Raw genomic sequence first — 46632 nt, 5'->3', positions numbered from 1 at the left:
CGGTGACTCGATTATCAGTATCCAATTGGTCTCACGATTGCGTCGCGAAGGTTTCACCCTGCAGACAAAAGCTGTGTTTGAGGCTCCGACCATACGTCAGTTGGCGCTGAAGTTGGCTGATAACGAATCGGAAGTCGCTATTGACGCAGAGCAGGGGGTGCTGAAAGGCAAATTTGCGTTGCTACCAATCCAAAAGTGGTTTTTCGAGCTATCGTTGGCTGAGCCGCATCACTTCAACCAGTCTTTTATGCTGAGTCTACCAGGTGCAATCACCCGGCACCAGATAGAACAAGCGCTGGAACAGCTGGCCGCTCATCACGACATCCTGCGTGCAGGGTATTATAGCGATGAAAAATGCTCTGGCGGGGAGGAATGGCGACAGTGCTATTACGCTGATTGCAGTGCGGCCATGGCGCCCTTGCAGCAATTGGATGTATCCACGCTGGACGAGGAAGCACTGCAGACGCAGCTTAGTGACTGGCAAGCAGGCTTTGACCTCGCGCAAGGGCCACTTTGGCAAGCGGCGCACTTGACCAGTTATGCCGATGGCAGTGCTCGGCTGTTTTTTGCTGCCCATCACCTGATCATTGACGCGGTGTCGTGGCGTATTCTGGCCGAGGATATTCAGCAGTTACTTACCGGGCAGGAGCTGGCCAGCAAGACCAGCAGTTACCGGCAGTGGGTTGCTGGAGTTCAGGACTATGCTGCTAGCCACACCGCGGAAGTTGGCTACTGGACGACGATGATGGCTGGCCAGGCTGAGCTGCCGGCCCCACAGGAGCCACAACATTATCAGGTGAAGCTGAGCCAGGAGCAGACCGTGCGTCTGCTTCAACAAGCGGGTGGCGGATATAACACCGAAGTCAATGATTTGCTACTGAGTGCACTGGGGCTTGCCCTGTGCGAGACGCTAGGTCGAGATGTCAACCATATTACCCTCGAAGGGCATGGCCGTGAGGCGATTAATAACACGTTAGATGTGTCACGCACCGTGGGCTGGTTCACCACCCAGTATCCAGTGCGGCTGAATGCTGCCGGTGAGCTGGCCGACATTGTGGTGCAGACCAAGGAAATGCTACGTGCGGTACCGAATAAAGGGCTGGGCTACGGGGCTCTGGTGTCGACCGGGGTGCTGGAGGGAAGGCTGCCGGCCATCAGTTTCAACTATTTGGGACAGTTTGGGCAGGAGGCGAGGCAGCAAACGTCTCTGTGGCAACTAACCGGCGAGCTGTCTGGTCAGGATATTGCGCTAAAAAACGGACTGCCAGACTTACTGAGCATCAATGGTGCAGTACACCAAGGGCAGTTGAGCTTTGATGTGGGGGCTAGCTTGCCTACAGAGCTGAGTGAGCGTTTTGTCCATGAGTTCGAGCATGCGCTGAATATCGTGGTTGATCATGCGTGTAGAGTATCAAAGCAAGATACCGTAACTACTCCATCCGACTTCTCTGTTGACGGACTGTCGATAGAGCATCTTGCTAACTTAAAAGAGCAGTTTGAAGCAGAGCCTTCAGATAGCGACGAACTAGAAGTGTTTGAGATTTAATAATGATGATGAAACTGATTAATAAACTGGCACAGGGCGGTATTGCTGTCTGGTGTGCAGGAGATAATTTGCAGGTGGCTGCTAAAAAAAATAGTAGTGGAGAATTGATTGCAGAGTTGAAAACAAATAAAGCGGAATTACTTGAATATCTGCAAGGGTATGAAGTTTTTAGGAAAGAAGATTTTTTAGAGCTCGTTTCTGAAGATAGCAATCCATCAAAGTTAGAAAAGGGAAACAAGATTGTCGCCATTCTTCCTGCCAATAGTCTGCAACAGGGTTTTATTTCTCATCATCTGCAGCATCCGAATGACGATGCCTACTGTGTGCAGCTTCTGACGGATCATTATTATGCGCTCGACATGGCGGCTTATCAGGAGGCCTGGCGCTTGGCGTCACTGCGCCACCCTGTATTGCGCACCGCATTCAATTGGGATGAGCAGATTTTACAGATCGTGACCGCTGAATCGTCCATTAGTGTGAATAACTTTCGGCTAGTTGACTTGTCGGGGCTGTCGAAAGCCGAGCGAGAAGTCCGTATTGGTGTTGAGCAGAAGAAAGATCGTCAGGTGGCGTTTGATCTAACCCAGCCAGGTCTGGTGCGTTTTACTTTGTTTAAGCACCACGAACGTCACTATACGGTGCTTAAAACTGAGCACCATGCGATAGCGGATGGCTGGAGTGGCCCGGAGCTGATGGCTACCGTTGAAGGCTATTATCAGCAGTTGATACAAGGAGAAGTACCGCTGGTCGAGGTGGATAACTCGTACCTAGACGCGCAACGTTACGTGTCAGGCCAGTTGGCTGCAGATCAGGCATACTGGAAAGAGGAAAAGGCGCGCTTTAAAGGTGGGAATGATATCCGACCGCTGCTGGACAGGACGGTCAGCCCGGAAGAATTGCGAGTGGTGCGTGACCCGGGTACGCAGGTTTTGACCATTGAAGACTATGATTATCAGGCGCTGAAGGCGTTTTGCCAGATGAACAGCATTACGTTGAATGTGGCGCTGCAATTTGTATGGCACAAGCTGCTACAGGTGTATACCCAGAGCACTCAGACCATCGTGGGTACCACGGTCTCGGGACGTGACATTCCGGTCGATGGGGTGGAGTCCAGTGTCGGACTGTTCATTAACACCCTGCCACTAGCGCTCGATTGGGTCGATGATTGCTCGATCAGCGAGCAACTGACGGTGTTGCAACAGCAGGTGGCAGCACTGAACAGCCACAGTGCAGTCTCACTAGCTGAACTGCAGAGCCAAGGAGAGCGACTGTTTCACAGCCTGTTTGTATTCGAGAACTACCCGTTGCCGATAAATAAAGAGGTCTCTGAGCAAGCTGTCACTTTCCGGGGAGCGGTCGAGAAGACCGACTATCCGCTGAATATCACTGTTTATGAGCAGAATGAGACCTTGATTTTGCGGCTGGGGCATGATCGTAGCTCGCTGACAGATGAGGGCGCGCGGCGGTTACTCAAGCAGTTGAGGAAACTACTGCAACAAATCCAGACACAACCGGATGTGAGCCATCAGCAGCTTGAGCTGATCTGTGAGGAGGATAAGCAGCAATTGAGGGCGTGGAACCGCTCGGCTGCACAATATCCGCAGGACAAATCCCTGGTTCAGCTGTTTGAGGCGCAAGCCACGAAGACGCCGGAAGCAGTTGCCTTGGTCGTTGAGGGGGAACGTCTGACTTACGGGGAGTTGAATGCGCAGGCCAACCAGTTGGCGCGGGTTATCCGTAGCCAGTACCTGGCAACCCAAGGACACGAACTACTTCCGGACACCTTGATTGCGCTGTACTTCGAACGTAGCCTAGAGATGGTGGTTAGCATCTTAGCAGTGCTCAAAGCCGGCGGCGCCTATGTGCCGATGTCACCGGAGGCTCCAGACGTTCGTCTGGCGCATATCTTGGAAGATACCCAGGCGCCAATGGTGCTGACTCAGGCTGCACAGGTTTCCACCTTGGAGCCCGTGCTCAATGTGCTAGCTTGTGCGCCGCTGTTGCTGCCGGTCGATATCGATACTGTCTTGCGTGAGCTGGAGGCGGACAACTTGGTTGCTATGAGCGGCCCACAGGACCTAGCCTACGTGATATATACCTCGGGATCCACCGGAAACCCGAAGGGCGTACTTAATACGCACAACAATGCAGTACGCCTTTTCCGAAGTACGGATGCTGATTTTTCTTTCGGCTGTGATGACACCTGGGTTCTGTTCCACTCATACACTTTTGACTTTTCAGTGTGGGAGCTGTGGGGGGCACTACTGCATGGTGGCAGGTTAATTGTTCCCACCGAAGCACAGCGTAAGGATGCTGAAGTATTTACCTCGCTCCTCGCTGAGCAGCGGGTCACTGTCCTCAACCAGACACCGACGGCGTTTAATGCTCTTACGCCATACGCCGTCCCTCAGCTAGATAAACTGTCGTTGCGGTCGGTCGTTTTTGGCGGAGAGGCATTGAAATTTAGTGATCTTAAACCGTGGTTTGAAGCTGGCGCTGGTGAGTCCGTCGCTTTCATCAATATGTACGGTATTACAGAGACAACCGTGCATGTCACCTACAAAGCGATTAACGCTTCAGAGTTGGATTTGCCTAGCAGTAATGTAGGCAGACCCATTAATGACTTAAGGGCTTATGTGCTAAGCCCGCAACAACAACTGCTGCCAGTGGGCGCACCGGGCGAGTTATACATCGGTGGCGCCGGCGTGGCGCGCGGTTACCTCAATCGTCCCGAGTTAACGGAGGAGCGATTTATCGCCAACCCGTTTGCCAGCGAAGAAGATAAGAGAAGCGGCTATGATCGCCTATACCGCTCCGGAGACCTGGTGCGATGGCTGTCAGATGGCAACCTAGAATATTTGGGTCGGAATGACTTTCAAGTCAAAATTCGCGGTTACCGAGTTGAACTGGGTGAAATCGAAACTGCGCTGACCGCACAGCCGGACGTGCAGCAGGCGGTGGTGATAGACCGTGTTCGGAAGGGAGATAACAGCGGTGACAAGTATTTGGCGGCCTATCTGGTGGGAGCTGATGGCCAGGTGCTGGATGTGGATGTCGTGCGTGACATATTGTGTACGCAGCTACCGGGCTATATGGTACCAGGGACCTTCACTGTTCTCGATGCTATTCCACTAACGGTTAACGGCAAGGTTGATCGCAGAGCGCTACCCGAGCCGGTGTTGACCAACCAAGCTAACTATGTGGCACCCAGCACAGAGACCGAACATAAGTTATGTGCCATCTTGGCCGACGTGCAAGGACTGGCCAGCGATGAGATCAGCGTCAGTGCCAACTTTTTTGAGCTGGGGGGGGACTCCATTCGTGCTATCCGCGTGGTAGCCAAAGCTAAGCACGCGGGTCTGTCCCTGGCTGTGAAAGATTTGCTCAGCCGGCACACGATAACGGCGCTGGCTCAGGCTATCGACGCCGATCAGCTTTGTGCCGAGACCCTGCAGGATCTGGCCCCGTTTGCCTTGCTTAACCAGAGTGAAAAAGCAGCACTGGCTGATGTGATCACGACAAGGCAGGTGGTCGATGCCTACCCGTTGACCCAATTGCAGCAGGGGATGATTTACCATAATCAGCTGGATGTGGCCAAAGGAATTTATCATGATATTTTCAGCTACCAGGTGCAGCAGGCTTGGGATCCGGCTTACTTTTCAGCAGCCCTGAACGCCTTGGTCAGTGAGCACGAGATCTTGCGCACCACTGTTCAGCTTGATGGAGAGCGCTTACTGCAACTTGTCCGGGCTAGGGTAACACCGCGGCTGGAGATTGAAGATCTGCGAGGGCAAACGCCGGCAGCACAACAGCAGCATGTAGCTGACTGGGTGGCACACGAGAAGCAGCGGCCATTTGACTTGGAGCAGCCGCTGTGGAGCGTAATGGTGCACCTGATGGGAGACAATGACTGGGTGTATACCCTAAACTTCCATCACGCCATTCTCGATGGTTGGAGTGTTGCCAGCCTGAACACCGAATTATTTAATCGTTACCAGGCTGCGCTGAATGGTCAGCCTTGGAGTCGCGCTGAGGCGCCGCTGCCATTTAAACATTACGTTGCCCTAGAGTTGCAAGCCATCCAGTCGAGTGAGGCGCATCAATACTGGCGTGAACAGTTGGCGGATACCAGCCAACCTTGGTGGTCGGGGACAACTAGGCAGCATGTTCTCCACCGGGATATGACCTTTTCGGCCACCGTTAGTGAGAAACTACCTGCGCTGGCGAAGCAACTTGGGGTACAGGAGCGCACGGTTCTGCTGGCTGCTCATATGCGTCTGATTGCTCTTTTGAGTGGGCGGTGTAAAGTGGTGAGCTCGATGGTCAGTAACGGCCGCCCAGAGCATACTGGTGGTGAGCGGACCTTAGGCCTGTTCCTTAACTCACTGCCGCTGTGCTTGGATACACATGATCTCAACTGGGTCGGGTTGATTCAGGCGGTGGAGGCCAAGGTGATTGCCAGTGCCGATCACCGACGCTTTCCCCTAGCGGCGATTCAGCAGCTGGCCGGACAGGATTTATCTGTTTCGATGTTTAACTACGTCCACTTCCATGTCTACAATGAGGCAGCCGAACAGACCCAGCTTTCGCTCTTCAACGGTTTTGAAGAAACCAATGTCCTGCTAGGGCTCAGCTTCTCCAAAGATCCAAGCAGTGGTCAGTTTGGGCTGCACCTCTCTGCCGAGGAAAGTGCCTTCAGTTCGGAATTTGTTGATCGGATCATGGGCTACTGCGAGCAAATTCTTGAGACTATGCTGAGCAGCCCGCAGGCACCGATTGCAAGTGGGCCGGGTGATTTACTCAGTGTGGATGAGCGCCACACTTTGCTTGCTGAGTGGAATGACACCGAGGCACCTTACCCACAGGATAAAACCCTGGCCCAGTTGTTTGAGGATCAGGTTGAGAAAGATCCAGGCGCTGTGGCACTGGTGTTTGAAGACGAGCAGCTAACCTACGCTGAGCTGAACGCGCGGGCCAATCAATTGGCGCGAGCTATCCGCAGCCAGTACCGGGTCACCTATGGTCATGATCTGCTGCCGGATACCCTTATTGCGCTTTACCAGGAGCGTAGCGTGGAGATGGTGGTAAGTATACTGGCGGTGCTCAAGGCCGGTGGTGCCTATGTACCGATATCGTCTGAGGCTCCGGCGGCGCGTATTACTCATATGCTTCAGGATACCCAAGTACCCTTGGTGCTGACCCAGTTATCTTTGGTTCAAAGCATGGTTGTCTTCACTCAGGAGTTGAACATTGCTCCGCAGTTGCTGTGCGTTGACAGCGAGACTGGGTTGAGCGACCTAGCGAGCAGCAACCTTCCACCTCACAGTGGGCCTCAGGATTTAGCTTACGTGATTTATACCTCAGGCTCCACTGGAGTCCCTAAAGGGGTTGCCTGTCAGCATCAGGGAGTAGTAAATGTTGTCACTCATGACGCAATCCAGGTGGGGGTTGATAGCACAGCATCGGTACTTCATAGTCTAGCGTTCAACTTCGATGCCAGTGGCTTGCCACTATGGATGAGCCTGACCCATGGTGCCTGTCTAATTTTATCTCCGGATATCACTCTGACGTCACTCGTGTCACAGCAAGCGGAGCAAGTAACCCATCTCATCACCACTCCGGGGGTGTTAAAACTGTTGTCCCCGGACACTTTTCCTAGGTTGCGAGCTATCGAGCTGGGAGGTGAATCCTGCCCCCATGCACTTGCACGGCAATGGGGTAAATATACTGATGTACATATCGTATATGGACCAACCGAAGCGACCATTCAGTCTGCTACTTGCCGTTTTGATGAGACTGAAGCGGCGGTTCGAATTGGTTCTGCTGTGTCCAACACCCATTTGTTTGTGTTGGGAGAGCAACAGCAACTGTTGCCGATAGGGGTGCCGGGTGAACTGTATATCGCTGGTGCTGGTGTAGCGCGGGGGTACTTGAACCGTCCAGACCTCACCGCCGAACGTTTTATCGCCAATCCGTTTGCCACGAAAACGGATAAAACTAATGGATTTGACCGTTTGTACAGGACTGGAGACCTGGTGCGCTTTCTACCAGACGGAAACCTAGAATACTTGGGACGCAATGACTGCCAAGTTAAAATTCGCGGTTTTCGTATTGAGCTTGGCGAGATTGAAAGCGCACTGACAGCCCTGGATTGGGTGCAGCAGGCGCTGGTGATTGATTGTGAGCATGATGGCAATAAGTTCTTGGCAGCCTATCTAGTGACATCTCATGGCCAGACTTTCGACACCGATGTGGTGCGCAGCAGCCTGAGTACCGCGCTGCCGGATTATATGGTACCAGCGACTTTCACCATGTTGGAGGCTATACCTTTGACCTTCAACGGCAAGGTCGATCGTAGGGCGTTGCCCGAGCCGGAACTCGTAGCGCAGGTTGAGTATGTTGCACCGCACGATGAGTTGGAGGTGTTGCTCTGTAGGATTTGGATGGAGGTGCTAGGGCTGGCGCTGGTTGGTGTTACTGATAATTTCTTCCGAATTGGTGGTGATTCAATTCAGTCGGTTAAAGTAGTCAGTCGGCTGAGCCAATGTGGCTATGACATGACTACGCGTCAGTTGATGCAGAACCCAACTGTGGCCGAATTAGCTTTAGTAATTGAGCGCACTGAGGAAGTGACAGAGGCGGAAGTGAATACGGGTGTATTCGCTCTGCTACCGGGGCAAAGGGCGCTTTTAACGGATTCATTGGATGTAATGCAGTTACGAGGGCAGGCTCAGTGGTTATCTGTGCCGAAAACCTTCAGCGTAGACATGTTAACGGTGTTGTTACAAGCCTGGCTCAAACGGCATGATGCAATGCGCATGGCATTTGAAGAGATAAACGGAACTTGGCAAGGAGTTTATCGTGACATGGCGTCTTGTGATTCGGCTGTCTTCATTGAAAGACACGATTTATGTGATGAGCAACATGCAGAGCAAGAGGTGCGGCTTCAGGCCCATCAGGCGCGCTTGCAGACTGCGTTTGATCTTAATCATCCGCCACTGATTAAATTGGCTCACTTTGAGTTAGGGCATGGAGTACAGCGTGTGCTGTTAGTTGTGCATCCGCTGGTTGCTGATAGCGCATCCTGGCAAATACTATTGGCTGAATGGCAGCAAGCCTTAATTAGCTGGTCAGAGCAGGGTGCCGTTGCGTTGGAGCCATTGACCAGCAGCTGTCAAGCGTGGAGCAAAACTCTGCACTCCGATCTGCGTAGCGAGTCACTGTCCGCTGAGCGTCATTACTGGCAGAACCAGGTTTCGACTAGTCTGCAATTAGTACCCGACTGGCTAACCGAAACCAGTGTGTATACTGCTCGACGTCGTATGTCGCTCACAGTGGCAGCTGATACGACCCTGCTATTATTTCGTGAAGGCCTGCAAGCTTATCGTATTTCTGAAAATGAACTGTTGATGGCCGCTCTTCTACTAGCTTACCGGAAATGGCAGGGAAGCGAAGGACTATGTGTGGCTTTGCCAGCAGGGAGTGTGGTTGGAGGTGATGTCCGTCGTACGGTTGGCTGTTACACAACGCCTTTTCCATTAATTCTTCAAGCGGGTCTTGAGGCTGACTTGAATGAATTAATCACCGCAGTGAAAGCTGCCTACCGAGGAGTCCCTCATGGTGGTGAGGGGTATGGAAAATTACGCTACTTGACTTCGGAGGTACCATTTCCTGCAGGACGGGCCCCTGTGCTGTTCCAGGGCATTGCTCCACATGGCCAGAAAGCTGCTCCTCGCGAGGTGTGGAGGGGGCCTTTGGTCATACAGGGAGAGATTTGTGGTAACTGTTTGCGTATATCGGTTGACTACCAGCCAGCACAGTTATCGCAGCATACGGTAGAGGAGTTTGCTAGGCATTTCAACAATGCTATAGACGCAATAGCTGAGCATATCGTCCAGCAACAACCCATGGCTCTGACGGCTCTGGACATTGAAGCTAAGTTACCGTTGACACCTAATCAGATCGGGGGACTTGCTACAGAGGACGAGGACGGTAGCGCATTCCTTACTTTTGCTCAGGTTAACTTTGTAGGAGAAAAGTGGTGTGAGCTAAATATGCAGCGGGCATTGAATACTCTGGTTGTACACCATGATGCTTTACGAGTGCAAGAGTATTGTCAGGAAGGTAAATTGGGGCAGAGATTGGTGACACATGGAGCAGCGGCGGTTGAATACGTTGATTGTCGAGGAGTTAGTGTTTTTTCAATGACGTCAGAGCTTCAGCTTGCTTTCCAGCGAACCCAAAAACACATCAATGAAAAGCGCCCCTGTTTGTTAAGCCTGTTGGTGGTGCAATTATCGGATGACGAATTACATGGGTTGATCGTAGTGCATCATAGTATGGGAGATGGTTTTTCAATGCAGTTTTTTGCCCAACAGTTGGAGGAGTTATACCAAGGGAACCGAATCTTGTTGGATAATGATCGTTCGCTCTCCTATCGCGAGTATTGTGAACGGTTGCAAGCTTATGCAAGGTCAGAGCAGGTGGCGGTTGTTCTGGAACGCTTATCACGGAATGATGCATATAACCGACAGATACCTCTGATTATCTGTGATGCCCCCGATGAAGACTTTATAGGACGGGATTCAGTTAAAGAACGAGTAACGATTAGCAGACCAGAATTGCGGAATGTTAGTGTTCAACAAGTAGAGCAAGCAGTTTTGCGTGCTGTCGCGCTGACCTGTCTCGAAAGTGAGCAAAATGAGTTGCAGCTAGATTATGTGGTAAATGGTCGTGCGGTTCAGTTTGCGGAAGGAGAGTTAGACGGAACTATGGGCTGGTTATCTCATCATGCATTCTTATTGCTGAGTAAAGCGCGCTTAAAAAGTCAGAATTGGCAACAATGGCTTGCTGGAGAAGTGGCACTAGCGAAGTCTGACTCTATCGCCACACAGATATTGCAGCACAGAAAGTACTATGGTCTGGAGGGGGGGAATGCACTTGCAGTACCTAAAGTGGTCGTTAACCTCAATGTTCAGCGTGGTTTAACATTAGAAAAAAATGTCTTCTCATCCTTATTTGATCATACAACAGGGTTTGGAGATACAGTTAAAAAGCCATTCTCACTCTACTTCATTGTGAATTTTGCACCGGATATGGAGAGACTTGAGCTGTTCATGGAGTACAGTCACAGGCAATTTGAGTCGAAGACGGTACAAAAGTTACTGGAGCAACTGAAATTGCACCTAGAGGACGCATTTGTTGATCTGCTTGAACGGAATGGACACCTTTTAATGAGTCGACCTGTGTAGTGCAAAGAGCGCGGATATCTGTTTGGAGGTAATCCCATTGCTCAGTAGTAGCTATGTTTATTGATTAACAATGGGGGCACCTCCTTAAGATAACGTCGTGGTGTATCACATCACTACAGGTAGAGTGCAGAGATATTGGTTATGTCAGTATACGTTGTATTAGCCGAGCAATACTGGGTGGAGGGTTGTATCGGTGATCGAAATTGAAATTGAGCTTTTAGAAATCAAAAAGAAAGTTGTGTTAGCAAGAAAGAGGGCGTGTCAATGGTCGCTGCAGATGCAGAGTTATTAAAGTTTACAAGGCGTAACAATGAAGTTGATAGAGTTGTCAATATTATACTGGAGAGGGCCGCTGCTGGAAACAACATAGCTCTTGGTTTTGATCTTGATAAAACGCTGATGTACTCGAAAAAACAAGCAGGGCTAAAACAGGTTGCACCTGACGCATATATTGCACCATGGCTGAAAAAGGTATTTCAATCTCTGAACTCTATGGTTGACCCAGTGAGTCATAGGAGAAACACATTATGTTTCACAGTGACGGGAAGAAGTACAGATTTTGCTGCTGAGAATTTAGGTTTATTTGGCTCTGGACAATTTCATAGTGAAGCTACAGATGTATTTAAGGGGGATCGTAAGATCATTAAATCGAGATGGAATTTAGATGCATTAAGACCGCTTATAACATGGGCAGTTCAGGGTATTGATGGATATATTGAAAATGATGAGGGGGTTCTATTGGATAAAAGCCATCATATCTGTGTCATGACAAATGACGATAGCATGGTGGAACATATTCATAAGATGCAAGTCATTGCACATGCGTACAATACTATTCTTGGTGATAGTAAAGAGGCAATAGAAAAACACATATACCTAGAATATGGAGAAGATTATGCAGAGTTTGGTCCCAAGCCTACTTGCAAGGGAAGGGCTATCCAGGAGATCACCCAGCAGTATAGAGAGTTCTTTGAAAACTGTTTTTTAGTTTACTTTGGTGACACACCTGAGAAGGACGGACCCGCAATTGACACAGTGCAAAATATGGGGGGGATGGGGATCGCAGTAGGAGCGAAAAAGTTTGACGATTATTGCTCAGGGCACATTTGCGTTCCCTCTCCAAAGGAAGTGTATTCGATCATTCAAAAAGTGCATGATGGTTTGGCTCATCTAAATGCAGATCAGGGATTGGTTAATTTTAATGCATAAATATCTTCTTATCTTAACTATAACCGCCACGTTGTACTGAGCTGTTGTTGGGCGAAGAAAGTAATACTGAACACTGTACTGGTTGGTAAATTCATTTCTGACCTTTCAATACTTGTTACATTAATAGTATCTGGAAATTATAAGCGGTTAAGTGTTAATAGGTTCAAAGTAGCCATAGCAGTTTCTAGCTTGGCTCAACTAGTGTGCTCACAAACTAATTGATTAGTAATCAATTAAAGTGAAAAAACAACAAGAAATTGAGAATGTTAGAATGCATTCGGAGATAGCGATGAAAAAACAAGCAGTATTAAAACAAGTCGCAGAAATGGCTAATATTGCCGATAGTTACGTTAGTGCTAGGGGCGATGAAGAACTAGTATCAGACGAGACTATTACACGTCTTTTGGCCTCATTGGGCTACGATATAAGCAGCGATGATGAGATGCTTAAGTCAGCAGAAAGAAAACACAAACAAGATGTATTAGCCCCAGTTCTTGTATTGCGTGATAATGAGTCGGTAGAGGTGGCACTGAATCTAGATGTGAGTGCTTGTGAAAGTGAGTTCAATTGGCGCTTGGAAGCTGAGCAAGGGGAGGTAGTTGAAGGTTCCCTTCAATCTCAAGTTGTACGAGACGAGCGTGCGCAGGGTGGCCCTTTAGTGTTTACGTTGCCAAGTGATTTGTCATGGGGATATCACAAACTGATCGTAAGTCATAAACATAGCCAAAAGTTTTATGAAATGACGCTGATCATCACACCAAAGGAGTGTTTCAAACAGAGACAGATCGGACTGGGCAAAAAGCTTTGGGGGCCAAGTGTTCAGCTTTACACACTAAGAACTCAACACAACTGGGGTGTTGGTGATTTCGGTGACCTAAAACAGTTGGTTGCTGATATAGCTTCTCGTGGTGGTGATTTTGTTGGTATTAACCCGATTCACTCTCTGTTCCCTGCAAATCCAGAAGGTGCGAGCCCATACAGCCCTTCTTCACGTCGTTGGTTGAACATTCTATACATTGATGTGACCTCAGTACCTGAATTCGCATTAAGTGCAGAAGCGCAACAAACGGTAGGCAGCACAGAATTCCAACATCGCCTTCAGAAAGCGCGTGATGCACACTGGGTTAATTACACCGAAGTGTCTGAACTGAAGATGAGCATCTTGCCTATGCTATTCACAGAGTTTAAAACTCGTCATCTAGACAAAAATAGTGATCGCGCACACGCATTCCGAGCGTTTGTTGAAGATGGCGGTGATAGCTTGATGCATCACGCGGCATTTGATGCTCTGCATAGTGAATTACATGCTGAAGATGCAAACATGTGGGGATGGCCGGTATTCCCTGAAAAGTTCCGCACATTCGACAGCCCAGCCACTCAGAAATACATCAAAGACAATCTAGATAAAGTACATCTTTACATGTACCTACAGTGGCTAGCAGACTGCCAAATCAACGATGTTCAGTCATTGGCAGAAGAAAAAGGCATGGCAGTTGGCTTGTACCGAGATCTAGCAGTAGGTGTTGCGGACTCAGGCAGTGAAACTTGGGCTGATGAAGGCAACCTAGTGATGGATGTAAGCATCGGTGCTCCACCTGATATCTTAGGTCCACTTGGTCAAAACTGGGGGCTTCCACCGCTAAATCCAGAAGTACTTCAAGTGACGGGTTACGATGCTTACATCAAGCTGCTTCGTGCCAACATGAAACACTGTGGTGCGTTGCGTATTGACCACGTATTAGGTCTGCTTCGTCTGTGGTGGATTCCAAAAGGTGAAGGTGCAACGAAAGGCGCTTACATCTACTACCCAGTAAAAGACATGCTGTCGATTCTTGCTCTTGAATCTCATCGTAACCAATGTAGCGTTATCGGTGAAGATCTAGGTACTGTGCCTGATGAGATTGTTGATATCTTGGCTGATGCGGGTGTTCACTCGTATAAGGTGTTCTTCTTCGAAACATCAGAAGAAGATGGTGGTTTCATCTCACCTGCACATTACGCAGAGCAGTCGATGGCAGCACTATGTACTCACGATATGCCAACACTTCGTGGATTCTGGCACTGTGATGATCTAAAAATGGGGCAGGAGATTGGCTTGTACCCAGACGCGGTGCAATTAGCTAGCTTGTTTGATGATCGCCTAGAGTGCAAACAGGGAATCCTAGATTCGGTAGCGTGGCACGGTTTATTACCTGAAAGTGTCGGCCGTGAGGCGAGCCAAGTACCAATGGATTCTTACCTTGCTGAAGCCCTACAGTTGCACGTTGCTTCTGGTAGCTCAACATTGCTAAGTGTTCAATTGGAAGACTGGTTGGAAATGGACCTGCCAGTAAACATTCCTGGTACTGTGGATGAGTATCCGAACTGGCGTCGTAAACTATCGATGAACCTGGATGAAATCTTTGCCCATCGCGGCGTGAATCGTATCGCTTCAAAACTGACAGATATGCGTGAAAAAGTAAGTAATCTCAGTTCGGTTTAAGTTTAAGCCATCGCTATCAAGCCTGATTTTTCGGTGTTCGTGATGTTAAGTGATGGCTTTTCTGACTTTAAGTAATAAGCGATCAACCCACCAAGTACAATTTGGGTTTACCATCAGTTCGGACTATTAACGCCAACTAGTTGCTTTGGCTCATCAGATTTTTCAAGTATTCGTAGACCAATTTCCCCAAGCTGGTTTAGGTGTCGTAGTATGTTGAGCTAGCTATAATCCCTGTTCTGGAATAAAAACAATGCTGGATATTGAAAAAGTAAAGCCGCATGATCTAAAAAGTATTCTTACTCAACTCAATGTTTGCGTTCTATGGCGGCGTGTGTCGTATGTGTCTCATAATACGCGAGCTTATTGGCTTTCTATGCTTGATAAAAATGAGCGTGATAAGGCTAGTCGATTTCGCTTTGCTGAAGACCGTGATAGTTTTATTGCCGGTCATGCACTCCTGCGTCAAAGTCTATCTTTAATTAACGAAGCTAGCCCCTGTTCGTGGAAATTTTCGAAAGGAAGTAACGGAAAGCCCGAAATCATAGGTAATGTTGATTTACCTCATCTTCGGATTAATCTCACTCATACGAGAGGTATGGTAGCTGTTGCTTTAGGCCTAAATTACAACGTAGGAGTAGATGTTGAGCCTTTATCTCGCCCTATTGAGCGAGAGGTATGGGAGCATGCCCTAGCTCCCATAGAAGCCTCACAACTCCGGTTGATGCCTGCTCATTGTCAGTCAAGGGCCTTTATGGCCCTTTGGACATTTAAAGAGGCGCTAGTTAAAGCGTCCGGGCAGGGCTTGAGTGTGCCGTTAAACTCTATTGTTTGCAGACTCTCTCCTCCTCAGCTTCTTGAATCTGGCTCATTACTAGGGAGAGCAAATGATTGGAAGGTTTGGCAACATTATCAGGATAACTCTTATGTTATAACAGTAGCGGCTCATACTTTTGGGGCATCGGGAGTTAACTGTAAATTTATAGAGGCAAGTCACTAATTAGAAAAGGCTTAGTGTAGGGTAAGGGGCTATGTTTGAAGTGTTCTGCTCCAGTCAAACTGGACACTTCATTAAGTGACACCCGATTTCAGATAATAAGTGCGACATTCATGGATAGCTGTAGAAGAGGAAGCCAACTACTGAAAGTGGTACGCTCTTCTCGCCAAAGAAACAAGCAGTACTACCATGACTTATCAGCAGTTGACCGAGGGCAGAAGGTACCAGATTTCTGCTCTATTGAAACGGGGAATTTCGGTTTCTAAAATAGCTAAAATCGTTCAGTGCCATCGCTCTACGGTATATCGGGAGCTTAAACGCGGTAGCAAAGGGAGTCATTATTGTCCGATCGAAGCTCAGGTATTCTCAACCAAAAACGCACATCAGCGCGTAAATATAGAATACCAAAAGAGCGTGTTGATTTTATCCGCCTCCTTTTAGAAGCGGATTGGAGTCCAGAGCAGATTTCCAGTGTATTAACTAGAGTCGGTTCCGCTGTAAGCCATGAGTGGATCTACCGATTTGTTGCGCAGGATAAACGCTTAGGAGGCAAGTTATATCGCCACTTGAGGCAAGGTCACAAGCGGTATCGTCGTGGTAGAAAAGAGAAAGCGCAAGCGATCAAGAATGCTGTTTCTATCGATGATAGGCCAAGCATCGTTGACAGTAAGGAGCCACTTAACTCAGTGTCCAAAACTGCCGGGGCAGATCAAAACTCTATAACCAAGTTTTAATCAATCGCGGTTCACTGACATTTTTGATTGGTGATGAAACCGTTCAGCTATGGAAGTAACTCAAGCAGGGTTCATTAACTCTATTTTTTAGCTCGCTCAAATAACGTTGTCATGCCGTCATTATTCATGCATTAGCAGACTAGCTGAAACAGTCAACGTTGCGTCAAGACAAAAACTAAAGGTACAAGCCTACATTTAGCCATTGATGCGACAGGGCTAAAGGTCTATATTAATGGTGATTGAAAGGTAAAAAAGCACAGCACTGACGGGAAGAGCCTTATCTGGAAAAGGTTATATTTGGCGGTCGATACAGACACGCATAAAATCATTGCCGCTGAGTTAAGCTTATCGAATGTGAGCGATGGTGAAGTGCTCCCCAATTTGCTCAAACAAACTCGCCGAAGAATCGTAGAGATATCTGGAGATGGTGCTTATGACACAAGAATGTGCTACGAAGTCATTCGCATCAAACGTGCCACACCGCTCAATCCACCAAGGGAAGGTGCAGCCTTCTGGGAACAAGGTCATCCTCGTAATTTAGCCGTCGGTTGCGAGAAGCTATATGTTTAAAATAAGCATTGGAAAAAGAGGTATGGCTACCATAAACCTTCGCTCTCAGAGACGGCGATGTTCCGTGTAAAGAAACTGGTTGTTGGGACGTTAAGCTTAAGAGATTACAATGCCCAAGTTGGCGAGAGTTACGCCATGATAAAAGCATAGAATAAGCTTACAAGGCTAGGTATGCCTGAAACGATAGTGATCGCCTAACAATTAGTCATATTAGGCACGCTTTTATCTGAACTCGAATTAGGAAACAAAGCCAATATAAGTCGATAATGACAAGAAATGAGATGCGTCGAACGGTCTTCGAATACATTGAGGTTGATTATAGTCGGACGAGAACGCACAGTGCTTTTGGGTATCTAAGCCCAGTTAACTTCGAAAAGCAAAATTTCGCTTAATGAAGTGTCCAGCCCAACAGGAGCAGATCAGACAACTACCTTAAAAAATACTGGGAAGATGAAATCACAGATATTGGAAAGTATATGGAAGAAATTATAGTAGAAAAAAGTAAACTAGGTGAGATTGTATACTTGTACTACTGCAAAAGAGAATCAATAAATAAACCTTTGGTCATCATTTCTCATGGAGCTGGTAATGACAAATATGAAGGTTCAAATTTGGCCTTAAATCTGGCTTTTCAAGGTTATTGCGTTATATGCTTTGATGCATTTAAACATGGTGAGAGACATGATCGCAGTGCCCCAAATACTAGTAGTCATTCAAGTTTTAACAAATCAGCAGCACATGTCATTAAGCAAAGTTCTGATGACATTAAGTTGTTAATTAATCGTTGTAAGTTAGATGATCGTGTAGATCAGTCTAGAATTGCATTGGTAGGTATCTCCATGGGAGCAATGTCAACCTTTTATACACTAACTAAAAGTCAGGATATTAAAGTAGCTATTTCAATTCTCGGCTCCCCAGACTTTGTTGGTTTAGAAATGTACGCTCTAGAAGATAATTCGACCAACAAGGTTCTCAGCCAAGATGAGAAAAATGGGATTAGATATATGGAAGATATCGATCCATATTTATATTTAGTCAGAAATGAAAACCGGCCCATGCTAATCATAAATGGCGAAAAAGATGACTGGGTTCCTGCTCATTTTTCTGAAAATTTTTATAAAAAAATCAGAGCAAAATATGAGAAACATCATATTCAATTAGATTTTTTCTTATATGACGAGTCACATTATTTTTCTAATGAAATGAGAGAACATACTAGGGCGTGTTGATCTTTCGTGAGTATTTTTTGAACAGCATGGTAAAGAGTTATAATTTGCTTCGCCAAAAGTAAAACCATAACCAATACCATGCCAAGAACAATGCTAACTGATATTCGCTGGGAACTGCTACTCCAAGTTATGAAAAGTACAGGTCGTATTTACGATAAAACTGAACATCGAATGACATTTGAAGGAATACTTTATCGAATGAGAACAGGTATTCCTTGGCGGGATCTACCCTCTGAGTTCGGAGAGTGGAGTACCGTTTACAGACGATTTAATCTTTGGTCAAAGAAAGGGGTTTTAGATAAACTTTTCAAAAGCTTATCTAGCATGGCTGATTTTGAATGGGTCTTTCTTGATGGTTCTATAGTTCGAGCGCATCAGCATAGTACAGGTGCAGCGACTGAAAGCTCAGAGCAAATAGGAAAAAGTTGCGGGGGCAACTCAACCAAAATTCACTTAGCCGTGGATAGTGGTGGCCTGCCGATTTGCTTTGATTTATCAGAAGGACAACGCCACGATATAGTGCATGCCGAAAGCTTAGTTGAGCAACTCGATGAAGTTAATACCATCGTTTGTGATAAAGGATATGACAGCGAACCTTTCCGCACTTTTGTTAAGGAACGTGGCGGAGAAACAGTAATTGCTAAACGCAATTACGGAGAAGATATAGACAAAAACAGTATGGATTGGTGTCTATACAAGTATCGTCACTTGGTCGAAAATGCCTTTGGGAGAATTAAGCATTATCGAGCTATTTCAAGTAGATATGACAAGCTAGAAAGGAATTATGCCAGCATGTTATCGCTGGCATTCATGTTAATGTGGCTACCGATGTATTGTTGAACGCGAAATGTACAGCAAAGATCAACACGCCCTATAAAGTGGTTAAATAAAAATCTGTAAGTTCTCTTTAAATTTTCAAGGTACTCCCCCTTCTAGCAGTGCAGTTGTTACGGCTTTGATGTGATGGACGCACCTCCTTTCTAACGTCGTTGTACCAAACTAATAGTACAACCAGTCAGAACAGGAGTAACAAGTATGTCTATTAAAGTTGTCGGTATTTATATAGCAAAAAATCTCCTCCAAGTATGTGAGTTAAGTACTGATGGACAAATTTTGTCAAAAAGAAAGATAAAGCGAGCAGTGGTCTACAGAGTTCGAACAGTGGCGTAAGCGTGACCTCGGTAAGCGTCGCTATGTTTACGTCTGGGCTGATGGTGTTTACTGTCACGTTAGGATGGACGATAAGCTCTGCTTACTCGTCATCATCGGCGTGGATGACACAGGTCATAAAGAGGTTCTTGGCGTTCTGGTGTCGGAGGACAATAATTATAAATATTGTCTTCCGACAATCAATTAGGCGCGTTTCAATACCTTCACGGTTCTTCTGGCTTTGCTCAAGCTCGGTTTTTAGTTTAGTTATTTCTATGTCTTTCAAAGAATTGGAAGTGTTCGCTGTTTGCAACTGAACACCAGCTAACTCAAGGTCACCCTCAGTTTTCAATAGGAGTTCGTTGGCCAGATCTGCTTCATCTTTATTACATGAGTATGTCGGCATTATGCTCTGTGTCTTTGGCCGGACTTAACCGAGTAATTTCAGGGGTATTGCGCACTTTTCCCCGAAAAGTTCGTTTATGGTATTTCTGGCTTCCAAAGCAGAAAAAGCAAAGAGAAAGTGTCCAGTTAGACTTTAGACCTGCTTTTTACCCTGTCAATCTAATCAACTTCAAACTCTAAACTTACAGGTCTTAGGCCTGTAACTGACGCTTGCATAGGGTAAACCCTATATTGACTCTCAATTTATTAAAAAAACGTACTAAACCATGCTCAAAAGCCAGAATAAACTTTTCGAGGGAATGTGCGCAATACCCCTTTCAGTAGAGTAGAGAGCAATTGAACGAACTCAACACTAAAGCCATGCTGCGTATATCTTAGCTTGAGTATTCCATTCACGGACATCTACATTGATTGTGCTGGTAGATTTCACATCAGGCATCATCAATAGCACATTTCGCACACTGGTTTTTTCGCCTTTAACGAAGAGAGATTCACAAATCGCGAAAACACGCTGGCGTGGTTGTAACTGTTCTGCCGTTACCGGTAAGGTCTTTCTGTGTGCTGATGCAGCTCATTGGATGGTACTCAAGTTCAGATTTGGATTTCATACATTTTAATCGAACATACATCGAACGAACACTTGTTCGCTGTTCGATAGTGCTATGTGAGCCATCGTACCTTAATCGGAATCTTATTTTATCTGGTTGCAACATTACTCTGCCCTACTCCGCCTAATTAAGTGACACTGTAATGCTTTTACTAATAACTATGTAGCGGTTTATTGTTCATGAGATTCAATACTTAAATATCTCAGTTTTTTTAGATCTCAGATAATATACTTTATATGTGATCTAGAAAAAATACAGGGAATTGGTTAGACTGTAACAAACTACGAAAGCATAAGTTGGAAATGATATGGTCGGTACTGAAATCTCACTTCATACGGACTTTTCCCGTTTAAGGCCAGAACATGTTCATCAAGCGATCATGCTCGCACGAAAGCACGGTACATCGAACGAACAGTACCAAAAAATTCAAGATGCTATTAACCATCTTTTGAGAGAATTCAATAAACGTGAAGAGCGTTATGCTAAGAACTCACTTTCTCAGCTCTACAGCAACTGGTCACGGTTTGAGAAATGGTGTCACGAGCATGAGCATCACCCACTGCCAGCAGCCGCAGAAACCATCGAATTATTCTTTGAAGATAAGGTCGACAAGTTACACCGTAACTCAAACCGATCTTATGCGTGGGCCATTTCAAAAATTCATCGTATCTCGGGTTGCCCGGATCCATTTCTTGATGAAATCGTGCGTGATAAGATGGCCGGTATCTTTCGAAGAAAAGTTGAGGCGGGAGAACGAATTGTACAGGCTTCAGCGTTTCGAGAGAAACACTTAGATAAGATAACCGAATTATGGCGTCATTCACCTAGCCTACGGTATCGTCGTGATCTGGCTTTGCTGACTATTGCTTATGAAACCCTACTTCGTGCGTCGGAAATCGCAAATATCCGTTTTGGCCACTTAGAGTACCCAGGTGACGGAACGGCTTTGCTGACTATCCCTATAACTAAATCTAATCATAGTGGCGAACCAGATACAGTGGTGTTTAGTCCAGAAGCTGTTGATATCATTCATGAATACGTAGAATTAGCAGGCCTTGATGACACAGATGAACAAGCTTTCTTGTTCGTCGGTGTGAGCCGCCACAACACGCCATATAGACCAAAGTTAATCGACCCAGCTCACACTGAAAGCGGCAAAAAACATAAGAAAATGACGTCATGGACTATCGAGCAGATCTTCAATAAAGCATGGGAAGCCCTTAATTTGGGTAAGGTTGGTATTGCCACTTTTACTGGCCACAGTGCTAGAGTTGGCGCGTGTCAGGATTTATTGACTGATGGATACACCATCTTGCAAGTGCAGCAAGCTGGACGTTGGTCAACACCGGCTATGGTGATGAGGTACGGCCGCGGAATATTGGCAAAAGATGGTGCAATGGCGCAGAAACGCGCATCTAGAGGACGAAAATAACCAGTCAGTTTAAACCCTAGTGCTGATTGCTGCTGGGAGTTATTACCAGCCAAAGCATGTTGCACTTCTCTGTCTTAGATTTTAGTTCAGGATAGAAGCTATTGAAAACCTCCCCAAATCAATTTAGTTATCGTTCGGGTATTCCTTAACAGAAATTGGCACACACTCATTCCATACTGCTTGGTCAGGTTTTGAATAGATTTCCGTGGTTTTTGAGTTGCTATGGGCCATTCTTTTTGTAGCACTGAACCCTTTTTCTTCTATCATTCGAGCCGCTAAGGAACGAATTTCACGTTATGTCGATCTTTGGTTACTTGGTAGAGAGGGTCACAATCTTTTGCGACCTTTGTATTGGTTTCATGTGAATGATATAAGGGCAGCGTATAGGGGACCATTTCTCATATTTATCAATGAGCCCCTGCTCTCCTGAAAGAAATATTTGTTGTTCGAGACATTGGTAAAGCCGTTGAGCTGTAGAAACGATTTTTATTGAAGTTATATCTTTGCCTTTAACGGGAAGGTTTGAACTGCAATTCTTTCTCGTCTGACTGGTGCATAGGTATTGTGACCTTACATTGAAAATACTTGCCTCGCGGCAGCTGATTACCCACAGGAACGTGCGAAATCCACTCATCGAATGCTAGTTTAGCCCGATACAAGCATGTCAAATAAAGAGCTTGAATTGGAGAATAACTTGCGAAGCACAAACGCAGTTGGCAGAAGTTAGCAGGCGATTCTAGGTAAGTCGCTCCATTTAGTGGTGTATTGCGGAGACAGCATTTCGCGGCGCATACCCCAAGACTGTCTTGTGGGTGTTCCTTGCGCAGCCAGAAAGATAGTGTCCATTCCGTACTTTGCGTTTATCTGATCAAACGAAGCCATTAACTTTGCGTTATTGGGTTGTGGGTTAAATAAGTCGGCTTGCTCATGTCTTCCGTCAACGAGGTCAATCAGCCCAACACCGACTTTGTAGTACTGAACATCTTCTTTGTAGAGTGTTTTTGCCAGAGCGCAAGCCGCACTGGTTAAGGTATCCACATCAGCTGTCGCGTACTCAAATTTGTGAATCGCTTTGAAACTAACCGGCTTTTCGTCAAAAGGTGAATTTCCTGCAAAGCAAACCAACACTTTACAAAGTGACTGTTGAGCACGGATCTTTCGCGATGCAATGCCCACATGCAGACTGATAGCTTGTCTAAGCTCATCGAATTCCGTTATGCGCTTACCCAGACTGCGGGTAGAAAAAACTTGTTGTTTGTCTGCTCTTGCTATGTCGAATGGAATACACTTTTCACCATTGAGTTCCCGTATTGTGCGCTCAACACTGACATCGAATTCTTTTCTCGCTTTTGAAGGTGAAAAATTTGCTAGTTGCGCTGCGGTAGTGATCCCCATAAATTGCAATGCTTTCGTTCGCTTGCGACCAATCCCCCAGACTGAACCCACATCAATAGCCTGGAGAACACATTGGGTTTCTTTCACTGAATCTAAAACACATACCCCCTGATAACCAGGGAGTTTTTTCGCTGCGTGGTTGGCTAATTTTGAGAGGGTGAGCGTCGGGCCGGTTCCCACACAGACCGGGATCCGACACTCTTTCCATATTGCTTTTCGAATTGCGGCGCCATGCTCTCGTAAACAAGGGATGTTTATGCACTTGTCCAGGTTTAGGAAGCTTTCATCGATTGAATAGATCAGTTGTTCAGGTCCAAAACGTGCAATCACTTGCATCATGCGCAAGCTCAAACTGGAGTACAGTTCATAGTTAGATGAGAAGACTGTAACGCCATGTTGGTCACATAATGCCTTGATTTTAAAGTAAGGTTCGAACTTTGGAATGTTCAACGCCTTCGCTTGATTGTTTACCGCAACGGCACAACCATCATTGTTACTGACGGTGATAACCGGCTTTCCACGTAAATCAGGTCTGAAGACTTGATGACACGAATTGTAGAATGAATTGCCATCTATTAATGAATACATGATTAAACCGAAAACATTGTTGATACACGGTGGAGTCTGATGGAACTCGCTAATACCCCTTCTATTGCGAAGGAATCTAGTTCATCAATTCTTACCGGCTTCATTGATTCATTCGCACTCAGCAAGCGACGTCCTTTGATATCTAGGATTTTACAAACCAGTTCACCGTTTAGATTGGCAATGATAATATCGTGGTCTTTCGCAGTAAGGGCTCGATCTACAATCAATACATCACCTGAAAAAATCCCAACTCCTTGCATGCTATCTCCCTGTGCTAGAGCTAAAAACGTTGATGAAGGGTGTTCCACCAGCAGTTCATCAAGGCTCAATTCCAGTTGTTTATATTCTGCAGCTGGGGACTCAAAACCCACCACGCCTGCACTCACTGGATAAGTTAATATATTCACAATTAATACTGGTTATTTATACAGTACCATTCTAGCCCCGAGTCTAGATAAAAGGCAAGAGAATGTCTCACTAGGTAACTATCGCAATTGAATTAATGTGTGGCAGAGGTTGAGAGGACGACATAATAAATAAGAGCCCTGTATACGATAACATAATATAATATTGTGTATTTTTAGGTTTCACCTAAACGATGTTAAGTTGTTTAAATCAAAGGGAAAGTTAAGAGGTCACTATGCCATTAGGGGGTATTACGCTCTATTTCCAAAAAAGTTCGTTTATGGTGTTTCTGGCTTCCAATGAAGAATAAATCAAAGAAAAACATTAAGTTAGACTTTAGACCTGATTTTTACCTATCAATCTAATCAAATTGCAACTCTAGACTTACGGGTCTTAGCCCTGTAACTGACGTTACATAGGATATACTCCAGAGGCATAACGGTTCTTCGTACAAAATTAATCAATAGTACTTTGATATTCGCATTCATAGTTTCGCTAGACCTTAAAGGGCATAGACTGAAAGCTAAGTCTGGAACTTCTTCTGAAATGGGCGCCTCCCCTATTACGGTCAATCCCTTTAACCTTCTCCACTGACACGCGTTACATTGTCACATTAAATTGACGTTCAACACGAATTAATCCATATCCTTAGAAACAATAAAGTAAAAGAGCCATTTTTCATAAAATTCAAAACTCGACATACAACGAAGAAAATTATTCATGGTATCTGATGGGTATAGTCTCAATAGAGTCGGTGGTCTAGAAATATCCGCCTAACCATGAGCGATTCGTACAAAACTCCCCCAGCAGTGTTAATGTTGTCGAAATTCATCATTCCTTAATACCACACAATATGAGGCCTGACCGCGAAAATGAAATGAGAGACTCTTTCCTTAGTAATTATGATTTGCTGGACTCTAACATGTTGAATTGAAGTCCAACCCAAAATGGTTCATACTTCGAACTCATTATGAAATGCATCAAGAACCATGGATAATCTTAGTCACGCACAAAAACAACGATTAGCGTACATTGACTTCAGGTTAATGTTCGTTGGTCACTTTGCACGCTCTGAAGTGGTGTCTCATTTTAAAATGGGACTGTCAAATGCCACACGTGATATCAACCTATACAAAGAGCTAGCTGGCGATAATCTTCTCTACAACAATGCCGAGAAACGCTACTTTCAAACCGAGGTGTTTACCCCTCTCTTTGATTACGATACTCAGAAAGCACTAAGCCAGCTAAAACATCATTTAAGCGATAGCTTAGATGCAATGTCAGATGTGAAGTTTCCTGTAGAAGCTCCTAGCCATCTATCAATCCCGAACATTTATACCATTGCAACACTCACTCAAGCATCCTTGAACAAAAAAGCGATTAAGCTTGATTATATTTCACTAGAGAGTGGAGCAAGCTCTCGTGTCATCATTCCTCACAGCATTGTTGATAATGGTTTGCGTTGGCACGTAAGAGCGTTTGATACTAAATCTGGTGAGTTTAGAGACTTTGTGGTTACTCGTATAACTAAAGCAAAAATCATTGAGCAAGAAATCAAAGAGCATCAAAACAAAATGGCTGATAACCAATGGTTACGCATTGTGCCGCTTGAACTTGTTCCGCACCCTACCAATATTAAGTACCCTAAAGCGATAGAGTTGGACTATAACATGCAGAACGGTGCTTTAAATATTGAAGTACGTGCGGCTGTTGCGGGTTATCTGTTACGTAAGCTCAATGTCGATTGTTCGTCCGATGCAAGTCTAGAATCTCCAGAACATCAATTATGGTTGAAAAACTCCCCTGCTCTCTATGGCATTTCAAATCTACAGCTTGCCGCAGGCTACACACCTCATCCATCTGAAAAGAACTATATAGGGACAAATCATGTCTGCTCATAAACGCTATCTAGGTGACCTCATTGGTGGCAGTCTGATGCTAAGAGAAAGCCAAATCTTGGCAGGATTAATGCTAAAAGAGCCGACACTATCAGAATGGAATGAAGCCATTGTCGATGAAAACATTCTGCAAAAGCCATCCGCAGCCTCTGCCAAGAGAAACGCATCGACCATTAAAAAGCGACTAAGTGGGCTTAACAACCGTTTTCTTGAAAAGCTTGCTTACAGTGGTTCAGATGAAGCCAGCCAATTGATGTTTGCCGCAACCTTAATTAACTCGCCTTTATTAGCAGATTTCATGCGCACGGTAGTAGTAGACGCTAAGCAAATGTATCGAGAGTCACTGACAGTTGATGATTGGCATCACTTTTGGCAAGACCGTTCTCGCCTATACCCAGCCCTAGCAGAAATGTCTGAAGCATCTACCTATAAAGTATCTCAAGTCGCTTTTAAAGTGATTGCTGATGCTGGCTACATTGACTCGACCAAAAATAAACAACTGCTTAATGTTTATGTGTCTCAAGACGTCCGTGAGCTGCTATCAGAGATGGATCATGATGATGTATTACAAGCGATGGAGCTGTAAATGCAAACACTAGCCCAATTACAAAAACGCTTAGACCAAGTTCAAGACAAACTAGAAAGCGAAGAATTTCTGACCAACAAAGAACTTGGTGGTGAAATCGGTTTTTATATCTTTGATTATCCAGCCGAGTTTGAAGTGACCGTTCGTGAGCATCTTTCCCACGTTACAAAGAAAATGACGACTCGTGGTGAGATTTCAGGTCGCAAGTTTGCAAGCATTAACCTGTTCGAAATGATCATTGAATTGCTTAATAGCCGTAAACTTCTCGATCTTGCCTATAAAATGCAGAAAGACCGTGGCGATGAAGCCCTCTTTAAAGCATTAAAAGGCCCACTTGAGCAAAACCGTGTCGCTGAGTTCATTGTGAAGCAAGCCAAAATCGAAGAGTGTGATTTTATTATGCTTCACGGCTTAGGCAGTGTTTGGCCTATTGTACGAGGTCACGGCTTACTTAATGCCCTACACGCAAAGGTAGGCAATATTCCAACCGTCATGTTTTACCCTGGGGAGTACGATGGCGCAGCTCTCAAACCGTTTGGAAGGATTGAATCTAACAACTACTACCGAGCCTTCAAACTGGTTCCTTAAAACGTCAAACACAAATTTTAAACTTTCGTCTCCTAGCTAGGTATCCCATGGAACTGAAAAAAATATTTAAAAAAGACATCGCTCGACCAATTAACGGTGTTGTAAAAGCAGATCAAACAGAAAATGAAACCGTATTTGTTGAGCTTGATGAGTACGTCATCACGAATGAACTAATGAAGCACATTGAAAAGTTCTTCGAGTTTTACATGCCTTCAGTATACGACCCAGAAAAAGCGGCTGTTGCTGGAAAGTCAGGGATTTGGGTATCAGGTTTCTTCGGTAGTGGTAAATCACACTTCATCAAGATCTTGTCTTACCTCTTCAAAAATATCGAAGCAACCAATGGCTTCAGCTCGCGAACTGCTTTCGATTTCTTTTCAGAAAAGCTAAAAGAAGAACCAATGCTGGTTGGTTCTATTGAGCAGGCAATCCAAAAACAAAACAAAGTTATCCTATTTAACATCGATAGCCGTGCGGATACCGATGATCGTGAAGATGCGATTCTGAAAGTATTCTTGAAGGTATTCAATGAAGAAATGGGCTATTCAGGTGACCATGCCCACATTGCACACTTGGAGCGAGATCTGGATTCACGAGGTCTATTCGAATTATTCCAAACTGAATTCGAAGAAATCACAGGCGTGAATTGGAAAGAACAACGTGATTCTTTTGATTTCTACCGTGATTTCATCGCAGAAGCACTAGCAAAAGTAACCAATCAATCTCTTGATTCAACACGCCAATGGGTAGAGAAGCTAGAAGAGAACTTCCCTCTCGATATCGCTAACTTCTGTAAATGGGTTAAAGAGTACCTAGATGAAGACCAAAGCCGCCGCCTACTCTTCTTTGTCGATGAGGTAGGTCAATACATCGGTAACAACACGCAAATGATGCTAAAACTGCAAACCATTACCGAGAACCTTGGTACGATTTGTGGCGGTAGAGCGTGGGTAATTGTTACCTCTCAAGAAGACATCGATGCTGTACTTGGTCAAATGCAAGGCTCTAAAGGTCAGGACTTCTCGAAAATCCAAGGCCGTTTCCAACGCATTTCACTATCCAGCTCAAACACTAACGAAGTTATCGAAAAGCGACTGCTAGAAAAAAGTGATGATGCTAAATCATCACTTGCAGCCCTATATGAAGATAAAGGCGATATCATTCGTAGCCAACTGAGTTTCGAACAAACTAACTCTGCCGAACTAAAGAACTACACCGATACAGAAGAGTTCATAAACAGCTACCCATTTATCCCTTACCAATACAACTTGGTTCAAAAGATTTTCACGGGCATCAGTCGTGCGGGTGCTTCAGGACAACACATGAGTAAGGGTGAGCGTTCACTGATTGATGCGTTCCAAATTGCGTCAAATCTATACTCAGAAGACAGTATTGGTCGCTTAGTTCCTGTTTACAGTTTCTATAACTCAATTAAGAAATTCCTTGATACTGCGGTTGTTCGTGACATCAACCAAGCTCAAGAAAAAGCCTCTATCAGCGACTTTGCAATCAGCGTTCTACAGACTTTATTCATGATCCGCTATGTCGATGAAATTAAGTCAACACTCGACAATCTGGTGACACTTTGTATTAACGAAGTAGACCAAGATAAGCGTGAACTAAGACTGAAAATCGAAGCTGGATTAGAAGCACTTGAGCGTAATAACCTTGTGGCTCGCCAAGGTGATGAGTACATATTCCTAACCAATGAAGAGAAAGAAATTGAGAAGGAAATTCAAAACACTGAGCTAGAGCTATCAGAAGAAACCGCTGAACTGAGTGCCATCATTTTCAATGAAGTACTGCGCCGCACAGAAAAGTACACCTACCCTGAAAATAAGCAAAACTTCCCGATAGCTTACTTCTGCAATGGCATGCCTTTCGGTGGAAAGGTTGAAAGTGACATCATTTTCAAAGTGGTATCTCCTATCGATAACGACTACGAGAGCTACAACGACACAACATGTGTTAACTATTCAGCTGATAACGTACTGGTTAAGCTCGAAGACAACCAACGTCTATTTGATGAACTTCGTAAGTACATCAAAACACAGAAGTACTTGAAAAAAGGCAAATCTAACGGAAAAGAACAAGAGCAACTTCGCCATCAAAAAGCGCAAGAGAACCAAGAAGCTCGTAGACGATTAGTAGATGAAATCGAAGTGTTGATGAAGCAAGCCGATTATTACGCACTGGGTAACACATACGATGCGAAAGGCTCATCACCAGTAAAAATGCTTGAAGGTGCTTGTCACTACGTTGTGACAAATACATTCCAACACCTCAAAATGGTTAAGCCGTTTGCTGGTTCTAATATTCGTACCGAGATCCAACAAACATTGATTGCTGGTCAATCAGGTCAAGTCGACATCGACCTTGGTGATGCAGAGATCAACCCACTAGCGGTTGCTGAAATAGAAAAGCACATCGCTATCAGCGATGAGCATGGCTACCCTGTTATTGCCGCTGAGTTGATTAAGAAGTTTACTAAGCGCCCTTATGGTTGGAACACAGACGAAATCCGCCTAATGCTTGCTCGCCTTGGTGCCGCAGGAAAAATTACCTTCCAAGCAAACCAGCAAGATATTGAGCTTAAGCATCTATTTGACCATTTAGACAAGACACAGCGCCTTGCTAACCTGCGTATCCGTAGAATCAAGCAGCAGTCTGAAGCAAACCTTAAAAAAGCGGGTAAGCTATACCGTGATCTAAACTTCGGCACAGCTCCATCAACAGAACCTGAACTCTTTGTAGCCGCTACTGAAAAACTAACAAGTTGGTTAGATAAACTGAAAGGCTTCCAGTCTAAAGCGGAAACAGGTAACTACCCTGGTGTTACCGATATCCAAGACGGCATTGTTCTAATTGGTTCATTGGTAGAGGCTAACAGTAGCTACCAGTTTATCGAAAGCTTCCTAGCCAACGATGATGAGCTTTGTGATTTCGAAGAAGAGTATGAATCTGTTGAAAACTTCTATGAGCAACAATTTACTGTATGGCAACAGCTAGCACATTCGCTAGATATCAAGTTCGCCACCAATGCTTCTTTCCTTGAAAAAGATGAAGATGCGAAGCAAGCACTAGACAAGCTGGCGGCTATCTATGGCAACCCTCGCCCATATCGTGAGATCCGTAATGTAAAACCACTGATTGAGAAAGTGGACGCTATCAATAACGAACTCATGGATAAACAACGTAAATTCGTTACAGGCAAGCTGCAAAACCATATCACGGATGTACAAGGCATCATCGCAGATGCAGGCGCACCAGCCGAGATCAGCAACCAAGCATTACTACCTTTCCAAGACGCTATCAAACGTATCGAAACGGCTCGTAGTGTGGCAGACATCAAAAACGAACTGTCTGAAGCTGACGATTGGTTTAACCAAGCGGAGACTCTACGTAATAACTACATTCGTAGACAGCAAGAGCTAAAACGAAGAGCCGAAGAAGAAGCCAAGAAAAAAGCGGAAGCAACGACTAAGCCAGTGGAATCACAAGGCTCTCTGCTTGGTGCAGGAAATACTGATACAGCATACAAACCTAAACCAGTAACTGAAGCGCCACAAGTGCAAGAAGCGGCAGTTAAAGCGAAACCAACGAAATCGGTAGATGCAATGGAAGTTTACAAAGGTCTTTCTACTTCAATGTACATGGAGTCAGTTGAAGATGTAGATAACTACCTAAATGCCCTTCGTGAAAAACTGGTTTCACTGGTTGAATCTGACCATAAAGTACGTATTAAGTAGGTAAGCATTATGTATCAGAACGGTGGTTCCATTAAGCAACTACTAGACAAAGTTGCTGAACAAACATTAGTGCTACCCGCTATTCAACGAGAGTTCGTTTGGAAACCAGAACAAATCTGTCAACTATTCGATAGCTTGTTGCAAGGTTACCCTGTAGGGACGTTCTTATATTGGAAAATCAACCCAGAACATCGCAGTGATTATCAGTTTTACGAGTTTGTACAGAATTACCATCAACGAGATGCTAATCACTGTGATCGCTTAGAAAACCCAGCAAGTAAAGAGTTCACTGCTGTCCTTGATGGGCAGCAGCGGATTAGTTCGTTAAATATTGGGCTTAGAGGATGCTACCACCAGAAAATCGCTGGTAGGTGGTGGTCTAGTGATGATGCTTTTCCACAAAAGTTCCTGTATTTGAACTTACTTGGCGAGCCAGATGAAGAAGGCAATCAGTACCAGTTCGAATTTTTAACTGAAGACAGAGCGAAAGTAAAAAATGCAGACCAATATTGGTTTAAAGTTGCTGATGTTTTCGATGGCGATATCGATGATTTGCAAGACGCTCTGAATGATGATCTATCAGACAATTTAGGGGAATTTGTTACAAAGGAACAACGAAATAAAGCTCGTAAGCTTCAGCGTAAGCTCAATACTCTAATTCATGATAAACCCATAATCTCTTATTACGAAGAAACCGATCAAAGCTTAGAAAAAGTACTCAATATCTTTATCCGAATGAATAGTGGCGGTACACCGCTATCCTATTCAGATCTGCTTCTTTCAATTGCGGTAGCTCAATGGGACAAACTTGATGCAAGAGAAGAGATCCATTCCCTTGTTGACGAACTCAACCAAATCGGTGATGGGTTCAACTACAGCAAAGACTTAGTATTAAAGGCAGGCTTGATGCTGTCAGATATTGGCAGCGTGGGCTTTAAAGTCGAAAACTTCAATAAAGGTAACATGGAAATCCTAGAACAAAAATGGGATTCCATTAAGCAAGCTCTTACCGTAACGACTGAACTGTTCGCAAGTTTCGGCTTCAATAGCCAGAACTTACGAGCAGACAGTGCTTTGCTACCTGTTGCTTACTACATTCATCATAACAGTTACGATGAAAGCTATTTATCTCGAAGTGAACACTCTTCTGATCGGGCAAACATCAGACATTGGCTTGTGAAGTCCTTATTGAAAGCTTCTGGTATCTGGGGAAGTGGCTTAGACACCTTGCTAACAGGTATACGCTCTGAGATTAAAAACTCACACGACAACACGTTCCCTATTGCAGCCATTGAAACATTTATGGTCAGCAGGGGTAAGTCTCTTAAATTTGAGCCAGAAGAAATCGAAGAGCTAGTTGAGTTAGAGTACGGTAACAAGCGTACCTTCGCCCTGCTATCAATACTATTCTTTGGCTTTGATTTTTCACATCATTTCCATATTGATCATATCTACCCGAAAAGTTTGTTCAAAAAAGCTAACCTTCGAAAACTTGGAATGGAAGAAGAGCAAATAGATGCAGCCATCACGCAATCAAACAAGTTGGCTAATCTTCAACTCCTTGAAGGCTCAATCAATAATGAGAAAAGACAGAAAATGCCACATATCTGGTATCAAAAGCTTTGGCCAAACGAAATTGAACGACAGCACTATCTAGATCGTCAAGCTATTACAGAACTCCCAGATTCTCTATTAGGCTTTGCTTCATTTTACGAAAAACGTAAAACCATCCTTAAATCAAGAATTGAGCAGGCATTAGATACTCACTCAGTAGCTAAATCTGAAACAGAATAATTTATTGGCAGAATAATAATGAATACAAACAAACTCAAAGCTTACGCACCAAAAGCTCGTATCGCTTTCATGGAAGCGGTAATGAAGCGTGCTGCCGTACTTGGTATCTACGAAGACAAAATCAGTGAAGCGACAACTCAAGGTACAGACACCATCATTGATGGACGAGTATTTACTCGCAAGCAAGGACAACAGCGCCAACAGTTAGTAAACCGACTAAAAGCACTTGGTGGCGGTAAAGAAGGTTACAAGCAGTTCATCAATGAGATGGCATTTACTTGGTTTAACCGCTTCACTGCTATTCGCTTCATGGAAGTGAATGAGTACTTAGACCATGGCTTCCGTGTCCTAAGTAAAAAAGCAGATGCAGAGTTTGGTGAAGGCTTTGAAATTCTCTCTCATGCTACGGATGTTGCTGAAGATCTTGGGCTAGAGAAATCTAAAGTCGTTGAAATGGTGCTTGCAGGTGACAAAGAAGACCTGCTTTACAAAGAGCTACTGCTTGGTCAATGCCACCAGCTAAGTACAATCATGCCATTCATGTTCGAAAAGCTGGATGACGCAACCGAACTACTATTACCAGACAACTTAACCAAATCAGACTCCATCTTAAAAGAGCTAATTAACGATATCCCAGAAGATAATTGGCAAGAGATTGAAGTAATTGGTTGGCTATACCAGTTCTACATTTCTGAGCACAAAGACGCTGTAATGGGGAAGGTTGTAAAGAAAGAAGACATCCCTGCTGCAACTCAGCTATTCACGCCAAACTGGATTGTTAAGTACTTAGTTCAAAACTCCCTTGGTCACCAGTGGTTATCCACCTACCCTGATTCAGAGCTAAAAGACAAAATGGAGTACTACATCACGCCAGCAGAGCAAAGTGATGAGGTTATTGCACAGCTAAAAGCCATTACACCAACTAGCCTTAACCCTGAAGATCTTAAGATCATTGATGCCGCTATGGGTAGTGGTCACATTTTAGTTGAAGTGTACGACCTACTGCGTGAAATCTATCTAGAACAAGGTTACCGCACAAAAGAGATTCCAGAGCTTATCCTTACTAAGAATATCTATGGCTTGGACATTGATGATCGTGCATGCCAACTTGCATCCTTCGCACTTATGATGAAAGCTCGTGAAGATGATCGCCGTATCTTTAGACGTATCGAAGACAACGATATCAAACTCAACCTCTACTCTCTTCAGTCAACCGAGAGTTTCAATGTAAATCAACTTTGGACTGTTCTCGATTTTGAAGGTAAATTGCAAGCAGGTCAAACCGAAGATCTATTTGCACAAAACGAATTCAATGCTTCTGAAATCCCAACAGAACTTAAGCCATACTACGAACTACTTGAGTACCTGAAACTCCAATTCTTGGATGCTAAGAATTTAGGCTCACTGATTGAAATTGATAGTAAATACCTATCAGTTCTAACAAGTTTGAAAGCAAAACTTGAAGAAGCTGAAAACAGCAATAACCCAACCACTAAAACAGCTATTGAAGTAGTTCTACCAATTGTATCTCAAGCGCTAGTACTTGCTACTAAATACGATTGTGCAGTAAAAAATCCGCCATACCTTGGGTCAAAAGGTATGAACAAAGAACTTAAAAAGTTTGCTAACAAGACTTATCCGAACTCAAAGTCTGACCTATTTGCACTGTTCATGGAACGATCGTTCAATCTATTAAAGAAAAATGGATATAATGCCCAGGTAAATATGCAGTCCTGGATGTTTCTATCGAGCTTTGAAGAGCTGCGAAACTCAATATTAGATTCGAGTAATATACTTACTATGGCTCATTTGGGAGCCAGAGCATTCAGTCAGATTTCTGGTGAAGTCGTTCAAACAACCGCTTGGGTTATTAAGAAGCAATTTATTAATAGATATCTACCATCTTTTATTCGCTTAACTGAAGGAAACGAAGAAAACAAACGCTCTTTTCTACAATCTAAACAGCATTTGCACAATAAAATGAATCAAGATGCATTTAGGGATATTCCTGGTTCACCGATAGCTTATTGGTTAACAGAAAAAGAGCGCCAACTCTTTAGTTCGTACGATTCCATAGGCAAACAAGCCTCAGCTCGGCAAGGTATGGCAACTGGGGACAATGACCGATTTGTTAGAATGTGGTTTGAGGTCGCATTAGATCATACTAACTTCTTTGCAACAAGCAAAGAAGATCACTGGGGAACTCAAAAAAGATGGGTTCCTTTTAACAAAGGAGGAACATTCAGGAAGTGGTATGGTAATCATGAACATATTGTTGCATTTTCAAAAAGCGACTACCTAACTCTAAAAACTATGGGGAACTGTTGTCCTTCAGAGCAACATTACTTCTCAGAGTCTGTAAGTTGGTCAAAAGTTTCATCGGGGAATTTTTCTGTACGATATTACCCATCAGGTTTTATATTTGCTGATGCGGGCATGTCAATTTTTTCTGAACTTAATCTTCACAACATCGCAGGGCTACTTAACTCAAAAACTACCAGTATTCTTGCTGGAGCTATTTCACCAACACTTAATTATGAGGTCGGTATAATAAGACAATTACCTCTTATTCCTAACTCTCCAACACAAGTACAAGAAGCTATATCCATAGCTAAAGAGGATTGGGATCAGTTAGAGACTTCTTGGAACTTTACAACATTCCCTTTAATTAAACCAAATTCAACATTAAAGGGGAGCTATAGTATTTTTAGAGAACAATCCAAAGAACTAACAAACTCTCTTCAACGCATTGAAACTCATATCAATAATACTGTGTCGAACTCTTATGATGGTGGTGACGTGGAGCTTGAGCAAATTTCTCTGCTATCGAACCCTCACTTCAAATTTAAGAACTTACCTAAGCCAGAGAGGGAAAATGCATCTCAAGCAGCCTGTCTAACATCACTTATTAGCTATTCAGTTGGAAATATGATGGGACGCTTCTCATTGAACCAAAGTGGTATCGTCTTTGCTCACTCCAATAATCTCGTTTTCAACAAGTTAGTTAACGAAGGTGCATACAACACCTTCACTGCCGATGATGACGGCATCATTCCGTTAGCCGATCAAGAATGGTTATTTGAAGATGATGCAACCATCCGCTTCCGTGAATTTGTCAAAACGGTTTGGGGAGAGGAGCACTTGAGTGAAAACTTGGAGTTCGTTGCAGAAAGCCTATGCCTGGATGCTATCAAGCCTAAGAAAAACGAAAGCTCAATGGACACCATTCGCCGCTACTTCTCAACGCAGTTCTACAAAGATCACTTGAAGACCTACAAGAAGCGTCCGATTTACTGGTTATTTAGCTCTGGTAAGGAAAAAGCATTCGAGTGTTTGGTATACCTCCACCGTTACAACGAGAGTACCCTAGCCCGCATGCGTACCGAATATGTCACGCCACTAATGGGTAAGATGGAAGCACAGCACAGGCTTCAATCAGAGCTTGAACAAAGTGCATCATCAACGGTAGAGAAGAAGCGCCTACAAAAAGAGATTAAATCCATCGAGAAGAAGCAAACAGAACTACGAGCTTTCGATGAAGAGCTAAAGCACTTAGCTGAAATGAAGATCTCTATCGACCTAGATGACGGTGTAAAGGTTAACTACGGTAAGTTCGGTAACCTTCTTCACGATGTGAAAGGCATCCATGGTAAGAAACCAGACCTAATCAAATAAGTAACTAAGTAGTAATGGCACAGTCCACGGACTGTGCCTTTTTCTATTCTGTTCAATAAGGAGAATATTATGTATGTAGCGACAATTACAATGGGTGATCTAGCGACAATTAGATTTGCTCCTCTTACCTAAAATTGTCCTTCGACCCATGCCCTATAAAGGAAGCCCCTACGGGGTGCTCGCTGCGCTCTCATCCTTGACAGGGCAAGGCTCTATCGGTTTTGGCTTAGTAAGAGTTTCATCTCTATTTTGTGTTTAATCTAGAATCAAATCACTGTACAAAATTTAATCTCTAATTGTCGCTGAACAAGGGTGGTTAATTGACGCTACATAATTATGAGCAATACATACAGAAAAGATAAAGATTTAGATCCCCTATTACGCTATGCCGATAACGAAATGCTAGGCGTACTAGTCAAATACCTAACAACCGATAAAGATGGTGAAACTCGTTTTACAGAAACCCTAACCGATGATGAAAGATTTAAAGCTGCCAAGGGTGTGGGTGACTATAAACAAGTTTGGCAACTTATCGCTGGAGAGTTACAACACTTTGGTGGCGACACTTTCGTTAATCTATTTAGACAATCAGGCGTTGAATATCGAGAGATACTTACTGACGTTTGTAAGAAGCTAAAAATTAAAACCGATTACAAAGCAGAAACAGAAAAAATTGAACAAGCCCTTTTAGCAAAACTATTCCAAGACTCATGGGAAAAAATGTCGGCATCTGAAAGAAATGAATTACGAAAAAAACTAAAAATAGATACCTCACTAACAAGTAGTGCAGCCCTCACGGCTATCATCGCAGGAATTCGTATGGGAGGCTTTATGTCTTATCAAGTTGCTATGATTGTTGCAAATGCGGTAGCTACAGCCCTTCTAGGAAGAGGCTTAACAATAGCGGCAAACGCAGGGCTAGCTCGTGCAATTGGTGTTTTTGCAGGACCAATAGGCATTGCTATAACTGTACTTTTAACCGTTCCTGCGATTAGTGGGCCAGCCTTCAGAGTAACTCTGCCAGCCTTAGTACAAATTGCTGCAATGCGACAACAGATGCTTAATGAAGAGGAACCTATATTTTGATGGAAACTGTATTTACATTTGACTGGGATAAAGTTTATTCAACAGTTCAACAAGGTTTGCAAGATGGTAGCGTTATTCTTCGTGATGGTGTCGCCTATTGGAGTGAAGCGTCTGGTAAATCGGGCATCGTACAACATATGCCTCTGAAAGGGATGCTTTATGACCCAGAAAAGTTGAATGACATCAGCAAGCTAATTCAATCAACCCATGCGACTCAAATGGCAGCTATTGGCTTATCTACGACTATTATTGTTGGTGCGATTGTTGTGCAGACAATGTATCTCGCTAAGAAAATAGACAAGCTGCAAGAAACCATGGATTTGATTTCTTCCGATATCAAAGCTCAAAATGTGATGTTTTATATGGAAAAAATATCGAAGTATTTTGGTGCTATTGAATCAGCAAGAGTTCTTCTACTTGATAAAAGCTACGTATCAGAAACCGAAGATATTGCCGCAAACCTCATTACACAGTTATCTATCGAAAGAAACGAAGTTCTATCTTTAATTGATAACCTTATTTCATTTGCAGACCAACTGACTGACGACCATCTGAAGCAAATGTTGGATTTCATTACGATGATTCTCGACACAATGCCTAAAGCCATCTATCTGGAAAGTCAACTCTGTGACAGATACGGGAAATTCAAGCTATCAGAACACCTGATGCGTGAAAACACTAAACGCTATAACACCAGCCTGATGCACTATAGATCCTGGTGTAATGATAAAGCTAAAGCAGCGATTCGTGGTGACAAAAATGCAATAGCTCTCCCTTTCCATGAGAAAAAAGATGAGCTGAAAGACCTGTTCAACTGCGAGTACAATCAGTTACTACTGAAAGAAGTGCAATCTATCTCTCTTGAAAAAGTAAGTGCTTGATTTCTTGAATGAGTTATCAAGCCTTTTCTTATATAATATATCCTCTTAATGGAGGGGAATCGTGAATATAGAACTACTACACATACAAGGCTACAAAAGCATTGCTGATCTTAAAATGGAGAACGTTGATCCATTTGCAATCATTGCTGGGTCTAATGGCTCAGGCAAAAGTAACCTTGTCGATGCACTAGCATTTTTTGGAACAGCCATTGAATTCGGCACGAAAAGTGCCATTCAAAAGTTTGGTGGTTTCGCTCATATTCACTGTTTCAAACACAGATCTGAACGCAGAAGAACTATGCAGTTTGAGATCAAAATAACACTGGACTCAAAGCTGTATCATTACCACTTAAAGCTTTATCAACTAGATTCAGAGCCAGTTTTTTTTGAAACTCTCCATATTGATGATGAACTAGTCATCTCTCGCAAACGTGGAGAGTCCCCTACTCTAAAGTCAGGTAAGCAGTTAAATTCTGTAAGCTTCCCAACCAATATGTCTGCATTATTGCTGTTACCTGATTCTGGCATCTATCAATTTTTGACAAACATAAAGGTTTTTCGTTTTGACCCTTTAGGCGCTAAAGAGCCTGATTCTGCGAATACTGACACCTCCGAATTAGACATGCATGGGCGCAATGTCGCTAGTATGCTTGCAGAACTAGAAAAAAAGGATGACTTTAGAGAGCAAATTACAGAATGGATTGAGTTACTAGTCCCTCACATGGAAAGGGTTTCCACAGAGAAACAACGCCTTGATGGTACGACTGTTATTACATTCAAAGAGGAAGGTACGAAAACAAGATTCCCTGCAAATTTAATCTCTGATGGCACTATCTACGCACTTTGTATTCTTACAGCGCTACTAAGCAGAACTAACAAATTTGGTATTACCATCATCGAAGAACCTGAAAGAGGCATTCACCCCAAAGCTATTTCTGAGCTTATTGGGGCGATCCGAGATACCGCAACTATCCAGCATGCTTTCTTCGTCACTACGCATAGTGAATCAGTAGTTCGCAGTGCCGAAAAATCAGAGCTTTGGTTAAGTAACAAAGAACAAGGGAAAACAGAAGTTAAGAATGCAGCACTACAAACTAATGGTATAGATTTAGGTGATATGCCTCTTGATAAAGCATGGTTAATGAACATGTTTTCAGGTGGTTCACCATGGTAAAGCTTGGATTTATAGTCGAAGGTAAAACCGAAAAATTAGTCATCGAGTCAGATACCTTTAAAGCTTGGTTAGAGGCAAATGGATGTGAACGAATCAATCCAGTGCTTGATGCTAATGGTGGCGGTAACCTGCTGCCACAACACATTGAACCTATGGTCAATCTACTTAAAGGCGCAGGTGCAGAGCACATTATCATTCTTACCGATTTAGAGTTAGACCCAGATTTTGACACGGTAAAGAATCGAATTACGACCACTCATACAGACCTGATATTTATCGCAGTGAAAGCGATTGAAGCATGGTTCTTAGCGGATAGCCAAGCTATGAATAGCTGGCTTGAAACAACGAACTTTCACGAAGCCTCACCAGAGAATACTATTGCCATGCCATGGGATCGCTTAAAAGAAATTGCAGAAGAACGAGAAAAGCGTGGGCCAGGTACTAAGGTTAAGTTCACAAAGAAAATCTTGAAGTGTGGCTACGACACGCAAAATGCAGCGGAACACGGTAACGCACCAAGCGCAGAAGTATTCTTAAACGGGCTGAAAGCACTCGCTGAATAACAATTTAAGCCTAACTATAAAAAGTATTATAAACATGAATATACAGCAAATCTCACAAGGCTTACTCTCTAAGTTTGAAAAAAGCCGTTTGGTTTTTTGGCAAGATACTGACATCGAATTCAAAGAGCAGCTTGATGAACTCGATCTTAACGGTATCGAGATTATCTTGCTCGATGGTCAATCACACCTAGAAGTTAAACAGCGAATTGAGCTTCAAGAGCCTCATACATCTTTCTTGCTTTACAGCAATGTAGCCCCAAACCTTCCTGAACGTGACTGGTTATTTGATGTTCGCCTCTACTCTGAAGACTTCTATGCAGATTCTAGCTCAATGATCCTCAATGAGTTAGGCATGCGTATGGAGTTTCGACCTGTCATTTCTCAGTATCGTGCGTTCTTCACTAACAAGGCCCGAGTTAATCGACTCAAGAAGCTGCTGCCGCACAATGCTAATAAAGAAGAGTTAGAACTGGCATTACTTGCTGCCACGTTAAAGATTGACTCCCCTACTTTTGCAGGAATTCTATTGGATTTATTAGTCACACAAGGCAACGATATCCACAATGAGTCTCTATTTGATGAACTCAGCAAGTACAACTTAACAGCAACGTTTTGGCGCTTTGCTGCCGATGAAGTTGGTTATGTACTTGAGAAGAACGATGATGGCAGCACAACTGAAGCAGAGTTTATTGATTTCATTATTAAACTACTCTTTACCGAGTTTTACCAATCACTGATTAATAGTGGCGTAAGCACCTCACACTCTATTTTTGAGCGCCTCAAGTTAAATCTATTACCCATTCACCTTGATGAGCATGGTAAAAAAGATTATTCAGACCGTTCGGGGCTTAACTCGTCAAAACGAGCAACGGCTGTCAATATCATTAAGAGTATGCGAGAAAGTCGCTCAATGGGTGATGCGTACAACAAGTTAGCTTCATTCATTGAAGCGGAATTAGAACTTAGGAACCTTCTTGGCACAATTACATCCCCTCAAGATTTACAACGTGTAGAAACATTTGAATCGGCTGAGCAGCAATTCATCATTCTCCTTGTGAAGAAGATTAATGAACTTGATAAGGTAGAAGTCGATGCGCTGATATCGCATCGATTAACTACCCATTGGGCATTAATACAGCCAAATTATGCAGCGATTCTCAAAGCCATTCGTGCTGCTAAACAGTTCTACACACTTAAGCAGAAGTATATTGACGGGTTCCAATACAACTCAGCAAAAGAGATGTATCGTGCGTATGAAGCTGAATTATATAAGTTTGATATGGCATATCGTGAATTCTGTCAGCATGCTAACCAAGTGGCACACAATGGTTCAGATATCCTTAAGAAAACTGGTTTAGTTAACGATATTGAAACCCTATATGTTGATTGGTACTTGCACGATCTTGCTATCACCTGGGGAAAACATATTGATCAAGAAACCCTATTAGATGATTGGAAGATCATGGGCGTTCCGAATCAATACGACTTCTATAATCACCAAGTCGAAAGTATTTTCAACACATCGCAAGTACAAAAGGTCTTTGTGATTATCTCTGATGCACTGCGTTACGATGTAGCTCATGCGATCAGTGATCAGATTAACAACGAAAAACGCTTTTCATCTGAGATCAAGTCACAACTTGGGGTGGTTCCATCTTATACGCAGTTGGGGATGGCATCTCTACTACCTCATAACAAGATTAGCGCTCATATCGGCTCTAAAGTTGAGTATAAAGTTGATGGCGTTAGTGCTCATGGAACTGAAAACCGTAAGAAAATTTTAGCTAAACGTAATGGGCTTGCGTTTAAAGCTTCTGAAGTACTTGGTTGGACCAATGACGAAGGTCGGCAGATGGTTAAAGATGCTCGTGTTGTTTATATCTACCATGATCAAATTGATGCCATTGGTGATAAAGCCGTAACCGAAAACCAAACCTTTGAAGCTTGTGCCGATGCGATCAATGAAATCAAATTACTGATTGAACGCATTATCAACCGTCTAAATGGTAGTCGTGTTCTTGTTACTGCTGACCATGGGTTTATCTACAAGTCTTCTGATGTGGTTGATTCAGACAGAGCAACTCTACAGGCTCAACCGAAAGGTGCAGTCGAAGCGAAAAAGCGCTATATCATTGGTGAGACTTTGCCAGAAGGCGATAACTACTGGCAAGGTTCACTGAATTCTACAGCAAATCTTGCACTCGATAGTGAAGATTGCAGCAACGCTGAATTTATTGTTCCACGTGGCTCAAACCGCTTTAATTTTGTTGGTGGTGCTAAATTTGTACATGGTGGGGTTATGCCTCAAGAAATTTGTGTGCCAGTTTTACGAGTACGTGAACTAGATAAGAAACAGCAAACTAAGCTAAGTAAGGAACGAGTCCCCGTCGTACCACTGGCTAATCCAATTCGTTTGGTATCTCTCAACGACAAAATCCAACTTCTACAAGCAGGAGCAGTTGGCGATAAATACATTGCTCGTGAATTAGAAATTTGGGTTGCAGATCCAGATGGCAATGTTGTTTCTCATAAACAAGTCGCTATGTTTGATGCCACCTCAGAACGTCAAGAAGACAGAAGACATGACGTAATAATCATGCTTAATGGCTCTGGCTTTGATCGAAATATTAGTTACAAGCTAATGATGCGAGACATCACTCAACCGAACCGCCCTATTGAGCTAGAGCCAGTATCGGTAACCATCGACCTTGCTATTCAAGACGAATTTGATTTGTTTTAGGAACTCAAAATGATAAATGACAAAGACAATAATATTGCGAACGAAGCAGAACCACTTAGTCACGATGAGCAAATCCAACAAGAAGTTCAAGAAATTCGTAATGTAGATCTAGATGATCTTATGACAACAGAATTTAAAGGCCGAGTTGTCCGTAAAGATTTAACTAAGCAGTTGAAAGAAGGCGCGAACGTTCCTGTATACGTACTTGAGTATTTGCTTGGTATGTATTGCTCATCAGCCGATGATGATCTAATTGAAGCAGGTTTAGGTCGAGTAAAACAGATCCTAACAGACAATTATGTTCGTCCAGATGAAGCTGAAAAAGTAAAATCAATGGTGCGTGAGAAAGGAACGCATAAGGTTATCGATAAGGTTTCTGTTCGTCTTAACCAGAAGAAAGATGTCTACGAAGCAAGCCTATCCAACTTAGGCATCAAGGATGCGGTTATCCCAGCGGATATCATTAAGTCTAATGAGAAGCTTCTGACAGGCGGTATCTGGTGCATTGTGACGCTTAGCTACTTCTATGAGGAAGGACAAAAGACATCTCCGTTCTCGGTTGTAGGTTTAAAAGCAATTCAAATGCCTTCCATGAACATGCAAGAAGTATTTGACGCTCGCAGAAGCTTCTCTATGGATCAATGGCTAGACATGCTACTACGCTCCATTGGTATGGAACCTACTAATCTTGAACAACGAGCTAAGTGGCACATTCTTGCTCGTATGATCCCATTTGTTGAGAATAACTATAACGTGTGTGAACTTGGCCCTCGCGGTACTGGTAAATCACACGTTTATAAAGAGTGCTCCCCTAACTCACTACTTGTATCGGGCGGTCAAACAACAGTCGCAAACCTGTTTTATAACATGTCATCTCGTAAAGTAGGCTTGGTTGGTATGTGGGATATTGTCGCTTTTGATGAAGTTGCTGGAATCCGATTCAAAGACAAAGATGGCGTGCAGATAATGAAGGATTACATGGCATCTGGTTCTTTCAGCCGGGGCAAAGATTCTATCGAAGCCAAAGCCTCCATGGTTTTTGTTGGTAACATAGATCAAAGTGTCGAAACATTAGTTAAGACCAGTCACTTACTTGCTCCTTTCCCAACAGAAATGATTGACTCGGCTTTCTTTGACCGTTTCCACGCCTATATTCCTGGCTGGGAAATTCCAAAAATGCGACCTGAATTCTTCACTAACCGCTTTGGTTTAATTACAGACTACCTTGCGGAATACATGCGTGATATGCGTAAGCATAACTTCGCAGATGCGATAGATAAATTCTTCAAGCTTGGCAATAACTTAAACCAACGTGACGTAATTGCAGTACGCAGAACAACATCGGGTCTACTGAAGTTACTTGTGCCACACGGTGAATACTCAAAAGAAGACGTTCGCACCTGTTTAACTTATGCGTTAGAAGTTCGCCGCCGAGTGAAAGAGCAGCTCAAAAAGATTGGTGGAATGGAATTCTTTGATGTGAACTTTTCTTACATTGATAATGACAGCCTTGAAGAGTTCTTTGTAAACGTACCTGAACAAGGCGGTTCACAGATCATTCCTCCAGGAACTCCAAATGCTGGTGTTATTCACTTTGTTAGTCCAGGTGCTAATGGCAAGCTTGGTGTATTCCGAATTGAGACGCAGAAAACCGCTGGTAACGGCAAGCTAACCACTTCAGGTCTAGGCTCCGATACTGAAGCTAAAGAACAAGTAAAAGTTGGTTTTGAGTACTTTAAAGGCAACTTATCTCGCATTGCGGCAAATACTCAGTTCTCAGACTTTGAGTTCCACCTACATTTCGTAGATTTGCAGATGTCGGGTAACTCGTACACATCCAGTCTAGCATCACTGATTGCGAACTGCTCTGCCTTACTGGGTAAACCGATGCAGGAGTCAATGGTAGTGCTTGGTTCAATGACTTTGGGGGGTGTACTAAATCCTGTGCAGGATTTAGCAGGTTCTATGCAGGTAGCTCTTGAAGCTGGTGCTACCAAGATCCTTATTCCGATGGCTTCTGCTACAGATATCCCAACTGTACCTGCTGAGACATTTACGAAGTTCCAAGTGAGCTTTTATAGTGATCCTGTTGATGCGGTTTATAAAGCTCTTGGGGTAAGTTAATCAATACCACTATAATTTTTGTGACTTAAATTAAATTGGTACGATAAATCATGCCACAGCTTGAACAACTATTTGCATTCAAGCTGTGCTTATTATCTATTATTCATAGAAGATGTACGGAAGCTGCTTTCACTTCGCCAAATATACGCTCTACACGACACTCTTGGTGATGGTATCAATCTCTTTAGTCGTAATCCACACCTTCTAATTGGTTTTAAACGATTAAATAATATCATTACGTAAAACGTTATATTGGAGCACTACATAATGACAAACCGAAACTCAGATTGGGTACGCTTCTTCAAATTAGAAGAACAGTTCTTCGACGATGTACTCTCTTCCACAAATGAAGTTGAGTCCTTTGGTTCACATTGCTATCCAGAATACACTGAAGAATTTACCGAGTCGGGTCACCTTCGTCTGACCAAACCCCAACATATTCGCTGGATTGGTCACGTCAATGGCGATCAAAGCCTGTTCAATAAACTTCAGAAACAAGCGAAAGAAATTTACGACCTTCATCAATCTTTGACACTTTCGGAAAAAAGATGCTCTCGTGAACCTATTTTTTTAGTTGATGCTAAGCGTATCGGTGTTTACAAAAACGTTGCGCACTCTTCGAATCTAATCACGAGCTCTGACGAAGTGAGCTTAGTACGAGGTAAATATAGCGATACACCGGAACGCGACATTCAAAACTATAACGACATGCGAAAGGATTTAATTGACCTTGGGTTCAGTACCGCTACCGTTTCGTTAGCTCCAGTAACACTCTCTTTAAAAGTAAGCACGCAAGAGTTAGTGAACTACTTTGGTCGCGAAGATATAGTGTATAGGAGACAAACAGGTCACCAATATCGCAGCCGAGTATATTGGGATCGACAATCAAGACCCATGAAACTTGGCTTCTTTATTAGCTTATCTCCAATTACTTACCATTGCGTTGTCTCTCCAAGAGAATCACGCGAAGACTCGTACCTAAACAGTGGCGAAGCCATTCCTTTCGTCGGTCCTTGTGATGGTGAGTTTTGGATCAGCAAGACCTCATAATGCGGTTTATGAGGTCCCTAACCACTTAACTTAGGCTTGCTCTTCGACGTCAGACGATTCGGCAGTCTTTTTCTCATCGATCATCTTTTTCGTACCACCGATAGCTAACAATAAGCCACCGACAGTTGGAAGTAATTGAAACATTGCGAGATTTTTAACATCTTGCGGAAGATTGTTTCGTAAAGCTACTTCGGCAATGAATTCAAATAGTGTGTAGCCATTTACTGCGGCTTGGAAAGAAAATGACAGACCACAACTCAGCATTAGTATCAAACCAATGCACGTAATTCTAAAGTTAAAGTTCTTCATGTTGTTGTTCATAATGTACCTTATTTATGCTGACTGATTGGTTCAGTTCATTTATACACGCCCCATTCTCTCCTTTTAGAAATTAGCGAAGCCAATATCGCACCTTAATTGACAAAACATCGTTACAGGGACCGACAGCTCGGTAAACGTCACACCAATCTCATAGTTGTATCAATTTAATCGCTGATATAGCCCTGCTTATTTGAATTTCTTGGTTCGACACTGAGATATCCTCAGCTTACGTAGCCAATCTAAACCCATGATTTTGGGTTGGCGTTGAAATTTTCTGCGGTTTAGTGCCATTGCACAGTCCCCAATACGCACGTTTCCCACAGCATTCGCAGCAAAAGAAAACTGGAGTAAATGATGACTACGACAACAACAACTTCGAACAACACAGAAACCAATAGTGCTGTGT

General features: G+C 43.8%; 26 protein-coding genes and 4 pseudogenes. 26 read left to right on the top strand and 4 right to left on the bottom strand.

Annotated elements, in window-relative coordinates:
* The 12 genes and pseudogenes from ACTRWI_RS13050 to ACTRWI_RS12995 all read left to right on the top strand — a co-directional run.
* On the top strand, positions 1 to 1546 hold a 1546-nt coding region (locus ACTRWI_RS13050; protein ID WP_499131970.1), incomplete at its 5' end, for a condensation domain-containing protein.
* A 2-nt stretch (positions 1547 to 1548) separates the two neighbouring features.
* Positions 1549 to 10797 (top strand): amino acid adenylation domain-containing protein, encoded by a 9249-nt coding sequence (locus ACTRWI_RS13045; protein WP_499131968.1) that lies wholly within the window; start codon positions 1549 to 1551, stop codon positions 10795 to 10797.
* A gap of 264 nt (positions 10798 to 11061) precedes the next feature.
* Positions 11062 to 12006: a hypothetical protein gene (locus ACTRWI_RS13040; protein ID WP_499131966.1), complete on the top strand. Its 945-nt coding sequence runs from the start codon at positions 11062 to 11064 to the stop codon at positions 12004 to 12006.
* 289 nt (positions 12007 to 12295) lie between these two features.
* The gene (gene malQ / locus ACTRWI_RS13035) at positions 12296 to 14488 is read left to right on the top strand and encodes a 4-alpha-glucanotransferase (protein WP_499131964.1); all 2193 of its coding nucleotides are present in this window, start codon (positions 12296 to 12298) and stop codon (positions 14486 to 14488) included.
* Between the two features lie 250 nt (positions 14489 to 14738).
* On the top strand, positions 14739 to 15485 hold the full coding sequence (locus ACTRWI_RS13030; protein WP_499131962.1) for a 4'-phosphopantetheinyl transferase family protein: 747 nt from the start codon (positions 14739 to 14741) through the stop codon (positions 15483 to 15485).
* A gap of 110 nt (positions 15486 to 15595) precedes the next feature.
* Positions 15596 to 15748 carry a hypothetical protein gene (locus tag ACTRWI_RS13025; RefSeq protein ID WP_499131972.1) on the top strand — a complete coding sequence of 51 codons (153 nt, stop codon included), beginning with the start codon at positions 15596 to 15598 and terminating at the stop codon, positions 15746 to 15748.
* Positions 15687 to 16156, top strand: a pseudogene (locus ACTRWI_RS13020) (IS30 family transposase); the annotation flags it as partial. The gene ACTRWI_RS13025 and the pseudogene ACTRWI_RS13020, both read left to right, overlap by 62 nt.
* A 59-nt stretch (positions 16157 to 16215) precedes the next feature.
* Positions 16216 to 16936 (top strand): annotated as a pseudogene (locus tag ACTRWI_RS13015) (IS5 family transposase).
* A 101-nt stretch (positions 16937 to 17037) separates the two neighbouring features.
* Positions 17038 to 17178 (top strand): annotated as a pseudogene (locus tag ACTRWI_RS13010) (IS3 family transposase); the annotation flags it as partial.
* Positions 17179 to 17262: 84 nt separating this feature from the next.
* Positions 17263 to 18015: an alpha/beta hydrolase family protein gene (locus ACTRWI_RS13005; RefSeq protein WP_499131960.1), complete on the top strand. Its 753-nt coding sequence runs from the start codon at positions 17263 to 17265 to the stop codon at positions 18013 to 18015.
* A 78-nt stretch (positions 18016 to 18093) separates the two neighbouring features.
* Positions 18094 to 18855, top strand: a complete 762-nt coding sequence (locus tag ACTRWI_RS13000) for an IS5 family transposase (RefSeq protein ID WP_274137115.1) — start codon at positions 18094 to 18096, stop codon at positions 18853 to 18855.
* A gap of 322 nt (positions 18856 to 19177) precedes the next feature.
* Positions 19178 to 19321 (top strand): annotated as a pseudogene (locus tag ACTRWI_RS12995) (transposase); the annotation flags it as partial.
* On the opposite strand, the gene ACTRWI_RS12990 reads toward ACTRWI_RS12995, so the two are convergent.
* Positions 19268 to 19570 carry a hypothetical protein gene (locus tag ACTRWI_RS12990; RefSeq protein WP_499131959.1) on the bottom strand — a complete coding sequence of 101 codons (303 nt, stop codon included), beginning with the start codon at positions 19568 to 19570 and terminating at the stop codon, positions 19268 to 19270. The pseudogene ACTRWI_RS12995 and the gene ACTRWI_RS12990 sit on opposite strands and share 54 nt — an antisense overlap.
* Positions 19571 to 20484: 914 nt before the next feature.
* On the opposite strand from ACTRWI_RS12990, the gene ACTRWI_RS12985 reads away from it, so the two are divergent.
* Positions 20485 to 21609, top strand: a complete 1125-nt coding sequence (locus tag ACTRWI_RS12985; protein WP_499131957.1) for a tyrosine-type recombinase/integrase — start codon at positions 20485 to 20487, stop codon at positions 21607 to 21609.
* 723 nt (positions 21610 to 22332) lie between these two features.
* On the opposite strand, the gene ACTRWI_RS12980 is transcribed toward ACTRWI_RS12985, so the two are convergent.
* Both ACTRWI_RS12980 and ACTRWI_RS12975 read right to left on the bottom strand, forming a co-directional pair.
* Positions 22333 to 23592, bottom strand: coding sequence for a Y-family DNA polymerase (locus ACTRWI_RS12980; RefSeq protein ID WP_446638935.1), 1260 nt, complete (start codon positions 23590 to 23592; stop codon positions 22333 to 22335).
* 2 nt (positions 23593 to 23594) lie between these two features.
* Complete coding sequence (locus tag ACTRWI_RS12975; protein WP_446638934.1) at positions 23595 to 23999, bottom strand: LexA family protein; 405 nt, start codon at positions 23997 to 23999, stop codon at positions 23595 to 23597.
* Positions 24000 to 24986: 987 nt separating this feature from the next.
* On the opposite strand from ACTRWI_RS12975, the gene ACTRWI_RS12970 reads away from it, so the two are divergent.
* From ACTRWI_RS12970 to ACTRWI_RS12910, 13 genes are all read left to right on the top strand, one after another.
* Positions 24987 to 25898, top strand: coding sequence for a helix-turn-helix transcriptional regulator (locus ACTRWI_RS12970; RefSeq protein ID WP_499131954.1), 912 nt, complete (start codon positions 24987 to 24989; stop codon positions 25896 to 25898).
* Positions 25885 to 26481, top strand: coding sequence for a DUF1819 family protein (locus tag ACTRWI_RS12965; protein WP_499131952.1), 597 nt, complete (start codon positions 25885 to 25887; stop codon positions 26479 to 26481). Before ACTRWI_RS12970 ends, ACTRWI_RS12965 begins: the two co-directional genes overlap by 14 nt.
* Complete coding sequence (locus ACTRWI_RS12960) at positions 26482 to 27069, top strand: DUF1788 domain-containing protein (RefSeq protein ID WP_371730116.1); 588 nt, start codon at positions 26482 to 26484, stop codon at positions 27067 to 27069. It begins immediately after the preceding gene.
* Positions 27070 to 27116: 47 nt separating this feature from the next.
* Positions 27117 to 30818 (top strand): BREX system P-loop protein BrxC, encoded by a 3702-nt coding sequence (gene brxC, locus ACTRWI_RS12955; RefSeq protein WP_499131950.1) that lies wholly within the window; start codon positions 27117 to 27119, stop codon positions 30816 to 30818.
* Between the two features lie 9 nt (positions 30819 to 30827).
* On the top strand, positions 30828 to 32612 hold the full coding sequence (locus tag ACTRWI_RS12950; RefSeq protein ID WP_499131948.1) for a DUF262 domain-containing protein: 1785 nt from the start codon (positions 30828 to 30830) through the stop codon (positions 32610 to 32612).
* 18 nt (positions 32613 to 32630) lie between these two features.
* Entirely contained in the window at positions 32631 to 36287 is a 3657-nt protein-coding gene (gene pglX, locus ACTRWI_RS12945; protein WP_499131946.1) for a BREX-1 system adenine-specific DNA-methyltransferase PglX, read from the top strand.
* Between the two features lie 336 nt (positions 36288 to 36623).
* Positions 36624 to 37373: a YaaW family protein gene (locus tag ACTRWI_RS12940; RefSeq protein WP_499131945.1), complete on the top strand. Its 750-nt coding sequence runs from the start codon at positions 36624 to 36626 to the stop codon at positions 37371 to 37373.
* The gene (locus ACTRWI_RS12935) at positions 37373 to 38254 is read left to right on the top strand and encodes a hypothetical protein (protein WP_499131943.1); all 882 of its coding nucleotides are present in this window, start codon (positions 37373 to 37375) and stop codon (positions 38252 to 38254) included. Before ACTRWI_RS12940 ends, ACTRWI_RS12935 begins: the two co-directional genes overlap by 1 nt.
* A gap of 61 nt (positions 38255 to 38315) precedes the next feature.
* Positions 38316 to 39428, top strand: a complete 1113-nt coding sequence (locus tag ACTRWI_RS12930) for an AAA family ATPase (protein WP_499131942.1) — start codon at positions 38316 to 38318, stop codon at positions 39426 to 39428.
* Complete coding sequence (locus ACTRWI_RS12925; protein ID WP_499131941.1) at positions 39422 to 39991, top strand: hypothetical protein; 570 nt, start codon at positions 39422 to 39424, stop codon at positions 39989 to 39991. Before ACTRWI_RS12930 ends, ACTRWI_RS12925 begins: the two co-directional genes overlap by 7 nt.
* Before the next feature lie 34 nt (positions 39992 to 40025).
* Positions 40026 to 42731, top strand: a complete 2706-nt coding sequence (pglZ, locus tag ACTRWI_RS12920; protein ID WP_499131939.1) for a BREX-1 system phosphatase PglZ type A — start codon at positions 40026 to 40028, stop codon at positions 42729 to 42731.
* 9 nt (positions 42732 to 42740) lie between these two features.
* Complete coding sequence (gene brxL / locus ACTRWI_RS12915) at positions 42741 to 44855, top strand: protease Lon-related BREX system protein BrxL (protein WP_499131937.1); 2115 nt, start codon at positions 42741 to 42743, stop codon at positions 44853 to 44855.
* A gap of 267 nt (positions 44856 to 45122) precedes the next feature.
* The gene (locus tag ACTRWI_RS12910) at positions 45123 to 45905 is read left to right on the top strand and encodes a hypothetical protein (RefSeq protein ID WP_499131935.1); all 783 of its coding nucleotides are present in this window, start codon (positions 45123 to 45125) and stop codon (positions 45903 to 45905) included.
* A 30-nt stretch (positions 45906 to 45935) separates the two neighbouring features.
* On the opposite strand, the gene ACTRWI_RS12905 is transcribed toward ACTRWI_RS12910, so the two are convergent.
* The gene (locus ACTRWI_RS12905) at positions 45936 to 46226 is read right to left on the bottom strand and encodes a hypothetical protein (protein WP_499131933.1); all 291 of its coding nucleotides are present in this window, start codon (positions 46224 to 46226) and stop codon (positions 45936 to 45938) included.
* Positions 46227 to 46632: the final 406 nt, after the last annotated feature.

Source organism: Pseudoalteromonas sp. G5_S1_14_S5, assembly GCF_054968605.1.
Note: the sequence above shows the minus strand (reverse complement) of the source record. Positions and strands in the feature narration are given on the sequence as shown.

Excerpts from the sequence above, each read along its gene's own strand:
- ACTRWI_RS12950 (WP_499131948.1), top strand. The coding sequence starts at position 30,828 with ATGTATCAGAACGGTGGTTCCATTAAGCAACTACTAGACAAAGTTGCT.
- ACTRWI_RS12990 (WP_499131959.1), bottom strand. The coding sequence starts at position 19,570 with ATGCCGACATACTCATGTAATAAAGATGAAGCAGATCTGGCCAACGAA.
- ACTRWI_RS12965 (WP_499131952.1), top strand. The coding sequence starts at position 25,885 with ATGTCTGCTCATAAACGCTATCTAGGTGACCTCATTGGTGGCAGTCTG.
- malQ (WP_499131964.1), top strand. The coding sequence starts at position 12,296 with ATGAAAAAACAAGCAGTATTAAAACAAGTCGCAGAAATGGCTAATATT.
- ACTRWI_RS12970 (WP_499131954.1), top strand. The coding sequence starts at position 24,987 with ATGGATAATCTTAGTCACGCACAAAAACAACGATTAGCGTACATTGAC.
- ACTRWI_RS13045 (WP_499131968.1), top strand. The coding sequence starts at position 1,549 with ATGATGATGAAACTGATTAATAAACTGGCACAGGGCGGTATTGCTGTC.
- ACTRWI_RS13040 (WP_499131966.1), top strand. The coding sequence starts at position 11,062 with ATGGTCGCTGCAGATGCAGAGTTATTAAAGTTTACAAGGCGTAACAAT.
- ACTRWI_RS12980 (WP_446638935.1), bottom strand. The coding sequence starts at position 23,592 with ATGTATTCATTAATAGATGGCAATTCATTCTACAATTCGTGTCATCAA.
- pglZ (WP_499131939.1), top strand. The coding sequence starts at position 40,026 with ATGAATATACAGCAAATCTCACAAGGCTTACTCTCTAAGTTTGAAAAA.
- ACTRWI_RS12925 (WP_499131941.1), top strand. The coding sequence starts at position 39,422 with ATGGTAAAGCTTGGATTTATAGTCGAAGGTAAAACCGAAAAATTAGTC.
- ACTRWI_RS12940 (WP_499131945.1), top strand. The coding sequence starts at position 36,624 with ATGAGCAATACATACAGAAAAGATAAAGATTTAGATCCCCTATTACGC.
- brxL (WP_499131937.1), top strand. The coding sequence starts at position 42,741 with ATGATAAATGACAAAGACAATAATATTGCGAACGAAGCAGAACCACTT.
- ACTRWI_RS12905 (WP_499131933.1), bottom strand. The coding sequence starts at position 46,226 with ATGAACAACAACATGAAGAACTTTAACTTTAGAATTACGTGCATTGGT.
- ACTRWI_RS13000 (WP_274137115.1), top strand. The coding sequence starts at position 18,094 with ATGCCAAGAACAATGCTAACTGATATTCGCTGGGAACTGCTACTCCAA.
- ACTRWI_RS12960 (WP_371730116.1), top strand. The coding sequence starts at position 26,482 with ATGCAAACACTAGCCCAATTACAAAAACGCTTAGACCAAGTTCAAGAC.
- ACTRWI_RS13025 (WP_499131972.1), top strand. The coding sequence starts at position 15,596 with ATGGATAGCTGTAGAAGAGGAAGCCAACTACTGAAAGTGGTACGCTCT.
- ACTRWI_RS12910 (WP_499131935.1), top strand. The coding sequence starts at position 45,123 with ATGACAAACCGAAACTCAGATTGGGTACGCTTCTTCAAATTAGAAGAA.
- ACTRWI_RS13005 (WP_499131960.1), top strand. The coding sequence starts at position 17,263 with ATGGAAGAAATTATAGTAGAAAAAAGTAAACTAGGTGAGATTGTATAC.
- ACTRWI_RS12985 (WP_499131957.1), top strand. The coding sequence starts at position 20,485 with ATGGTCGGTACTGAAATCTCACTTCATACGGACTTTTCCCGTTTAAGG.
- ACTRWI_RS12935 (WP_499131943.1), top strand. The coding sequence starts at position 37,373 with ATGGAAACTGTATTTACATTTGACTGGGATAAAGTTTATTCAACAGTT.
- brxC (WP_499131950.1), top strand. The coding sequence starts at position 27,117 with ATGGAACTGAAAAAAATATTTAAAAAAGACATCGCTCGACCAATTAAC.
- ACTRWI_RS13030 (WP_499131962.1), top strand. The coding sequence starts at position 14,739 with ATGCTGGATATTGAAAAAGTAAAGCCGCATGATCTAAAAAGTATTCTT.
- pglX (WP_499131946.1), top strand. The coding sequence starts at position 32,631 with ATGAATACAAACAAACTCAAAGCTTACGCACCAAAAGCTCGTATCGCT.